The following is a 54,651-nucleotide window of genomic DNA, read 5'->3' as shown; positions in this document are numbered from 1 at the left end:
CCGGCAGCAGCTCGTCGGGCAGGCCCGGATCGCGGAACAGGAACTTCCGCCACGCGTGCAGCAGCCGCTGCGACGCGGCGAACGCCTCGGCCGGCGAGTCACCGTCTACTTCGGACATTCGCTCGTCCCATTCGGACACGAACGCCCGGTAGTCGCGGCCCAGCGTGTCCAGGTCCCACGCGCGGGTGGCGAGCGCGGTGTCCCCGCCGTCGACACCGCCGTCCAGCTCGCCGTGGAACACCCGGGCGAGCACCTCCTCGCCGGCCAGTACCTCGGCGATCTCCGGCGACGGGCGGGGTGCCACCCAGGTGGCCGGCCCCAGCGGCCCGTACCCGAGCAACCGCAGCGAGGACGCCAGCCGGTCGCGCGCGTGCCGCACCGGTAGGTCCTCCAGCACCACCACGTGCCAGCGGCCGTCCCAGGTGGACGGTCGGGTGCGGTAGATCCGCGCGCCGGCCTCGTCCAGCCGCCGCTGCCCGCGCGGGGTCAGCGTGTATCCGGGGCCGTCGTCGAGGCGGATCGGGGCGAGCCAGCCCTGGCGCACCATGCGCGACACCGCGGTCCGAATGGCGGGCGCGCCGAAGCCCAGCGGTTCGAGCAGACGAACCAGCGCGGCGATCGCGGCGGACCCGCCCCGAGAGCGCAGGTATCCGCCGTACACGTCGAACAGCGCTGATCTGGCACGCACGATCGCGAGTCTGGCAGGTTGCCGCGCATTGTCGCCACATCACCCACATGACCGACTCTGTGATGACATTGTGATCACAGAGTGATCGTGCGACACGAATGATCGGTTCGATTTCGCCGCCGTGAGTGGATAGGGGAGAATGACTCTCACCCGATCGGCGGTTGCCGATCGGGCGGCAGGCTCATGACGGAGGGAGCACGCTATGGCGGCCATGAAGCCCCGGACCGGTGACGGTCCCCTCGAGGTGACAAAGGAGGGTCGGGGCATCGTGATGCGCGTCCCACTCGAGGGAGGTGGGCGACTTGTCGTCGAGATGTCGGCGGAGGAAGCCAGCGCCCTCGGGGACGCGCTGAAGACCGCCGCAGGCTGACGCTCGACCCGTCCCCACACCAACGCCCCGACTCCGTGACTCGGAGCCGGGGCGGCGTTTCGTGAAGTCCCGAAGTCCGGAGGTACCTTGCCACGCTCCCCGCTGCCGACGCTGCCCACCCCGCTGCCGACCGTCGAGGTCGCCGGCGACGCGCGCCGCGGTGTCCCGCACGTCGTGCTCGGCCGCCCCGGCGAGGCGACAGACGACGAGGTGACTGTCGCATTGGGACCGGGCGGCGACGCGCTCGACCAGGAGTGGATCACCTCCTGCGGCGCCACCGGCAAGGCGGGCGAGACGCACGCCGCGCCCGGCCGCACGCCGCGCTGGCTGCTCGGGGTCGGCGACGGCGGGCCGAAGCAGTGGCGCACCGCGGGCGCGGCGCTGGCCCGTGCGGTCAACGGCAGGGCCAAGTCCGACTCCGACGCCGGGCGCACCGCCGCGCGATCGGTCCAGGTGCGCTTCGAGGACGGTGCCGACGCGGAGGAGATCGCGGCGTTCGTGCTCGGCGTGACGCTGGGCGGCTACGGCTACACGGTCACCTCCGAGCAGGCCTTGCCGACGCTGCGCACGGTCCGGCTGATCGTGGCCGAGGACCGGATCGCCGAGGTCACCGCGATCGTGGCCAACGCGGTCGGCATGGCCGAGGCGACGGCGTTCACCAGGGACCTGGCGAACACCCCGTCCAATGTGAAGGACCCGGCCTGGCTGGCGTCCACCGCGGCGCGTGTCGCCGACGGCGTGCCGGGGCTGCGCGCCACCGTGCGCGACGAGAACTGGTTGTCCGACAACGGGTTCGGCGGCGTGCTCGCGGTCGGCGGCGGCTCCTCCCGGCCGCCGAGGCTGATCGAGCTGAGCTGGCGGCCGCGCGGCGCGACCGGCCCGCACCTGGTGTTCGTCGGCAAGGGGATCACGTTCGACACCGGCGGCATCTCGATCAAGCCGGCCGACGGCATGCACCTGATGCGCACCGATATGGCCGGCGGTGCCGCGGTGATCTCCGCGCTGATCGCGATCGCGCGGCTGCGACTGCCGGTGCGGGTGACCGGTCTGGTGCCGTGCGCGGAGAACCACGTGTCCGGGTCGGCGTACCGGCCGGGCGACGTGGTGCGGCACTACGGCGGCCAGACCACCGAGGTCACCAACACCGACGCCGAGGGGCGCATGGTGCTGGCCGACGCGATCGAATACGCCCGCGCCCGGCTCAAGCCCGACCACCTGGTCGACGTCGCGACGCTGACCGGCGCGATGAAGGTGTCTCTCGGCGTGCGCACCGCCGGCCTGTTCGCCACGGATGACGCGCTGGCCGAGCGGGTGGCCGAGGCGGGCGGCCGGGTCGGCGAGGCGTGGTGGCGGATGCCGCTGCTGGAGGAGGTCGCCGACGCGGTGCACAGCGACATCGCCGACGTGCGCCAGATGCCGAAGGGGCCCGGCGGGATCGCCGCCGCGTCGTTCCTGCGCGCGTTCGTGGGCGAGACCTCGTGGGCGCACCTGGACATCGCCGGCCCTGCCCGCGCGGAGAAGGCCTACGACGAGGTGGTTCCCGGCGCCTCCGGTTTCGGTGCGCGCACCCTGGTGGAGCTGGCCGCGTCGTTCGCCTGACGGAACACCTTGTCCAGCACGAGGAACTTCAGCACGAACACGGGTACGGCGCTGGCCACGTAGGCCGCGACCACGACGATCGTGCGCAGACCGCGGCCGTCGATCATCGGCGCGAACTGCCGTTCGGCGATCGTGGTCGCGAGGATCACCAGCGCGCCGGCGGTGAGCGTGACCACTGTGTAGACGACGGCGTCCCAGCGCAGGTGCCCGTGCCGGTCCCAGGCCCAGCGCCGGATCACCAGGAAGTGCGGCACCGCGCCGGCCAGGAACGCGACCGTGCTCGCGGTGACCGCGTTCGTGCCGCCGATCCAGTACAGCGTGGCGAGCACGAGTTGGCTGAACGCGGTCGCGCCGAGGGACGCGGTGGCGAACCGGGCGAAGGCCATCCGCAGCCTCTGCCCGGGCGCCGCCCCCAGGCGCGTCCGCGTCACGTGACCATGGTGCGCGCGCCAACCTGAGATCGCTGAGAACCGTAGTGTCGCCAGGTCACGGCCAGCACGCCGATCAGCGCCACGAGCATGGCGGCGGCCAGGATCCGGAAGTCGATGACGGCGGGCGACAGGCCGCCGGGACCACCCTGGGGGGTCACGACGATTCCCGGACCGGCACCCGGCGGCGGACCGCCCATGATCACCCGGCCGGGCCCGCCGGACATCGACAGGAACGGCAGGTAGGAGAACAGCGACGCGAACTGGGTGAGCACCGGCGCGTACCAGAGTTCACGCGGCAGCCAGAACGCGGCGATCACGGTCAGCACGTCGGCCGTGTAGAAGTACCGCTCGTGCATCGACGGCAGCAGGAACGGCACCAGTAGCGCGGACACGGTGGCCGCCAGCACGATCCTGGTCGGGGTCAGTTCGACCCGCCGCGCGGCGACGATCAGGGCGAGTACCACCACGCCGGTCACCAGTACGCCGGCGATCCGGAGTGTTTCCGAGGAATCCACGGTGAGGAACTGGTACGCGTTCGGCGCGTTCATGGTCAACTGGCCGTAGCTGTCCGCCTGTTCGAGATAGATCGACAACAGCGCGCTCGGGCTCGCGCCGGCCAGTAGCGCGGGTACGCCGAGCATGAAATAGACGCCCGGAATCGCCAGCAAGGCGCGCCACGGCAGCCATTTGCGTACAGCGAGCAACAACAGCACGGGAAAAAGAAACACCGCCTGCAGTTTGAACGAGAACGCCAAGCCGAAGGACACACAGGCCAGCCACGGTCGGCGCTGTACCAGGTAGTACAGCCCGCCGACGGAGAACGCCACGTAGATCGAGTCGGCCTGCGCCCACATCGAGCTGTTCAGCACCACCGTCGGCAGCAGCACGGTCACCACCGCACCGCCCGGCGCCACCCACCCGTTCGGGTATCTGGTCGCGAGAAGGCGGTACGCGTACCACCCCAGCACGCCGTCGAACACGATCGAGATCAGCTTGACCGCCACGAGTGGCGGAATCGGCAGATACGTCGCGCCGGCGAGCAGATAGAGATACGGCACGTTGTAGTTCGCGAACTGGTGCTCGAATGCCGCGAATCCGCCATTCTGCTCGATGAACTCGTACCAGTTGCGCACGAATCCCGTGTAATCCGCCGACTCGTAGTCGAAGAAAATCAGCCGCACGGCGAATGCGGTCATCACAATGGCGGTCAGGACGCTCGCTTTCTTCCACACAGACACGGGACAACCGTGGCCGCCCGAATTCGGAACGCGCTGTGTGTCACCTGGGTGCGAGCTGTGCGTCAGCCGCGCAGCACCGATTCGTACACCCGCACGGTCTGCTCGGCCACCGACGTCCACGCGAAATCCCGCTCCGCCCGCGACCGCCCCGCCTCGCCCATGCGCGCCGCCAGCGCCCGATCGGCCAGCACCGAGTTCACCCCGGAGGCGAGCCCCGCGGCGAAACCCTCGGGATCGTGCTCGTCGAACGGCACCAGCACCCCGGTCACCCCGTCGTCCACCACCTCGGGGATCCCGCCGACGTCGGAGGCCACCACGGCGGTGCCGCACGCCATCGCCTCCAGGTTCACGATGCCCAGCGGCTCGTACACCGACGGGCACACGAAAACCGTTGCGGCACTGAGCATCTGGCGCAGATCCTCGGGCGGCAGCATCTCCCGTACCCAGAACACGCCGTCCCGCGCGGCGGCCAGCTCGGACACCGCGGCCGACGTCGACGTGGCGATCTCCTCGGTGTCCGGCGCGCCCGCGCACAGCACCACCTGGGCGTGCGGGTCCACCGCGTGCGCCGCCGCGATCAGGTGCGCCAGGCCCTTCTGCCGGGTGATCCGCCCGACGAACAGCACGATCGGCAGGTCCGGGCGAATTCCCAAGCGCCGCAACACATCCGTGCGCTCAACCGGGTGGAACGCGTTGGTGTCGATGCCGTTGCGCACCACGTGCACGCGCGCCGGATCCAGCGTCGGATAGCAGGCGAGCACGTCGGCGCGCATGCCCTCGCTGACCGCGATCACCGCGTCGGCCGCCTCCAGCGCGGTGCGCTCCACCCACGACGACAGCCGGTACCCGCCGCCGAGCTGCTCGGCCTTCCACGGCCGGCGCGGCTCCAGCGAGTGCGCGGTCACCACGTGCGGGATTCCGTGCAGCACATGAGAAAGGTGACCGGCGAGATTGGCGTACCAGGTGTGCGAGTGGACCAGGTCGACATCACCCGTGGCGGCGGTTATCGACAGGTCCACCGACAGGGTGCGCAGCGCCGCGTTGGCGTCGATCAGCGCGGCGTCGGCGGCGTGCGCGTGCACCCCGTGCGCACCGCGCGGCGAGCCGAAGCAATGCACCTCCACCTCGATCAACTCGCGCAGACAGGCGACCAGGTGATCGACGTGCACGCCCGCCCCGCCGTACACCTCCGGCGGGTACTCGCGCGTGAGCAACCCGATCCGCACGTACCCGACGGTAGTGCGGATCCAGGGTCGTGGTCACTATCCTCGACAATCGTGCGGGTGCAGCCTCACGTGCTCGGGATGGTGCTCGCCGGCGGCGAGGGAAAGCGGCTCTGGCCGCTGACGGCCGACCGGGCGAAGCCCGCTGTCCCGTTCGGGGGCAACTACCGGCTGATCGACTTCGTGCTGTCCAACCTGGTCAACGCGGGTTTTCACCAGCTCTGCGTGCTCACCCAGTACAAGTCGCACTCGCTGGACCGGCACATCTCCACCACGTGGCGGCTGTCCAGCGTGCTCGGTCAGTACATCACCCCGGTTCCGGCGCAACAGCGGCTCGGCCCGCGCTGGTACACCGGCAGCGCGGACGCGATCTTCCAGTCGCTGAACCTGGTGCACGACGAGAAGCCCGACCACATCGCGGTGTTCGGCGCCGACCACGTGTACCGGATGGACGCGGCGCAGATGATCGAGTCCCACGTGGACTCCCACGCCGGCGTGACCGTGGCCGGCATCCGGGTGCCGCGCGCCGAGGCGAAGGCGTTCGGCTGTATTGACTCCGACGCCTCCGGCAAGATCACCCGATTCCTGGAGAAGCCGGACCAGCCGCCGCACGTGCCCGACGATCCGGAGGTCACCTTCGCGTCGATGGGCAACTACGTGTTCCGCACCGAGGTGCTGCTGGAAGCGTTGCGTGCGGACGCCGCCGATCCGGAGTCGATGCACGACATGGGCGGCGACATCATCCCGATGCTCGTCGACGCGGGCATTGCGAACGTGTACGACTTCGACGACAACGCCGTGCCGGGCGAGACCGAGCGCGATCGGGGGTACTGGCGTGACGTCGGGACGCTGGACGCGTACTACGACGCGCACCTGGATCTGGTGTCCGTGCACCCGATCTTCAACCTGTACAACCAGCGCTGGCCGATCCGCACGGCGACGCCGCCGCTGCCGCCGGCCAAGTTCGTGAACTCCGGCACGGCATTGGAGTCGATCGTCGGCCCCGGCACGATCATCTCCGGCGCGACCGTGCGCGACTCGGTGATCAGCGCGGACGTGATGGTGGACGACGGCGCGCTGGTCGAGGGCGCGGTGCTGCTGCCCGGCGTGCGGATCGGCAAGAACGCCGTGGTGCGCAAGGCGATCCTGGACAAGAACGTGGTGGTCGAGCCGGGCGCCACCGTCGGCGTCGACCACGCCGAGGACCGCGGCCGCTTCACCGTCAGCGCCGGCGGCGTCACCGTCCTCGGCAAAGGCGTCCGAGTGGAGTGATCGCGGGCTACTGTCCGATGCGTTCGAGTTGGAGCATTTTGACTGCTCTGTAGTTGACTTCGGCGCCGTCGCACACGGAGTGCAAGATGCCGTTGTAGACGAGGTCCCACAGCTTGGGGTTCAATTGAGCTGCCGTCAGACCTGGCTCCACAGAGCGCCCGTTCTTGTCGACAAGCTTGAGACCCCAACTGCCGACGCGTTTCGTTACCTCGACCGTGGTGAGCTCATAGATCTTGACGTAGTTGTCGTGTTCTCTATACCAATCGCTCCCTGCGGACATCTCAAAACTGGACGCCGCCAGATAGCCGAGCCCGCCCATTAGCACTACTGCAATCCATAGTGACCGCATTTCGATCATCCAAGCGAATCCCCAGTCCTTGAGAATGAGGAACACGATGGCTATCGCCGCATACAAGAGAGCTCCTTGCAGCTTGCTACGACGAGACGAAACGTAGTATTCGATTATTGGCCCTTCGCCTTCGGGAGGTTGTGGGGCGCGCCGCTTCTCGCCTGGCTCGGATGTGCGGCCGCTCGACTGAAGGGGAGCCGCCGGCGGGCGCGGCTCCCCGGTGTCGCGGTCTGGTATGGGTGGGAGTTCAACGGTGTCCACGGCAATCCGTTCTATCACAGCCGTCTGTTGACCCGGGAATGTCGGATGCGATTCAGTCGCAGGGCCGGGCCCTATCTTTAGGCCCCTCGATCGTGGCGACAATTTGCGCTCGCACAAACTTGGACGTCTTTTCGAGTAGGCCGGCGAGCTTGAACCAGTCGTCCAAGAGGATTGACTCGGCATTGCGGCGCTCAATCACGACCTCGTTGAGCAAGGTTATCAGCTTCGTCATCGTGACTTCGGCGTCATCGTCCACCCGAATCCCCGAGTTCGAGATCGGTGTTGACGACGATCTGCTGACGGACGAGCCGCGCCGTGCGCGCAAGGATTTCGGCGAGCCGGTGCCAATCCTTGTCAGGGATCGGCTCCACGACGATCCGTTGTGCGATGTCGCCGAGCAGGGCCCGCAGCCGGGACAGCACGGTGAGGAGATCGACGTCTTCGGGCGTGGCGACGTGCGGGTCAGACATCGCCGGCCTCGGGGTGGCTGGCCGGGGCAGGCAGATGCCGGAGGCGTTCGAGCAGGGGCCAAGGGGCGTCGTCGCGCAGTTGAACGGTCGGGCCGGTGTGCAGCGGGTTGTGGACGGACGTGCAGCCGGGGACGTTGCACAGGTGAACTCTGCGGTGGGCTCGGTGTCTGTTCATAGGGTCCGACGCTAGAAACGATCATCGAACCGACGTTGCCACTGTGGCAAAGGCCCCCGAACGGGCTACACCGGAAGCCCAGCGCGGTACGCGATCCCTCGCAGTTCCCGACCAACCGCGTCTCGCTTGGCCTTCGCCAGCAGTTCGGCGATCACCGACCGCATGAACGGGTTGCGGTGCACGCGGGCCGGGGAGATCTGCTCCGCACGCCGGATCATCAGCACCGCTTCGTCCTGGCGCCGTGGCAGTCGGGCCAGCGCCCGGCCGTACTCCCGCCAGTAGGCGGACTGCCGGGTAGGCGACGGCAGCGCTGCCGGGTCGACGGTCGTGGCGATTCGGGCTGCCTCGGCGTGCTCCCCGGCTTCGAGCGCGACGCTCATACGCCATACGCCCACGTTGGATGGGCCGAACCCGAACCACAGCGCGTTGCCGTCCCCGGTGCGCTCGGCCAGCTCGGCAGCATGATCGAGTGCCGCCGCCCGTTCGGTCTGATTACCGTTGGACGCCGCGACGAGCGATGTGGCCAACGTCAGCATCCCCGTCACCTGCATGGCTTCGCTGCTGTCGGTGCCGACCTCGGTCGCGGCCAGGGTCTCGTTCGCCAGGTCGAACGCTCCCGCACCGAGCAGACCGAACGCGGTGCCGAAGGCGCTGACCGCCCGCGTCATCGGGGCGTCGAGTTCCTCGGCGGCAACCTTCGCCAGCGACGCCGCCTGCCACGCGAGGTCGACCGACGCTCCGATGTCCATCAACCACGCCTGCGTGCCCTGCACATGGGTCAGAGCGAGCAGGTGCAGCAGCTCGCGCCGATTCCTGCCGTCGGCGGCGGTTGTGTGCAGGTCCCGGATCAGCCCCGGCAGAGCCTCGCCGACATCGGCGTACCGACAGTCCCGTTGTGCGGTAAGGACTTCGGTCACCCGTGCGGCAAGAGCGTCGATGGGCAGAACGACGCCCCGCGGCTCGCCCATCGCCACCGACACCAACGCGAGCCGCACCGCGTTCAGCGAGCGATCTTCATCCAGTTCGCCGGGCGTCGTCATGGCCATGGTGGTGATCTCGCTCGGCGCGACTTCCAGTGCGTTCGCCAGCGCGACGATCAGAGAGCGGCGATCGAGCGCCCGCTCCCCGCTCTCAAGCCGCGACAGATACGACGGCGATATCCCGGCCAGACCTGAGATCACGGTCAACGACTTGCCACGAGCGTGCCGGACCTGCCGCAGTCTGCGGCCGATCTCCGAATGCGACTCTGCCACCACCGGGGACCTCTTCGCGGAGTCGATCTCTCCGCCTTGAGGGTACGGCACAGGCCGGCGAGCTAGCTGCCTTCGTTGTGCTCGGCGATCAGCTTCGGCGACACAGGAGAGTCATACTCGGAAAGTGCCCGCGTCGAGTAGTTTCACGCTGTCGCCGGCCGCAGGGGTTCGATGAGCTGGGAGCCGTGACACGGAAACCCAATCCCCGCTACGGACTCGCCGTCGCCGCCGGCTCTGTCGGCGCCGCTGTGGTGATGTTCCTGATCGGGATCGGGCTCGGCATTTTCGGTGAACTGGGGCGCCTGGTCGACTCGAGTTCGCCGCCGCCCCAAGCGCCGGGCGTACTCGGGCTTGTCGGCGTGCTCGGCTGGCTCCTGCGGGCCGGCGCCTGCGTGCTCGCGGTGCTCGGTCTGATCGCCGGAGTCGGCCATGCGATCGGAGTTGAAGAACGGCCTCGCTAGCGGGGTCGGCTGAGTACGCTTGAGATGTGGATGACCACACGCCCGCCGAGCCATCGCCAGAGCAGCCGGGGCAGTACCAGGGCATGTGGCACATGTCGCCGGTCGGCGACGCCGGCCAGCACGGCGGGTCCGGCCTCAAGCTCGGTGCCGCCTTCGCGGCGGGCGTGGTCGTGATGTTCCCGTTCGTGCTCGTCGCCGGGGTGTTCTGGGGCTGGTGGTGGTCCGATGAGACCGCGACCGCTGGCGGCTGGGTGACCATGCTGTTCGGCGTCGCCGCGGCCGTGTCACTCGGCGGCTGGGTCGCGACCAACGACGGTTAGACGCGCGCGGCCGCCAGCAGGCCCTCGCCGAGCGGGAGCAGCACGGGCACCAGCCGCTTGTCGTCGCGCACCGCGCGGGCCAGCTCGCGCAGCGCCGTGGTCTCCGGATCGCGCCGCGCCGGGTCGATCAGCTTGGCCTGCCACAGCACGTTGTCGAACACCATCACGCCGCCCGGCCGCAACAGCCGCACGCCTTGCTCGTGATAGCTCGGGTACTCCGGCCGCGCCGCGTCCACGAACAGCAGGTCATAGCCGCCGTCGGTGAGCCGCGGCAGCACGTCCAGCGCCCGACCCATGATCAACCGGGTTCGCCCTGGCGGCACGCTGTCCTCGGTGAACGCCCGCTTCGCCGCACGCTGGTGCTCCGGCTCCACGTCGATCGAGGTGAGCACGCCGTCGGGGGCCATGCCGCGCAGCAGGTACAGCCCGCTCACCCCGGCGCCGGTGCCGACCTCCACCACCGCCCGCGCGCCGAGCACCACGGACAGGAACCGCAGCGCGGCGCCGGTGCTCGGCTCGACCGGCCGACAGCCCAGCTCCGACGCGCGTGCCCGCGCGCCGGTCAGCGTGTCGTCTTCGGGCAGGTAGCCCTCGACGTACTCACGCAGCTCGGCCGCACCTGGTGTCGGCGTTTCGGACGTCACGGAGTGCGAGATTAGCGGGATGCGCTCCGCAATCGGCGCAACCCCACGGAGAAACGGGTGATCGCCCTACCCGAGGCCGGGTGCCAGGCCCAGTGATCGCCGTGTCCGGAACCGGGAGAGTCGTGCTCGACATCGCCGGAACCTGGAGGAATACGTGCGACGCAGACATCTCGCGGCCGGCGTCCTCGCCTCGCTGATCGCGACGGCCATCGTGGTCCCGCTGGCGGTGGCGGCCCCGAGCACGAGTGACCCGATCACCTGGCACGCCTGCCCGGACGGGCTCGCGCTGGAGTGCGCCACGCTCACCGTGCCGCGTGACCATCGCGCGCCGGACGGCCCGACGATCGAGGTCGCGGTGTCCCGACTCAAGGCCGCCGACCCGGCCCGGCGGCGCGGCGTGCTGCTGCTCAACCCCGGCGGCCCCAGCGTCCCCGGGCTCGACCTGCCGCTCACGATCGCCGCGACGGCGCCGCGCGAGTTGACCGACAGCTACGACCTGATCGGCTTCGACCCGCGTGGCGTCGGCCGCAGCACGCCGGTCCACTGTCAGCTCACCCCTGAGCAGCTCGACCCGACGAAGCTGTTCCCGTATCCGGCGCCCGACGGTGACATCGCCGCGTCGGTCGCCTACTCCCGCCAGGTCGCCGAGCAGTGCGGCCGCCACCACGGCGACCTGCTGCCGCACATCACCGCCAACACCGCCCGCGACATGGACCTGATCAGGACCGCACTCGGCGAGCAGAAGATCTCCTACCTCGGCGTCTCCTACGGCTCCTACCTCGGCGCGGTGTACACGACGCTGTTCCCCGAGCGCTCCGACCGGATCGTGCTGGACAGCGTGTTCGACCCGAACAAGATCTGGCGGGAGGGCTGGCGCGACTGGGGGCCGGCGCCCGAGGAGCGGTTCGACGAGTTCGCGGACTGGCTCGCGGGCCGGCACGCCGAGTACGGGCTCGGCGCCACCCGGCGGGCCGTGCGCGACACCTACCTCGGACTTGCCGCCCAACTCGACGCGCGCCCGGTCCCGATGCCCGGCAACTCCTTCCGCGCCGCGACCCGGTACGGGCTCTACAGCGACCGCGCGTTCGACGGCACGGCGAAGCTGTGGCAGGCGGTCAAGCGCGGCGAGACCCCGCCGGGGCCGGGCGGCAAGCTGCCGTTCGGCGCCCCGTTGTGGGCGATCGTGTGCGGTGACGCGGGCTGGCCGGACAACGTCGCGCTGCACCAGGTCCAGGTGCACGTCGACCGGCTGCGCCATCCGATCACCAACGGCCTGCCGTCCAACATCTGGCCGTGCGCGTTCTGGCCGGCCAAGCCGGCCGAGCTGGTGATGAAGATCACCGACAACGGCCCGAGCAACGTGCTGCTGACGCAGAACCTGCGCGACCCGGCCACACCGCACTCGGGCGCGGTCGCCATGCGCGCCGCACTCGGCGAGCGGGCCCGGCTGGTCACCGTCGACCAGGGTGGGCACGGCGTCTATCCGCACACCGGCAACGCCTGCGCGACCGTGACCGCCACCACCTTCCTGGTGCGCGGTGACCTGCCGAAACGTGACGTGTGGTGCCCGCGATGAAACTCTCAGGCGCATCTCAGCAAGCTCTCACTACGGTCACATCACGGGCGGCCATATTTGAGGCTCGACAGCGCACACTCGGGACAATCGGGGGACAGGGGAACACAGTGACCGATCCGAACGTTGACTCCGGCAGACACGATCGTCGCCAGGAGGTGCGTACCCACCCGATGCAGACCTCGACGCAGAGTTCCACTGGAACACACGAGGAGCCCCAGACGCAGCCACAGCCGGTCGAGCTCGCCGAGCAGACCAGCTGGACACCGCCGTCGTGGGACGAGGTGGTGCGCGAACACGCCGACCGCGTGTATCGCCTGGCGTACCGGCTGTCCGGCAACGCGCACGACGCCGAGGACCTCACCCAGGAGACGTTCATCCGGGTGTTCCGCTCGCTCGCGTCGTACAAGCCCGGCACGTTCGAGGGCTGGCTGCACCGGATCACCACGAACCTGTTCCTGGACATGGTGCGCCGCCGCTCCCGGCTGCGCATGGAGGGCCTGCCCGAGGACACCGACCGCATCGTGGGCGACGACCCGAGCCCCGAGCAGGTGTACGCGGCCACCCACCTGGACCCGGACCTGCAGGCCGCGCTCGACGAACTGCCGCCCGAGTTCCGCGCCGCGGTCGTGCTGTGTGACGTCGAAGGTCTGTCATATGAGGAGATCGGTGCCACCCTCGGAGTGAAACTCGGTACTGTGCGCAGCAGGATCCACCGCGGCAGGCAGGCGCTGCGGGCGTCGCTGGAGCGGCGGCGAGAGTTGGCACGGGAGGGTTCGGTATGACCGAGCTGCGCGGGTGGAGCTTCTCCGAGCAACACCTGCTTCCGGATGCCGTGGTGGCATTCGTCGACGGCGAACTGTCCGCCACGGTCACCGAGCGCGTCGCCACGCACGCCGCGCGCTGTCCGGCGTGTGCCGCCGAGATCAAGGCGCAGCGCACCGCGCGCTCCGCCGTTCGCTCGGCCGACGCACCGTCTCTTCCGGCCGGCCTGCTGGCCAACCTGCGGGCGATCCCGCAGAGCTGTGATCTTCCGTCCTCGCCGGACGGGCTCGCCATGACCGCCGACGGCCAGATGGTCGTCGTGCAGCGACCCGACCGGGCCGCCGCCCTGGCCAAGGACGCCCCACTCGGCACCAGCGCCCCGCTCGGCTCGTCGCCGAAGCTGGGGGAGGGCAGCACGGTCCTCGGCCGTGCGGGTGGCATGGGCAGGCGCGCCGGAGCCGGCGTCGTCGTGTCCGGCCTCATGATCGGCGCGCTCGCGCTGGCCCTGCCGGGCAGCGGCGAGGAGCCGCAGGAGCAGGGCCGTCCCGCGATCACCGGCGACCTGAACGCCCGCTTCGGCGGCCACCAGCAGTCCCCTGCGCCGCCGGCACCTACCAGCTCGCCGGCGCTCGTACCCGCCGTCCCAGCCGGCCGGTAACACCCACTTCACCGGCTCCCAGGCACCCTTGTGCCTGGGAGTTTGGCGTCGGACACCCGGGGAGCGATGAGCGAGCAGTCCAACAACGGCAACGGTGACGAGCGCGCGCCCGAGCACAGGCTCGGCCCGCGCCCGATCACCCGCACGCCCGTTGACCCGGCACAGGCCGCCGTGTTCGGCCGGCCGGGCGGCGTCGACTCCGCGTTCGCACCGCCGCCGGGCGGTACCGGCGGCCCCCGCATCGGCCAGCGCTCGCTCGGCATGGCCCCGCCGCCGGCCGAGGCGCTGGTGAGCGCGTTCGGTCGGCCACCCGGCCAGCCCGACACCGTGCTACAGCGCCCGCCGGACGCCGCGCCGCCCGACGACGGCAAGGACGACCCGCTGTGGGCCGGCAAGGGCGACGAGCCGAACCCGTGGCGCGACCCGGGCGCCGGCGCCATGATCGGCCCGCCGGCCGTCGGGCCGGAGGACTCCGACGACGAGAAGAAGTCCAAGCCGACCACTCCGGGCTCGATGCTGAGCCTGTCCCAGGTGCTGTTCGGCCGGACCGTCAAGCCGCTCGCGCTGGGCGTGCTCGGCCTGGTGGCGCTGCTGATCGGCACCGTGGGCGGGGTCGCCGGCTGGTTCCTGGCCAACCAGGGCGAGGACCTCACCGACGGCTCGGTCACGCTGTCCGAGGTGTCGCCGGGCAAGGAGCGCCAGGCCGGTTCGATCGCCGAGATCGCCGGCCGGGTCACCCGAGGCGTGGTGTCCATCGAGGTGCGGGGCAACCAGCTCGCCGGTGTCGGCTCCGGCGTGGTGATCCAGGCGGGCGGGTACATCGTCACCAACGACCACGTGGTCGCGCCGGCCTCCCGGGACACCAGCGCCAAGATCACCGCCGTGTTCAACGACGGCACCCGCGCACCGGCCCGCGTGGTCGGTCGTGACCCGAAGACCGACCTCGCCGTGGTGAAGGTCGAGGTCACCAACCCGACCGTGGTGCAGCTGGGCAACTCCGACAGCCTCAAGGTCGGCGACACGGTGGTCGCCATCGGATCGCCGCTGGGCCTGGCCGACACGGTCACCGAGGGCATCGTCAGCGCGCTGCACCGTCCGGTCACCGCCGCCGGCGACAACGGCGAGCCGCCGATCAGCTACGACGCGATCCAGACCGACGCGGCGATCAACAAGGGCAACTCGGGCGGCGCGCTGGTCGACTCCACCGGTGCGCTGGTCGGCATCAACTCCTCGATCCGCTCCAGCGAGGGCAACGACGGCTCGATCGGCCTCGGCTTCGCGATCCCGGTGAACGCGGTCAAGCGCATCGCCGAGTCGCTGATCCAGACCGGCAAGGTGCAGCACGCCGATCTGGGCGTGAACGCGCGATCGGTGTCCGCGGAGACCTCCGAGGGCGCGCTGGTGGTGAACGTCCAGGCGGACAGCGCCGGTGCGAAGGCCGGCATCCAGCAGGACGACGTGATCACCAAGATCGGCGACCGGACGGTGCGCAACGCGGCCGAGTTGACCGTCGCCGTTCGCCAGCACGCCATCGGGGCGACGGTCCCCGTGCAACTCGCCCGCCAGGGCAGCCAGTTGACCGTCCAGGTCACCCTCCAATCCGACTGACTTTGGCTAGGCTGGCAGCGGAGGTGTGCGCTGCATGTTCGACAGCATCGGGTGGGCCGAGATCCTGGTGATCGTGGTCGCCGGGCTCTTCATCCTGGGGCCGGAGCGGCTGCCGTCGGCCGCCGCGTGGCTCGGCCGCAACGTGCGCAAGGTCCGCCAGTACGCCACCGGCGCGCGTGAGCAGCTGCGTACGGAACTGGGCCCGGAGTACGACGAGCTGCGCAAGCCGCTGCAGGACCTGCAGGGCCTGCGGAACTTCGACCCGAAGCGCGCGGTCAGCCAGCACCTGCTGGACGACGACTGGAACAAGCCGGGCAACGGCGGCTACAAGGCCAACGGGTACACCGATCCGGCCGCGCCGGCGCCGGCCGCGCCCACCTCGGACAGCCCGCCGCTGACCAAGGGCGAGAAGCCCCCGTTCGACCCGGACGCGACCTGACGCGCCGATCAACTTCACCGTGAGTGTGACCCGCCGCCGCACTCGCGCCCACCTGCAACACTCTTCACGTTCTGGCCGCTCGCCTGCACGTCGTTGACCTGCGCTTTTGTGATCGCCGACGGACTTTAGCGGGCTAAAGTACGCACGCATGAGCCGCCGCGGTTGTCAAACGACGCGCATATGTAGCCCAGCGTGATCAGCGACATTCATGATGCCGAGGGAAGAGTTGTTGCGCCGCAACAACTTTCGGCCTGACAACCCGACGCGTGCGACGCGGCGCCCTTCACCCTCCGTGAGCTTCCGCGCGTACTTTAGCGGGCTAAAGTACGCCAAGGGCGTTGGAGCGGTTGTCAACGTGAGAATCACCAGAGGCCGGCCGGGCGGGGATGCGAGCGCCTCCCCTGCACGCGCATCCCCGGCCCGCCGTCCCACTCCTCCCCAGGGCGGGACCTGCCGGCGTGAAGACCTAACCAGACAGCACTGTCATTTCGCTGTCATCGGCGTTGGTGCGGGTCAGCGGCCCGCAGGGGACACGTTGAGCATGCGGCCGGCCAGACCGCGGGCGCGCTGGGACAGCCTGCCGGCGACCTCGCGCAGCACCACGGACGCGGGGGCGGTCGGCTCGTGCGTGACCAGTGGCGTGCCGTCGTCGCCCGACTCACGCAGCCGGGGATCCAGCGGCACCTGACCGAGCAGCGGCACGTCCGAGCCGACCGCGCGGGTCAGCGAGTCCGCGACGACCTGCCCGCCGCCGGTGCCGAACACGTCCATCCGGGTGCCGTCCGGCAGCTCCATCCACGACATGTTCTCGATCACGCCGGCGATCCGCTGCCGAGTCTGCAGGGCGATCGCGCCGGCCCGCTCGGCCACCTCGGCGGCGGCCTGCTGCGGCGTGGTGACGACCAGGATCTCCGCGTTCGGGATCAGCTGCGCCACCGAGATCGCGATGTCGCCGGTGCCCGGCGGCAGGTCCAGCAGCAGCACGTCCAGGTCGCCCCAGAACACGTCGGCGAGGAACTGCTGCAGCGCGCGGTGCAGCATCGGCCCGCGCCACACCACCGGGGTGTTGCCCGGCGTGAACATGCCGATCGAGATCACCTTCACGCCGTGCGCCTGCGGCGGCATGATCATCTTCTCGACCTTGGTCGGCTTCTCGGTCGTGCCGAGCATGCGTGGCACCGAGTGCCCGTAGATGTCCGCGTCCACCACGCCGACCGACAGCCCGCGCTCGGCCATCGCGACGGCCAGGTTCACCGTCACGCTGGACTTGCCGACACCGCCCTTGCCGGACGCGACGCAGTACACCCGCGTCAGCGAGCCCGGCTCGGCGAACGGGATCTTCGGCTCCTCGGCGTCGCCGCGCAGCGACTTGCGCAGCTCGGTGCGCTGCTCGTCGCTCATCACGTCGAGCTCGACCCGCACGTCGCGCACGCCCGCGACGGCGGACACCGCGGCGGTCACGTCCTTGGTGATCTTGTCGCGCAGCGGACAGCCGGCGATGGTCAGGTACACCGCGACGGTCACCACACCGCCGTCGGCCACGGAGACGTCCTTCACCATGCCGAGGTCGGTGATCGGCTTGTTGATCTCCGGGTCGTTCACGCTGGCGAGCGCCTTGCGGATCGCCTCGACGTCCGGTGCTGTGGTCGACTCTGTGGTGGTCACGGCTCCCATGCTACGGAAGTCGGATAGCCCCGGATCTCGGGAGGACATACCCAGAGTGTGCGTGATCGCAGCCATTCCGTAACATCAGCCGATGTGCCACAGTCGCACACCGCAGCCACACCGACGGGGGTTCAGCTGGACGCGTGGCGGAAGTTCCTTCGCGCACACGCGCGGATAACCCGCTGCCTCGAGGCGGAACTCCTTGCTGAGCAAGGACTTTCACTCGGCGCCTACGACGTCCTGGTGCAGCTCGTAGAGGCGCCGGAACACCGCCTGCGCATGGCCGAACTGGCCGGGCTGGTGCTCCTGTCCCGATCGGGTGTCACCCGCCTGGTCGACCGGATGGAGCGCGACGGGCTGGTGGTCCGGGAGCGGGTGGACGAGGACGGGCGCGGCGTGGTGGCGAGGCTCACGTCCACCGGGTTCGACACGCTGCGCGCCGCGTCCAGCACGCACCTCGCCGGTGTCACCCGCCACTTCGTCAGCGCGCTGTCCGAGGAGGAGCTGCGGGTGGTCGGCGAGCTCTGCGGCCGGCTCGCCGATCAGCAGGTCGACCAGTGAGCCGGCACGTCCGCGCGGTCGGCCTGGTGAACGTCGTGGACGAGCAGGCGCCGCACCGCGAGGTCACCGAGGAATTGGGCGTCGGGCTGCGCACCGCCCGCTTCCGGCGGACGTATCGCGCGCCGGCGTACGGCGAGGGTGACGGCGCGACCGTCGAGCTGGTCTGTTACGACGGCGAGCTGGACGGCGAACCGGCGCCGGGCGCGGAGATCGCGGCGCTGCGCCGGGTCACCGCGAGCGAGTACGGCGGCGACCGGGAGACCGCCCCGGCGATCCACCTGCTGCTGCGCGATCTGCTACTGGACGGCGTGCTGATCAAGTAGTGCGCACTCAGCCGGGTGTGTCATCCCAGCGCCGATCGTTCTTGACGGCCTCGGCGGACGGCTGGGATGCCTTGCGGCGCTTGACTTTCAGGTCCTTGCGCAGCTTGTCCAGCTCGGTGCGCAGGTAGTCCCGGCTGGCCACCTCGCCGACCGCGATGCGCAGCGCGGCCAGCTCGCGGGCCAGGTACTCGGTGTCCGCCTTGGTCTGCGCGGCGCGTGCCCGGTCCTCCTCCAGCGACACCCGGTCGCGGTCGTCCTGCCGGTTCTGCGCGAGCAGGATCAGCGGCGCGGCGTAGGCGGCCTGCGTGGAGAACGCCAGGTTCAGCAGGATGAACGGATACGGGTCCCACCGCAGCGACACGGCGACCAGGTTCAGCGTGATCCAGATGATCACGATCAGCGTCTGCCAGAACAGGAACTTGCCGGTGCCGAGGAATCGGGCCAGCCGCTCGGAGAAGCGGCCGAACGCCTCCGGGTCCACGTCGAAGCTCAGCCGGCGCGGGGAGCGCGGCTGATCCAGCCGGCGCCGGGACGGTGGGTCAGGCATCGAGCCGCTCACCTCCCGCCTCGCGCAGCCCGCTCTCCCGCCAGCCCTCGGGCAGCAGGTGGTCGAGCAGGTCGTCGCCGGTGATCGCGCCGAGCAGGTGGTCCTCGTCGTCCACCACCGGACCGCACACCAGGTTGTACGCCGCGAAGAACCGGGTCACCTCGGTGAGCGTGGCGTTCGGGCGAAGGCTCGCCAGCTGCGTGTCCACCACACCGGCGACCAGATCCGACGGCGGTTCGCGCAGCAGCCGCTGAATGTGCACGCAGCCGAGGTAGCGACCGGTCGGGGTGGCCGACGGCGGGCGGCACACGAACACCAGGCTGGCCAGCGCCGGGGTGATGTCGGGGTTGCGCACCCGGGCCAGCGCCTCGGCGATCGTGGCGTCCGGCGCGAGCACGATCGGCTCCGGGGTCATCAGGCCGCCCGCGGTGTCCTTGGAGTACTCCAGCAGCCGGCGCACCGGTTCGGACTCCTCCGGCTCCATCAGCTCCAGCAGCCGGTCTTTGTCCACTTCGGACAGTTCGGCGAGCAGGTCGGCCGCGTCGTCGGGGTCCATCGCCTCGAGGATGTCGGCCGCGCGCTCGTCGTCCAGGTGCGACAGCAGGTCCTTCTGATCCTCCTCCGGCAGCTCCTCGATCACGTCGGCGAGCCGCTCGTCGTCCATCGCGTCGGCCACCTCGTAGCGGCGCTTCGCGGGGAGATCGCGCAGTGCCGCCGCCACGTCCGTGGCGCGCAGCCGGTCGTAGACGACCAGCAGTGCCCGCGCGTCCTGCCGTGTCTCGGTCAGCTCCGCGATGCCGAGCCCGCTGATCTCGTCCCAGCGCAGCACCTGCACCGGGCCGCGCCGGCTCAGCCGTCCGGTCCGCTCGCGCACCGCGACCCGCGCGATCACCCAGTCGCGGGTGCGGGTCGGCTCCATGGCGGCGTCCATCACCACGACGTCCGAGTCGCCGACGGTCACCCGCGCGTCGAGCATCTGGCCGAGCACCAGCACCTCGTTGGGCCGCTGGTGGAACGCGCGCAGGTTGACCGAACCGGTGGCCAGCGTGACGCCGGTCGGCTCGATCGAGGTGACCCGCAGCATCGGCACGAAGATCCGCCTGCGGGTGGCCAGCTCCACGACGATGCCGAGCGCCTTGGGCGGCTGCCGGTCCAGTCGCAGGCCCACGACGACGTCCCGAACTCGCCCGATGGACTCGCCGTCCGGGCCGAACACCCCGAGCCTGGCGAGCTGCGCCACGAAGACCCTGGTCACACCACCCACATGATCAGGCTAGCCGCGACCGCCCCGGTGCGCCGGGGCGATCACGGCCAGCCGGGCCAGGTTCGCCGTGACCAGGCGCGCGGTCCGCTCGACGGCGGGCACCATCGACGACAGTCGCCGGCCGTCCAGCACCCGGGCGCTCACCGACGCGACCACCTCGCCGGACGGGGTGCGCACCGGTGCCGCGACGTTGGAGATCTCCGGCACGTGCGGGCACCCGAAGTTGACCATCGTGCCGTCCCGGTCGCGCACATCGGTGACCAGGCGCCGCCATTCGGGCGTCGAGTACACCTTCGGCACGGCGCGCCGCGGATCGCCGAGGACAGTTGCCGCAGCGGGAGTTTCGCCGCGGCACGCAGGGTGGCTCCGGCCGACCACGCCTGGCCGAAGCCGAACATCCTCGGGCCGATGCGGTAGTGCCCGTCGTGCCGCTGCACCGCGCCCAGGGTGATCAACTGGTCGAGCAGACGGTGCGCCCTCCAGCACTCGTCGCCCGGACGCGGGGCGCTCTCCGTGGTGATCCATACCTGTCTCCTCGTCCGATCGCGGGACGACGTTCCACTGAGCGGATCGAACCGTCGCCCTCGGTCCGGCCCACTGCCACGCTCGCACGTCCAACGATTGACAAACGTCCGGAGAAAGTGATGCCCGTCGGTTTCATCGGGCTCGGAGTCATGGGCCAGCTGATGGCGCTCAACATGGCCCGGGCGGAAATACCGCTGGTGGTGTGGAATCGCACGACGCGCCGGACCGAGCCGCTGCGCGCGGCCGGTGCGACCGTCGCGGCGAGCCCGGAGGAGGTGTTCGGCCGCGCCGAGGTCGTGATCCTCATGCTCGCCGACGGCGCGGCCATCGACACCGTGCTCTGCCGCAGCACACCGGGGTTCTCCACCAAGGCCGACGGGCACACGATCGTCCACATGGGAACGACGTCGGCGGAGTATTCACGGGGGTTGGAGGCCGACGTCCGCGCGGCCGGAGGCCGGTATGTGGAGGCACCGGTCTCCGGCTCGCGCGCTCCGGCCGGGTCGGGGCAGCTCGCGGCGATGGTCGCCGGCGAGGACGACGCGGTGCGCCAGGTGCGGCCGTTGCTCTCGCCGATGTGCCACGAGATCTTCGGCTGCGGCCCGGTGCCCAACGCGCTGCTGATGAAGCTGTCGGTGAACCTGTTCCTGATCACGATGGTCACCGGTCTGGTCGAGGCGGCGCATTTCGCCGAGCAGCAGGGCATCGATCCTCGGCGGTTCGTGGAGGTGCTGGACGCCGGGCCGATGGCCAGCGACGTGTCCCGGGTGAAGGCGCACAAGCTGGTGAACCGCGACTTCGGGGTCCAGGCCTCGATCGCCAACGTGCTGGAGAACAACCGGCTGGTCGCCGAAGCCGCCCGGCACGCGGGCATCGCCGCACCGCTGCTGGACGCCTGCCACGCGTTGTACGGCGAGGCGCTCGAACTCGGTCACGGCGATCTCGACATGATCGCCGTGCTGCGCGCGATCCAGGTGCGCGACCTCTAGAAGCGCGCGACGAACCGACGCTGCCACGGCGTCTCCACCGCGCGGTGCGCGTAGTGCTCGCGCACGTAGGCCACCGCCTCGCCGGCCGGCACGCCGTCCAGTACGGCGATGCAGGCCAGCGCGGTGCCGGTGCGCCCGTACCCGCCGCCGCACGCGACCTCGACCCGCTCGTGTTCGGCCCGCCGCCACGCGTCCAGCAGCACCTCGCGTGCGGTCGCGCGATCGGACGGCAGCCGGAAGTCCGGCCAGCGCACCCATGTGCTCGGCCAGTCCACCGGCGGCGGCTCCTTACCCAGCAGGTACAGCCCGAACTCGGGACGCTCGCCGTCCGGCAGGCCGCGGCGCAGTCCCCGGCCGCGCACCAACCGCCCGGACGGCAGTCGCAGCACGCCGGGCGCGGGTTCCCAGGTCATCGAGTGGCTCTCCGCATCAGATCGGTACCGCCGTCGGTGCGGTGGTACAGGACGTACTGGCCGTCGCGCCGGCTGCCGACGAGCGCTGCCTTGCGCAGCACGGCCAGGTGGTAGGACACCGTCGGCGCGGACAGCCGGTGGCGGCGGCTCAGGTCGGCCGTCGACCGTGGCGCGTCCAGGTCGCCGAGGAGCGCCGCCCTGGTCGGGCCGAGCAGCCGGTCCAGCGATCCCGTGTCGGGTGCCGGGCGGGACGCGCCCACGCCGGCGGCCGGGTAGCACAGCACCGCCTCGCGCGGGTCGCACAGCTGCACGCTCAGTGTCGGCCACGACAATACCGCCGGCGCGCACACCACCTCGACGCCGTCGAGCCGGAACTCCTCCTGCCACACCGAGCGCACCGTGAGCGTGTCGCCGGCCCACGAGATGTTGTCGTGCAACGAATCCAGCATCGCGCCGACGCCGTGGCCGGCCATCGTGGCGGCCCGCGCGGCGAGGTCGGCGTCGATAGTGGCGGTCAACTCGGTCCAGCCGTCCGCGATCGCCGCGGCCCAGAACCGCATGATCCCGCCGGCCGCGCGGACGGCGAACGTGCCGTCGTCGACCGCCCGCCGTACCGAAGCCGGCATGGGCCGCCCGGTCCACGAGACCTGGTCGGCCACCACATCCGGTGCGGTGGCGGCGATCCGGTCGAGCTGATCGCCGAGCACCTGCTTTCCCTTGCCGCGCAACGGTTTCGGGGTCAGCAGGTCGGGGGAGTAGCCGCGGCCGGACCTCGGCAGCACGGCCGCCACCAGTGCCGCGTCCGGATCACGCAGCGCCGATCGCGCGCTCGCCCCGGGATCGCCGAACACCGGGTGCCGGCCGCCGGACGCGGTCAGCCGCAGCCACGCGTTCGCCTCGCACACCGGTGACGGGGACAGCCGCACCCTGGCGAGGCTGTCGGCGTCGAACCGGGCCACGATCACGCGCCGAGCCTACGTGCGCCCGTACCTGCGGGGAACGATTCGAACGCCCTCTAATCGTTGCCCGTTCGCGGGTCCGGCGCGGTGAGGTCCGGCCACTCGACAGGAAGGACCTCACCATGGCCACCAGGAACATCGCGATCGCTCTGGTGCTCGCCGCCGGCGCGGCGACCGTCGCCGGCACCTCGGCGTCGGCCGCGCCGGACGGCGCGCGCGGCTGCGCGTGGCAGTTCGACACCGCCGTCGCCCGGTATGTCGCGACCACGGACGCACGGGACGCGAAGGCGTTCAACGCGTTGGTGCACCCCGACGTCGTGGGAGTACTGCCCGGCGGCTCGACGCTGGTCGGCAAACCCGCGTTCGCCGGCTTCATCGAACGGTTCTTCGCCAGAACCGACTGGACGCAGACGTTCACGGTCAAGCACCGCGCGGTGGACGGCTGCTCTACGGCGACCGTGCTGTTCGAGTCGGTGTACTCCGAACCGGCCGCCGGCTACCGGCAGACCCTCATGATCGGCATCACCTGGACCCGCGAACACGGCCGCTGGCTGGTGCTGCACGACCAGAACACCGTCGTGGAGTAGGCCACATCGGCGTGCGCGCCGGCCGGGCGGCACTAGGGTTACCCAGCGGTAGACCCTGGCTGACGGAGGCTTTTCATGCGTTCACCGAAGGACTTCTTCGCACCGCTCGCCGTGGGCGCGCCGGACCCGGTGCGGGAAATCCCGTTCCGCCCGTCGCGGATGATCCACTTCTTCGACCCGAGCAACGAGAAGATGGCCGCCAAGGTGCCGGACATGGCCGCACAGGCCGACGTCGTGCTCGGCAACCTCGAGGACGCGATCAAGGCCGACTCCAAGGAGGCCGCCCGCGACGGGCTGGTGCGCATCGCCAAGGCCACCGATTTCGGTGACACCCAGTTGTGGACCAGGGTGAACAGCCTCGACTCGCCGTGGGTGTTGGACGACCTGATCACCCTGGTCACCGAGATCGGCGACAAGCTCGACGTGATCATGGTGCCCAAGGTCGAGGGCGCGCAGGACATCCACCACGTCGACCGGCTACTCGCCCAGCTCGAAGCGCGCGCCGGACTGGAACGCCCGCTGCTCGTGCACGCGATCCTGGAGACCGCGAGCGGCGTGTCCAACGTGGAGGAGATCGCCCAGGCGTCGCCGCGCATGCAGGGCATCTCGCTCGGGCCGGCCGACCTCGCGGCGAGCCGCCGGATGAAGACCACACGAGTGGGTGGCGGCCATCCGGGTTATCTGGTGCGCACCGACCCGACCGGCGAGGACCTGAACGAGGGCCGCACCACCTACCAGCAGGACCTGTGGCACTACACGGTCGCGCGCATGGTGGACGCGTGCGCGGCCGCTGGGATCCTGCCGTACTACGGGCCGTTCGGGGACATCGCCGATGTCGTGGCGTGCGAGGACCAATTCCGCAACGCGTTCCTGCTCGGCTGCGTGGGCGCGTGGAGCCTGCACCCCAAGCAGATCGCGATCGCCAGGAAGGTGTTCTCGCCGGCGCCGGACGAGGTCGCCTGGGCGCGCAAGGTGATCGCCGCCATGGGCGACGGCACCGGCGCGGTGATGATCGACGGGAAGATGCAGGACGACGCGACGGTGAAGCAGTGCCGGGTGGTCGCCGAACTGGCCGACGCGCTCGCCGCCCGTGACCCCGAGCTGGCCGAAGCCTACGACGCCGCGACCAAGGAGGCGCTCGCATGAGCCAGGTTTCCTTGCGCCCCAGGCGATCCGTGCTCTACATGCCGGGCGCGAACGACCGCGCGCTGGAGAAGGCGAAGACGCTGGCCGCCGACGCGCTGATCCTCGATCTCGAGGACTCGGTCGCTCCGGATTCCAAAGTGGACGGTCGGGACAAGGTGTGCGCGGCCGTCGCGTCCGGCGAGTACGGCAAGCGCGAGCTGACCATTCGGGTCAACGGTTTCGACACCGAGTGGCACGACGACGACCTGCGCGCCGCCGCCCAGGCCGGCCCGGACGCCGTGGTGGTGCCCAAGGTCAACTCCGCCACCGAGGTGCACGCGATCGAGAGCGCGCTGGAGTCGGCCGGCGCGCCCGACCACACGGCGATCTGGGCCATGGTCGAGACACCGGTCGCCATGCTGCACGCCGAGGAGATCGCGCGGGCCAGCGACCGGTTGACCGTGCTCGTCATGGGTACCAACGACCTGGCCAAGGAGTTGCACGCCGAGCACGTGCCCGGCCGTGCGCCCCTGCTGGGTGGGCTGTCCCTGGCGCTGCTCGCCGCGCGCGCCACCGGCAAGGTGATCCTGGACGGTGTGTACAACGAGGTGAAGAACCTCGAAGGCTTCGAGGCGGAGTGCGTGCAGGGCCGGCAGTTCGGCTTCGACGGCAAGACGCTGATCCACCCGACGCAGCTGGAGCCGTGCAACCGCGTGTTCGCGCCGGCCGACGCCGAGGTCGACTCCTCCCGCAAGATCATCGAGGCGTTCGAGGCGGCGCGTGCCGAGGGCCGTGGCGTGGTCACCGTGGACGGCAAGATGATCGAGAACCTGCACGTGGACAACGCCCGCCGCATCCTCGCCGTGCACGACGCCATCCGGGAACTGGCCCAATAGCCGTCGACCGAGGAACCCCGGAACCCCGCCCGTCGTCCCAATGCGGAGACGTGATCAACGGGGGGACGAGTGCACGACTGGCACGTGCTGATCGAGGAGACAGTCGATGTCTGGGGCTCGACGCAGGGGCGGCACTGGTGCGTTTCCTGGACGAGCGGGCCGGTGAGCCACCCGGACGCCGTTCAGTTGGCGGGCGCGGTGGCCGACGGCTATCGCCCGGCGCACCCGAGAGTCGTGCGGTCGCGGAGCGTCTTCCGGCACGGTGACGACTGGGTGGTCCGGATCGCCGGCACGACGGAGACCTTCCATTTCCGCGTGAGCGTCGTCCAGTTGATCTCGCACTTCGATCACACCGGTCAGCAGACCTGGCCGTGATCGTCCGGATCGCTAGGCTGTTCGCGGCGGGGTGAGGGGAGAACACGAGTGACCGGCCACTGGGCTGTCGTCATCGAGGAGAACACGAACCGGGGCGACTACATGCAGTGGAGGGTGACGCATACGTCCGCCGCCATGCCCTATGAGCACGCCGTGGGAGCCGCGAAGGAAACCGCCGCGTTGTATCAGCCGCAACACCCGACGCTGCAGCAGGGACGGACGGTCTACCACAGTGGGAGCGACACCTGGATGGTGCTGGTGGAAGGGGCCACCAGCAACCACCACTTCCGCGTGAGCGTGGTGGAGGTCGTGGCGCAGTACGACAAAGCCGGCCGGCTGACCTATCCCCTGAGCTGATCGATCGGGCGTAGCATCGATCAGGAAGGTGGATCAGGAGCCGCGCCGCCGTTGATTCGGGCGGCGACGCGACCGTGTACGGGCGGGAGCGCGCCATGGTCCTTCTCTACATTCTGTTGACGATCCTCGGGATCGGCCTCATCTATCTGAGCGCGAGTGCCCGCGTGGTCAAGCAGTACGAGCGCGGGCTGATCTACCGGTTCGGCCGGGTGCGGCCGCAAGTCCGGGAGCCGGGGCTGACGTTCCTGTTGCCGGTCGCCGACCGGCTGCAGAAGGTCAACATGCAGATCGTCACCATGCCGGTGCCGTCCCAGGAGGGCATCACCCGCGACAACGTGACCGTCCGGGTGGACGCGGTGCTCTACTTCAAGGTGATCGACCCCGTGGCGGCCGCGGTCAATGTCGAGGACTACCGGTCGGCGATGAGCCAGGTCGCGCAGACCTCGCTGCGGTCGATCATCGGCAAGAGCGACCTGGACGACGTGCTGTCCAACCGGGAGCGGCTCAACCAGGGCCTCGAGGTGATGATCGACAGCCCCGCGCTCGGCTGGGGCATCCACATCGACCGGGTGGAGATCAAGGACGTCGCGCTGCCCGAGTCGATGAAGCGCTCGATGTCCCGGCAGGCCGAGGCCGAACGGGAGCGCCGCGCGCGGATCATCTCCTCCGACGGCGAGCTGCAGGCGTCCTACAAGCTGTCGCAGGCCGCCGCGCAGATGGCCGACACCCCCGCCGCGCTGCAACTGCGCCTGCTGGAGACCGTCGTCGAGGTGGCCGCGGAGAAGAACTCCACGCTCGTGTTGCCCTTCCCCGTCGAGCTGCTGCGCTTCCTGGAGAGCGCTGGGCCGCCCAAGTCGGCGAAGGCCGAGGAGTCGCGCGACAACGGCCAGCCGCCCGCGCCGAGGGTGCCGGAGGAGGACACGCCAACAGAGCGGCTCGAGAACTGACGTGGCGGAGCGCACCATCACTACGCGAACGAGCGTTAACGGCGGCATACTGCCCGGTAACCGTTTTGTCAGCGCCCGACATCGATAGGGAGCGCCGGATGGCCCGCCTCGCTCAGACCCCGGGACTCACCGACGTCCAGCAGGAGATCCTCGCCACCGTGCGGGACTTCGTGGACAAGGAGATCATCCCGCACGCGCAGACGTTGGAGCACGCGGACACCTACCCGTCCGACATCGTGGCCGGGATGAAGGAGATGGGGCTGTTCGGCCTCACCATCCCGGAGGAGTACGGCGGCCTCGGCGAGTCGCTGCTGACCTACGCGCTGGTCGTCGAGCAGATCGCGCGCGGCTGGATGAGCGTCTCCGGCGTGATCAACACGCACTTCATCGTGGCGCACATGATCCGCCACCACGGCACCGACGAGCAGCGCCGGAGCCTGCTGCCCAAGATGGCGGCCGGCCACGTGCGCGGGTCGTTCTCGATGTCCGAGCCGGATCTCGGGTCGGACGTGGCGAGCATCAAGACGCGCGCCAAGGCCGATGGCGACGAATACGTCATCGACGGCGCGAAGATGTGGCTCACCAACGGCGGCAGCTCGAATCTGCTGGCCGTGTTGGTGCGTACCGACGAGGGTGCGGAGAAGGCACACCAGAACCTGACCGCGTTCCTGGTCGAGAAGCCGGAGGGATTCGGTGAGGTGCTGCCCGGCCTCATCATTCCCGGCAAGATCGACAAAATGGGGTACAAGGGCGTGGACACCACCGAGGCGGTGTTCTCCGGATTCCGGATCGGCGCGGACAAGATCCTCGGCGGCGCGTCCGGTAAGGGCTTCGGGCAGATGATGGACGGCGTCGAGGTCGGCCGGGTGAACGTGGCCGCGCGGGCCTGTGGGATTGCGATTCGGGCGTTCGAGCTGGCGGTCGAGTACGCGCAGCAGCGCCGCACGTTCGGCAAGGCGATCGCCGAGCACCAGGCGATCGCGTTCAAGCTCGCGGAAATGGCGACCAAGGTCGAGGCCGCGCATTTGATGATGGTGAACGCGGCCCGGCTGAAGGACTCCGGAGAGCGCAACGACGTGGAAGCCGGAATGGCGAAGCTGATCGCGTCCGAGTACTGCGCCGAGGTGACTCAGGAATCGTTCCGGATTCACGGCGGATACGGCTACTCGAAGGAATACGAGATCGAGCGGCTCATGCGTGAGGCGCCGTTCCTGCTGATCGGCGAGGGTACCTCCGAGATCCAGAAGACGATCATCAGCCGCGGACTGCTGCGCGAGTACAAGTCCCGCGGCTGACCCCCCGCGAGGCTCGACCGCCTCCCCGGCATTTCCCAGTAATGGGTGCCTTCCAGCGCATGGTGCCGTTGCGTCGTCACCGGGGCTGGGTTGCGTCCCGTTCCCCTAAGGTGCGGCTGCTTGGCACCGCGAGTCCCGCGCTGTGCACCGGTGAGTCCCGCGCTGTGCACCGGTGAGTCCCGCGTTCGTGCTGCGTGAGCGCGGGACTCACCGTGTCTGAGCGCGGAACTCGCGCGTTTGCGGCGTGCTAAGCCCGCTCGGCGTCGCTGGGCTCCACGCAGAACTCGTTGCCCTCCGGATCGGCGAGCGTGACCCAGCCCCGGCCGTTGGGCCGCCGCTGGTCGTCGAAGAGCGTGGCGCCCGCCTCGATCAGCCGCGCGACCTCGTCGTCCCGGGTGCGCTCCAGCGGCACGAGATCGAAGCGCAGCCGGTGACCACCGACCAGAACCCGGCGAGCTTCCACGGGTCCTGGCAGTCGATCGTGACGTGCTGGACGCGAACTGACACACCGGCGCCTTCCTTCGAGGAGACTGGACGGTAGCAGCGGTGGCAGGATTGACAGGTGACCGCGCGGAGAGGTGATCAGCAGTGACCGGTTCGTTCTCGGGTGGGTCCCGCCGAGGTGCGGGGGTACCCAGATTGCCGACGCGGCCGTCCGGCTGGCCGATCGGATCCTACGACAACTACGAAGAGGCCCAACGGGCCGTGGATTTCTTGGCGGACAACGAGTTTCCCGTCGAGCAGGTCACCATCGTCGGCGTCGACCTGATGCTCGTCGAGCGGGTGATCGGCCGGCTGTCCTGGGGCAAGGTGCTCGGCACGGGTGCCGCCTCCGGCGCGTGGTTCGGTCTGTTCGTCGGCCTTCTGCTCGGCCTGTTCTCGCCACAGGGCGGCTCGGTCACGCCGATCCTGGTCGGCCTCGGCGCGGGCGTGGCGTTCGGCCTCGTGTTCGCCGCCGCCGGTTACGCGACCACTCGCGGCCGGCGCGATTTCGCCTCGTCCAGCCAACTCGTGGCCGGCCGCTACGACGTGCTCTGTCAACCGCGAAACGCCGAGCAGGCCCGTGACCTGCTGGCGAAGCTCGCCATGCGTCCGGGTGGCGCAACGGCCTGACCCATTCGCGTCGCCCTCCACTTGGGGGAGTACTCGAATCGTTGCGTCCAGCGCTTGCGGCAAGTGATCAACAGGCATAGTTTCTTCGACGTTCGGTCCTGCGTGTGTGATCTGGCGCACATGCAACCGTCCAGCACGCCATGGTGCCGACGTGTGTGACCCCATCCCGACCGTCGGCGCCGCGTGCGTAGCCGGAAGGAGGCGGGGCGCCGTGGGTGAGCGATTCCCCGGACGAAAACATGGTCAGAGGCGATTGATCGCGATCGCCGGCGCGGTGCTCGTCGCGGCCGGGGCACTGACCGCGTGCGGGTCGGACTCCGGCACGACGATCAATCTCTACCTCGCGCCGGAGGAGAGCTTTCAGAAGGTCGTCGACAAGTGCAACGCACAGGCCGGCAACCGCTACAACATCGTCTTCCACAAGCTGCCGCGAGACGCCGACGGCCAGCGCGAGCAGATGGTTCGCCGGCTGGCCGCGGGTGACACCGAGGTCGACCTGCTCGGCCTGGACGTGACGTCCGTGCCGGAGTTCGCCGAGGCGAAGTGGATCGTCGAGTGGACAGGGGCGAACAAGCAGCAGGCCTCCGAAGGCGTGCTCCCCGGTCCGCAGGCCACCGCCACGTGGAACGGAAAGCTCTACGCCGCGACGAAGAACACCAACGTGCAGCTGCTCTGGTACGACGCGGCGCTGCTCAAGCAGGCCAACGTGGCCGTGCCGACCACCTTCGACGAGATGATCGCCGCGGCGCAGAAGCTCAAGAGCATGAACCTGCCGTACCAGGTCCTGCTGCACGGCGCGCAGTACGAAGGCATGCTCGTGCACTACAACTCCGCGGTGGCCTCGGCCAACGGCAAGGTCATCTCCGACGACGGCAAGTCCGTGGTGATGGACGCCGGCGCGGTCAAGGGCCTCGAGGTGCTCAAGAAGCTCGCCACCGCCGGTGTCACCAGTCCCTCGCTGGACAACGCCAAGGAGGAGAACGTCCAGAAGGGCTTCGAGGCGGCCGGCAGCCAGGCGGCCTTCGAGTTGAACTGGCCCTACGTGTACGCCTCGATCCAGAAGAACAACCCGGAGCGGGCGAAGAACTTCCAGTACGCCCGGTACCCCGGCGTCAACCCCGGCCAGCCGAGCCGGACCGCGATCGGCGGGTTCAACCTCGCCGTGAGCGCGCACTCCAAGCACCAGGCGGAGGCGTTCGACGCCGCGTTGTGCTTGCGCAGCAAGGAAAGCCAGAAGTACTCCGCGCTGGCCGACGCGTTCGCGCCGACCATCGAGTCGATCTACACCGACGAGTCGCCGATGGACATCGGCGGCAAGACCAAGACCATGCGCGAGGCGTATCCGATGAAGGAGAAGCTTCTCGAGGAGCTGAAGGACCCGGCCGTCCGCCCGCTGACACCCGCCTATCAGAACGTGTCGACGGTGCTGCAGACCCACCTGGCGCCGTTCTCGGACATCGACCTGCCGGGCGTGGTCGAAAAACTGCGCAAGGAACTCGCGGATGCGTTGCAGTCCAAGGGGGTTCTCCCATGAGCGAGACCGGTGAACTGCTCACGCAGAACGCCGTCGGCGCGGAGGCGGCGGTGCGCAAGGCCGGCGGCAAGCGCGAACTGAGCGAGGGCAAGAAGGCCGAGCGCAAGCTCGGACTGTGGCTGTGCGCCCCCGCCGCGCTGGTCATGCTGGCCGTCACCGGATGGCCGATCATCTACTCGATCTGGCTGTCGCTGCAGCGCTACGACCTGCGGTTCCCCGATCAGCAGGCGTTCGTCGGGCTGGAGAACTACGTCACCGTGCTCGGCAGCCCGTACTGGTGGCAGGCCTTCGGCATCACGATGATGCTGACCGTCGTGTCGGTGGCCATCGAGTTGGTGCTCGGCATGACACTGGCGCTGATCATGCACAGGACGCTGGTCGGCCGGGGCCTGGTGCGCACGGTCGCGCTGATCCCGTACGGCATCGTGACCGTGGTGGCCGCGTTCTCCTGGCGCTACGCCTGGCAGAGCGAGACCGGCTACCTCGCCGATCTGTTCGCCGGCCAGACCGACCCGTTGGTCAACTTCTGGTCCTCGATGGGCATCATCACGCTCGCCGAGGTGTGGAAGACCACGCCGTTCATGGCTCTGCTGCTGATGGCCGGCCTGGCGCTGGTGCCCGACGACCTGCTCAAGGCCGCGCAGATGGACGGCGCCAGCGCGTGGCAGCGGTTCGTCAAGGTGATGCTGCCGGTGATGAAGCCGGCGATCCTGGTCGCGCTGCTGTTCCGCACGCTGGACGCGTTCCGGATCTTCGACAACATCTTCGTGCTGACACAGGGCTCGCAAGGGCGATCGTCGGTGTCGATACAGGCGTACAACAACCTGATCAAGGGCCTCAACCTGGGCATCGGCTCGACCATGTCGGTGCTGATCTTCATCACGGTGGCGATCATCGCGTTCATCTTCGTGAAGCTCTTCGGCACCGCGGCACCCGGAAGCGACGAGGAGGGGAGGCGCTGATGGCCATCCAGACCGCTCCCGACCAGGACCAGTGGACCCGCCCGTCGATCTGGACGCGGTGGGGACCGAAGGCCCGCTGGGGTCTGATCGACATCCTGGTGATCGCTTACGCGATCATCCCGGTGCTGTGGATCGTCTCCCTGTCCTTCAAGACTCCGAGCACGTTGTCCGACAAGAGCTTCATTCCCAACGAATGGACGTGGGACAACTACATCAACATCTTCAAGACGACCGACTTCATCCAGGCGCTGATCAACTCGATCGGCATCGCGCTGATCGCCACGCTGATCGCGGTCGTGCTGGGCACCATGGCGGCATACGCCATCGCGCGGCTCGACTTTCCTGGTAAGCGCATACTGGTCGGCGTCTCGCTGATGATCGCGATGTTCCCGCAGGTGTCGCTGGTGTCTCCGCTGTTCGACATGGAGCGCTCGCTGGGGCTCTTCGACACCTGGCCCGGCCTGATCCTGCCGTACATCACCTTCGCGCTGCCGCTGGCGATCTACACGTTGTCGGCGTTCTTCCGCGAGATTCCGTGGGAGTTGGAGAAGGCGGCGAAGATGGACGGCGCCACGCCGGGGCAGGCGTTCCGCAAGGTGATCGCCCCGCTGGCCGCGCCGGGCGTTTTCACCACGGCGATCCTGGTATTCATCTTCTGCTGGAACGACTTCCTGTTCGCGATCTCGCTCACCTCCACGAACGAATCGCGAACCGTGCCGGCCGCGCTGCAGTTCTTCACCGGCGCGTCCTATTTCGAGGATCCGACCGGAACGACGTCCGCAGCCGCGGTCATCATCACCATTCCGATCATCATTTTCGTGCTCTTCTTCCAGCGTCGCATCGTCGCGGGGCTGACGTCCGGAGCCGTGAAGGGATAGCGAACCATGGCCGAGATCGTCCTGGACAAGGTGACCAAGCGATACCCGGACGGCGCGCTAGCGGTGTCCGAGGCGAATATCGAGATCGCCGACGGGGAATTCATCATCCTGGTCGGCCCGTCCGGCTGCGGAAAGTCCACGATGCTGAACATGATCGCCGGACTGGAGGACATCTCCGACGGCGAACTGCGCATCGACGGGCAGCGGGTGAACGAGAAGGCGCCGAAGGACCGCGACATCGCGATGGTGTTCCAGTCCTACGCGCTGTACCCGCACATGTCGGTGCGCGAGAACATGGCGTTCCCGTTGCGGCTGGCGAAGGTCGACGACGCGACCGTGCGCGCCAAGGTGGACGAGGCCGCCGAGATCCTCGACCTCACCCAGCACCTCGACCGCAAGCCGGCGAACCTGTCCGGCGGACAGCGCCAGCGGGTGGCCATGGGACGCGCGATCGTGCGTAGCCCCAAGGCGTTCCTGATGGACGAGCCACTGTCCAATTTGGACGCGAAGCTGCGGGTGCAGATGCGCACCTCGGTGTCCAAGCTGCAGAAGCAGCTCGCCACCACGACCGTCTACGTGACACACGACCAGACCGAGGCGATGACCCTCGGCGACCGGGTCGTGGTGCTGCGCGGCGGGCTCGTGCAGCAGATCGGCTCGCCGCAGTTCCTCTACGACAACCCGGCGAACCTGTTCGTCGCGGGCTTCATCGGATCGCCCGCGATGAACTTCATGCCGGCCACGCTCGCCGACGGCAAGGTCACCTCTCCGCTTGGCGACGTGACCCTGACCGACCGGGTGCGCCAACTCGTGGAGGCGGCCAACGCCAACCGCGACGTGATCATGGGCGTTCGGCCGGAGCACTTCGAGGACGCGCGACTGATCGACGACGCCGCGCGTGGCGGTGGTGTGGTGTTCAAGTCCCGCGTCGAGGTGCTCGAGTCGATGGGCTCGGACAAGTACGCGTACTTCAACGTCGACGGCCGGCACATCGAGTCCCAGGAGCTGGCCGAGTTGGCCGCCGACGCGGGTACCGCCGACGCTGGTGAGACCGCGATGGCGCTGGTGACCCGGCTGTCGGCGGCCTCGGGTGCGTCCGAGGGCGAGGAACTGGACATCTGGTTCGACGCGGACAAGGTGCAGCTGTTCGACCCGGAGAGCGGCAGGAACCTCACCTACTCGGGCTGAGCAGGTTCGGACGGCGCGTCCCCGGTACCGGGGACGCGCCGTTACTGTGGGCCCGCCCGTCCGTGCGAACGAAGGGGAGCCGTGACCGTTGTCCTGGTGGTCGCCGGGATCGTGGTGCTGTACGTATTGCTGAACGTGCTCACCTTCGTACTGCCGAGAACGTTCGTGAAGAAGCGGCAGGCCGCGAAGAACGCCGAGCGGGAACGGTTCGCCGCCGAGGCGGGCTGGCGGTTCGACGCCTCCGTGCCCGAGTTGACCACCAGGTACCCGGTGCCGCCGTTCACCGAGCACGGCGACCGGCGGGTGGCGTTCGGGGTGCTCAGCGGTGTGCAGGAAGGCGTGCCGTTCACCGCGTTCGACTTCCGGATGCGCACCGGTGTCCGCACCGGGTTGTTGTGGTCCGAGGAGACCGAGGTGCACACGGTCTTCGCGCTGCGGCTGCCGGTGCCGATCCCGCCGCTGCGGCTGTTCGCGGTCGCGTCCCAGAAGTTCGCCGACCAGCCGGCGCCGCGGACCGCCGACCCGGAGTTCAACAAGCGGTACCTGATCGAGGACGGCGATCCGGCGGTGGTGAACCGGCTGTTCACCCCGGCGGCGACGCGGCTGATGGTGGAGAACGACATCGGCAACCTGTCGGTGCGCGGTGGTGAACTGGTGTGCACGGCGTCCAAGGTGTTCGCCAAGACCTCGGCCCGCGAGATCGCTGAGCGGGTGCGCGTGCTGGCCATGGTCGTGCACGCGATCACCCGCGGCGGCCAGCGCTAGTACTGCGGGGCCTACCTCGATGTGTCCTTAGCGACGCTAAAAGGTTCAGCGGGCTCGACCCCTTCGGCTTGCTAACGGGTTGAGCGGGCTCGACCCGCTGTAGCCCTGTAGTTCTAGCTGACTGTCCGAAGTGGACTGTTGAACGTGCGGCGGTAGGCGCCAGGGCTGGTGCCGATCTCGGCCAGCATCCGCCTGCGCAGGTTCGCCGGGCTGCCGAGTCCGGACCGGTGCGCGACCCGTTCGACGGACAGGTCGGTCGTCTCCAACAGCCGCTGCGCGTGCCGAATCCGTTGCAGCAGAAGCCATCTGCCGGGTGTCGTGCCGGTGGCGGCGGTGAACGCGCGGTGGAACGCCCGCTCGCTCATGCCGGCGTGCGCGGCGAGGTCCGGCACCGAGATCGGCTCGCCCAGCCCGGCCAGCGCCCAGTCCATTGTGGACGCGATGTCGCCGCGCTCCGGCCGCGCCGGGACGGGTGCCCACACGTACTGGGCCTGGCCGCCCTCGCGAACCGGCGGCATCACCATCCGGCGCGCCATCGTGGCGGCCACCTCGGCACCGAGGTCGCGGCGCACCAGGTGCAGGCACAGGTCCAGACCGCCGACCACGCCGGCGGAGGTGAGCACCCGGCCGTCCTCGGTGAACAGCACGTCCCGCCGCAGGACGGCGCGCGGCGCGGCCTCGGCGAGCTGGTCCAGCAGCGCCCAGTGCGTCGTGGCGGCCCGTCCGTCCAGCAAGCCGGCTGCGGCCAGGGTGAACGCGCCGGAGCACAGCGCGGCGACGGTCGCGCCGTCCCGGTGTGCCCTGCGCAGCGCGGCGAGCGCGCTGGCGGGCACCTCCGCGCGCGGGTCGTCGCGGCCCAGCGCGATCACCAGGTCGCAGCCGCGCAGGCCGGCGAGGCCGTGCGTCGCGCGGGTTTGGCCGGCCGGGCTGAGCGTGACGGTGCGCCGCCCTGGCGCGCACAACCGCAGGTCGAACGGGCCGATGCCGTCGTCCGTGCGATCGGCGCCCCACACCTCGCACACCACGGCGAGGTCGAACACGCGGCTGTCCGGCAGCAGGAGAACGCCGATCGTGCGCATGGCAGAAAAGTACCGCAACGCGCTGATTCTGTCTCTCGCCGGCCGGGTGCCGCCGCCGGAAGGGTGGACGCCATGACAACGACAGCACTCATCGTGATCGACGTTCAGCGCGGCTTCGACGACCCGACGATGGGCCGGCGCGACAACCCGGCGGCGGAGGCGAACATCGCCGAGGTGATCGGCGCGTGGCAGCGTGCCGGGCAGCCGATCGTCCTCGTGCGGCACGACTCGGTCGAGCCGGGTTCACCGCTCGCCGCCGGTACTCCGGGCAACGCCTTCAAGCCCGAACTGGACGGTGTGCGCGGCGATCTGATGTTCAGCAAGAGCGTGCACTCGGCGTTTCACGGGCACGTCGACCTGCACCGGTGGCTCACCGAGCGGGGGATCGGCGACATCGCGCTGGTCGGCATCCAGACCAACGGCTGCGTCGAGACCACCACGCGCGTCGGCAACAATCTCGGCTACCGGGTGCGGGTGGCGCTGGACGCCACGTTCACCTTCGACGCGGTGGGGCCGGACGGCGAGACGGTCCCCGCGGAGGCGTTGCGCACGGCGACCGCGGCGAGTCTGACCGCGCTGGGGTTCGCGACGGTCGTGTCGACCACGGAGTTGGTCGCCTCGATCGGGTGACACGGCTGGCGTGAAGGTGGCCTTCACGCCGCCCGATGATCTCCATCGGGGGAGCCGCAGCAGCCCTTCGAGTGGTGCCGTGCGGAAACCTGGCGGCGGTGGTCCCGCACAGGAAATCCTTGCCCCGCTTGAAGAACACGGCGCTCCAACCGGGAGCGCCGGCCAGGGGAGAGGACTCCACATGAGGAATTCAGTGCGCGTGGCCGCCGTCGTGGCGGCGATGGCAGCGGGGACGATCGGCGTCGGCGCGACCGCGCAGGCCGGCACGATCGCCGCGCCGCCGGCACCCGCCGACCCGACCGTGTACGGCTGCGACCGGGGGCTGTTCTGTCTGTGGCCGGGCGAGCAGTACCGCGGCCCGATCCACACGATCGACCCCAACATCGCCACGGCCGGCGAGTGCGTACCGCTGCCCGAGGGCGTGGACGCGCGGTCGTTCGTGAACCGCACCGAGAAGCACATCACCGTGTACCAGGCCAGAAACTGCGACACCGAGGAGGACTTCTCCACCTATCCGGGCGGCGGAACCTTTGTGCCGCAAGCACCTTTCACGGTGCGCGGGGTTCAGGTCTGGAGCTGACCGTCGCTCGTGGACGGGCCCGGCCATGAGCCCGGCGTGCGAGGCGGCATCGCCTCGTCCGTCTGTTTGGTGTGGTACGGGGTGAATCCGCGCGCCTGATAGTTGCCGAGCGCGGCCGGGCCGTCCAGCGAGCAGGTGTGCAGCCACACGCGGCCGACGGGCGGCACACCCGGCCAGCGCTCGTGCACCGACCACGCGCGCTGGCAGCCGACCGTCAGCAGATGTCCACCGATACCACGGCCGAGAAAGCCGGGAAGGAGGCCGAATGAGGCGATCTCCAACTGAATAGTGTCCGAAGTGGACGGTGGGGCCGGGTCCGAGGTCACGGCCGTGTCCTCGGCGGATCGCCCGATGAACTCGACGTATCCGGCTGGTGTGCCGCCAGACCACGCGACCCACACCTCCACCATCGGCTTGGCGAGGCGCTCGACCCACTGGTCATGCGACCAGGTCAGCCGATCGACCCAGAACCAGTCCCCGCCGACGGTGGCGTACAGAAATCGGGTGAACTCGGGCGTCGGGTTCTCGGCACGGACCACGTCGATCGGCTCCGCAGGGGCTTTCGCCGGCCGAATGTCGTCGGGGGACCGCTGCTCGAGGTAGGTGGTGGTGACCAGCACGCTGGCATCACATCATGCCGGCGGGACCGTGCCGCACGCGCGGGTCCGGTCACCCGAGCCGGGAGTTATCTCCGTTGCTCGCGGACGGCGGTGAATACCTCGTCGTCCCACCGGTGGGTGCGGATGAGGCGGTAGCGCTCGCAGATGACCCACAGGTAGGCCTCGGCCTCGGTCTGGGTCTCGATCATGGCGGCCTGCCGGAGCATCCGGACGACGGGGACGAACTCCTCCTCGTACCACCGGCGCGCCACCGTGGCGCGGTCGAGCAGCTCGCCCTCGTCCTGCATCAGCCGGAAGCCCCACGCCTCGACCGATTCGCTGAGCTCGGCGTAGTCCCACGGGTCGGTGAACCGGATGGCGGCGCGCGCCTCGCCGGTCAGTGGAACGCGGTCGAGGAAGATCCGCCGGAGGTCCTTCACCATGAGGTCGCCGCGATAGCGGATGCCCTCGGGGGAGATCCGGGTCCTGATCACGGTGACGTACGCGTCGATCGTCTTCAGGCCCATGGCGTGGGCGACCGACACCCGGTGGTGGCCGTCGATCACGAAGTGCAGGTCGCCGACCCGGTACACCTCGATCGGCGGGATCGCTTCGCCGCGCCGGGTGGCCAGTGCCAGCCGCTGCCAGCGTTCCCGGACGCGGCCGGACGTCGGGCGGAACCGACGGTCGAAGTCGCGGGTGCGGTCCACGCTGCCGACGATCGACTCGAGTTCGATCACCTTGAGCCCGAGCCGCCGCTCGCCGAGTCGGCCCAGCGCGTCGATGACCTCGTCGAACGGCAGCATGATGCTGACGTCGTCCGGCTCGCGCCGCAGCCACGCGGCCAACCGGGACAGCACCTGCCGCCGGCGCATCCGGATGAAGTCGTTCTCCGCGTCGGCGAAGGGAAAACCGGTGTCACCGGGCATGGGTCGTCCCTCTCGCGTGATCGGAGGTGGGGATGTCGAGCACCCGGTAGCCGACGACGTTGACCACCCGGGTCCCGTCGAGCGTCCGATCCGGCACCGCCTCGCCATGCGGGTGGATGTGGCCGTGCACGAGCAGCTTCGGCCGCAGCCGGCGCACCGTGTCGTGCAGGCACACGAACCCGCGGTGCGGCGCGTCCTCCCGGTCGCCCACCCCGCGCGGCGGCGAGTGGGTGAGCAGCACGTCGACCCCGTGCAGGCCGCGAAACCGTTGCCACGCAACGGTTCTGGCCAGCCGGCGGGCCCGGCGCGCCTGCTGCTGCTCGGTCCACTGGTTGACGCCGTCGTTGTACCGGATCGAGCCGCCCAACCCGGCGATCACCAGGCCAGCGCGCTCGGTCAGCCGACCGTCCACATTGGACCCGCCGGCCGGGCCGGGCCAGCGTGCCGGAAACCCGCCGCGCAGCCACAGCCCGCGCACGCGGGTGTACCCGCCGAGATCGGGGTCGTGGTTGCCCGGCACGAACACGCACGGCTTGTCCAGCGTGTTGGACAGGTGCTCCAGGTAGTCGAACGGCAGGTCGCCGGCGCCGAGGATCAGGTCGACGTCATGCCGCCGCACCTGCTCGGTCCAGAGGTGTTCCACCACCTCGTCGGCCACCGCCAACACCCTGGCCATAGGGCGAGCCTAACGGCTATTCGCCGTCCGGCCAGGCACTCAAGGCTGCCCGGCGATGATCACCGTGACGGTGGTGAGCCAGAGCAGGATGAACGTCATCATCCAGAAGCGAATGTTGGTCAGCAGCCGAACCATCGGAAACCCTCCGGGTGGAACAAGAGTGGTCAGTGGGAGGCATGGCGAGCTGGGCGGCCCTGAAACCCCCGACAGGGGCGACCCAGCTACAGCCATCGATTCCGACGGAATATTCGGTAGAGCATCAGGCACACGCCGACGATCACGAGCATCACCATCGGGTACCCGAACTTCCAGTGCGTCTCCGGCATGTAGTCGAAGTTCATGCCGTACACGCCGACCACCATCGTCGGCACCGCGATGATCGCCGCCCAGGCGGTGATCTTGCGCATGTCCATGCTCTGCTGGAGCGTGATCTTCGCGAGCACCGCGTCCAGCAGCGTGTTGAGCAGGTCCTCGAAGCTCGCCACCTGCTCGGCCACCCTGGTCAGGTGGTCCTCGACGTCGCGGAAGTAGGAGCGCACGTCCTCCGGAACGACCGGCGAACAACCCTCGGCGAGCCTGCGCAGCGGGGTGGCCAACGGCAACACGGCGCGCCGCAGCTCCACGATCTCCCGCTTCATCAGGTACATCTGCTCGGCGCCCACCACGCCCCGGGGCGCGAACACGATCGACTCGATCTCGTCGATGTCGTCCTCGATCGCCTCGGTCACGGCGAGATAGTTGTCCACGATCCGGTCGGCGATCGCGTGCAGCACCGCGGCCGGCCCGAGCTTGAGCCGCTCCGGCGAGGCGTCCATCTTCCCGCGCAGGTCGTGCAGGCTGGAGTGGCCGCCGTGCCGCACGGTGACGATGAAGTCCTTGCCGAGGAACGCCATGATCTCGCCGGTCTCGACGATCTCGTTGGCCGTGGTCGGCGACTCGTGCTCCACGTACCGCACGGTCTTGAACACCATGAACAGGTTGTCGTCGTAGGGCTCCAGCTTCGGCCGCTGGTAGGCGTGCACGGCGTCCTCGACGGCCAGCTCGTGCAGGCCGAACGTGTCCGCGATGCCCTGGATCTGCTCGGCGTCCGGCTCGTACAGGCCGATCCAGACGAACCCCTCGTGCCGGGAGCGCACCTCGCTGATCGCGTCGGTGTAGGACCACTGGCCGGGCAGGCGTTCGCCGTCGATGTAGACCGCGCAGTCGACCACGTAGGCCGGCACCGGTTGCGGTGCACGGGCTGTGGCCGGCCGGCGGCTCGTGACTTTTCTGAGGCCGCCGAGGGACGGGATCGAGGGCATGAGGTCCTCCAGGCGTTCACGTCGTTTGCGTGTACGACGCGCCGGACACGACCACCCCGGCGCTGGAGCGCCCCGACCGATGCCGCAGGGCCTACCTCGTGTGGCCGGCCCTTTCGGTGGGGACGCTGGTGGTACTGCACCCAGGTGCGCTCTCGGCGCTATGGGCACCGGTAGTGCCACTCACTTCGTCCTCACCTCCTTCTGGCCGGTGACGGTTGCGGCAGACCACTCCGACAACCAGTTGACCAGGGTACTCCATCGGAGATCACGAGGCCGTTCCGGTGTGTCTGAGCTTTCTTCGGCGGATTTGCGGAACCAAACGCGCGTTCACCCGGTCTGACGTACAGTCTTGTACATCAATCGCGCGCTGCGGCAGAATCGAGCGTCCACAGGGTGCGCAGGAGGAGACGACATGGTCGACGGTGGTAGCGCCGGGGCGGGAGACGCGCTCGGCGTCGTGGGACAGGGTATCGACACCGCGGTGTCCGCGGTCGTCTCGATCACGAGGGACCTCGGGATCCCGATCGCGGCTTTCGACGGCCCGATCACCGACGTGCTGCAGAACATCTGGGAGGGCTTCTTCGGTTCGCCCATCCCGCCGGGCGGTTACAACTGGAACGCCCACTCCCACGAAGAGCTGTTCAGCATGCTCAAACAGGACGCCGACGTCGGCGAGGTCAGCAACCTCGCGGGCGACTGGGGCAACCACGGCGAGGCGCTGACCCGGCACGCCGGCGAGGTCGACGCGCAGCGTGGCGCGTTGCCGACCAACTGGACCGGTGAGGCCGCCGAACCGGCGGCGGAACGGCTCGGCCAGCTCGGCGAGCGGGTGGAGACCGTCGGCACCTGGGCCGGCACGGTGCGCAAGGCGACCGAGCACGCCGGCGACGCGCTCGCCTCCGCGCAGAACTCGATGCCGCCGCCACCCGGTGACCCGACGCTGGCCGTGCTCGGCGGTGGCGCCGGCGGCGCACTGGCCGGCGCGGCCATCGGCACCGCGATCGGCGCGATGGGCGGTGGCCCGGTCGGCGCCGTGATCGGTGGAGTCGCGGGCGCCGGCGCGAGCATGTTCGTGGCCGCCGTGGCGGCCGCCGAGCAGAAGGCCGAAGCGGTGCACGTCATGCAGCGCTACGAGTCCACGCTCGGCAACATCGGGCAGTCCGTCGCGCCGCAGTCGGTCCAGGGCGCCCGTCTGTCCGGTGTGGACGGTTCGACCAGCGCGTCGAGCGCGGTGCCGGGTGGCGGCTCGTCCTCGCTCTACGGCGGCGCGAACGGGATCGGCGGTTCCGGCGGGACCGCTGACGGATCCGGCAACTGGTCACGGCTGACCGGGCGCGGCCTGCCCGGCTCGGGCGCGGTCGCCGGACGGCCCGGCGCGATGGCCGCGATGGGCCGCCCGGGCGGAGCGGCGGCCGGACGGATGGGCGCCGGCCGAGGCGGCTTCGGACCGGGGTTCTTCCCGCCGGGAGCGCTCGGCGGCCGGGACGAGGACATCGAGCACCGCAACAAGCTGCCGAGGGGCAACGACGGCATCTTCGCGGTCGATCAGGCGGCGTGCGTCCCCGTGATCGGCGCCGAGGACTGAGCATGTCTGAGAACTACGCCGAGGTCGGCCTGAGAAGGCGAGGGCGACCGCCGCCACGCCGAAGGCGTCTCTGGCGACCACCCACGAAACCCAGCCCACCACCTTCGGCCGCAACCACCCAACCAAAACGACCACAAGCCCGTTTCAGCGGAGCCGAACGAGTGGCGGCCTTGCCCGAGTTATCAGACACCGTCTGAGAAGGGACTTCACATGGCGGACGGAACCAACGGCTACTGGCTCGACACCGACGCGCTCGGCGAGCAGGCCCGTTCACTCAAGGGGATCAAGGACGAGACCGGCCGGCTGGTCGGCAGTGCGGGGCGGCTCGCCGAGCGCAGGGCGCTGCTCGGCACCGCGCCGCCGGCCATGCACCTGGCGCTGCGGCTGCGCGAGGCGGCCGGGCGCGCGGGCCTCACCGGTCACGTGACCGCGGCGGACGAGGAGCTGGGCAGTTTCCAGCAGGCGCTCAGTCAGACACTTCGCACCTACGTCGGCAACGACTCCAGCGCGGCGACCAAGTTCGGCGGCCTGAACAGGGGCGGATCCGGTGACGCTCGCTAGCGACACGGTCAGCGACGGCGCGGAGCGGCGCCGTCGCGACCCGTGGGACACGGCGACCAGGTTCGGGCTCGTGGAGTTCGACCTGCTCGCCACGTTCGCGGGCGTCGAGGCGCCGTTCCCGCTCCGCGTCCCGTCGTTCGGGCGGATCGACGAGGAGCGCGAGGTGCTCTTCGGCGCGGCGAGCCACACGCTCGCCGCGCGCGGGCTGGCCGAGGAGTCCGGTCCGCTCGACATCGCCGCCGAACTCGTCGACGCGCTGCGGCACCGCACCGGAACCGTCGACATGGTGCTGATCGGCACCGGTATGCCGGTCGGCGTGGTGGCGATGGTGGCCGGCCCGACCGCAGTGCTGTGCCGCCAGGCGCTGGACGACGATCCGAGCGGCTTCGTGGACGTGCGCACGGTCCGGTCCACCGCCGTCGCGGCCGAGCTGGCCGGGATGCTGCCGAAACTGGCCGGCGCGAGCACCATGCCGATCCGGCTGCCGACCGCGTCGGTGGTGGCCGGCGGCAAGGCGCTCACCCGGGCCGGCAAGCCGCCGTCGGACGACAGCCTGCGCAGGGTGCTCGCCACCAGCGGGATCGAGCAGGTCGAGCTGGAGTCGCTGGTGACCGCCGTGCCGTCGTTGGCCGGTCGCGGGCAGGCCGGCGCGACCAGGCGATCAGCGCCGGGGGCCGACCGCCGCGTCGGGCGCGAGCTGTCCTGGTTGGACGGTCCGAAAGGCCGGGTACGGGTGGACAACCAGGACAGCTGGGTGAGCGTGAACCCGCTGCGGCCCGACGAGGTGCGGGCCACCTTCGACGAGTTCTCTCTGCTTGCGAGGTCACCCGAACGCGGCTGACCTGGTGGACTCGCTCACATCGGTTGCCCCTCACGCCGCGCCTTCGGCCAGACTGTTGCCGGTCCAGTCCGGCGGAGTTTGGAGGCGCTCGTGCAGTTCGGTCGCTACTACGAGGAGTTCGAGGTCGGTGCGGTCTACAAGCACTGGCCCGGCAAGACCGTGACCGAGTACGACGACCACCTGTTCTGCCTGATCACGATGAACCACCATCCGCTGCACCTGGACTCGCACTACGCGGAGGAGACCACCGACTTCGGCAAGAATGTCGTGGTCGGCAACTACATCTACTCGCTGCTGCTGGGCATGTCCGTGCCGGACGTGTCGGGCAAGGCGATCGCGAACCTGGAGATCGAGTCGCTGCGGCACGTGAAGCCGACCTTCCACGGTGACACGATCTACGGCGAGACCGAGGTGCTGGACAAGACGCCGTCCAAGTCCAAGGACGACCGCGGCGTGGTTTACGTGGAGACTCGCGGCTACAAGCAGGACGGCACGGTGGTGTGCATCTTCCGGCGGAAGGTGATGGTGCCCAAGCAGTCCTATGGTGATGCCCGCGGCGGGGAGCAGCCAGGCAGGCCGCAGCCCAAGGAGTAGGCCCGAGGAGTGAGCTGACATCGACGGGATCGACGGGGCCAAGCAGCGGTTGCGGCGGTTCGCCGAGCACGAGGCGGCCGGTGTGTCACCGCTGTACTTCCACCTGGCGTCGCACGCCGCCGAGGACGACGAGGTCGCCGCGTTGCTGGCCGCCGCGCCGTACGCGGCGCACCCGACGCTGCTGTTCGCGGCCGTGCACCGGGTGCTCGCCGGCGAGCCGATCCATCCGCTCACCGAGTACTACCCGACGCTGGCCGGCAGCTCGGGGCCGGACAACGGGCTGTGGCCGACGTTCCGCACGTTCGTGTTGGAGCGCGCCGAGCGGATCCGCGAGATCGTCGCCACCCGGCACACGCAGACCAACGAGGTGAACCGGGCCGCGCTGCTGTACCCGGCGGTCGCCGCCGCGGCGAAGCAGGCCAAGGCGCCGGTCGGTCTGCTGGAGGTCGGCTGCAGCGCCGGCCTGCTGCTGGACCTGGACCGCTACGGCTACCGGTACCAGACCGAGGACGCCGGCCAGGTCGCCGCCGGCCCGGCGAAGTCGGCGGTCGGGCTGCACTGCGCGCTCGAGCTGGCGCCGGGCGCGACCATGCCGGCGCTGCCCAAGAAGCTCGCCGTGGCCGCGAAGGTCGGGCTGGACCGCGCGCCGGTCGACCTGGACGACGAGGAGGAGGCCGCGTGGCTGGAGGCGTGCGTCTGGGGTGACCAGCCGGAGCGCCTGCGCCTGCTGCTGACCGCCGCGCGCGCCCGCAAGAGCGCGCCGGAGCTGGTGCGGGGCGACGCGGTGGACGATCTCGCCGGCACCGCCGCGCGGATCGACGACGGCGTCCCGCTGGTCGTGCTCACCAGCAACACGCTCACCTACCTGTCGCCGGAGCGCCGGGCCGACTTCGTCGCCGCGTTGGGGAAGCTGGCCGGCGACCGGCCGCTGTGGTGGGTCAGCCACGAGTCCTACCCGGCCGCGCTGGAGGTCGTGCTGCCCGGCCGGGCCGACCTCACGCCGGATGTCGGCGCGCCCGCGTTCGGCGTGCTCGGTCTGACCGCGTGGCGCGACGGCGAACCGGTCGCCAGGGCGCTGGCGAAGACCAATCTGCACGGCCGCCGGATGGAGTGGCTCCCCTAGAACGCCCTAAAAGTGTGGCAGAACACCCCAGTCGCGGAGCGTGTCACCCAGTAGGTCCACAAGACCACCCGTCCGTTCGAGTGTGTCGAAGATCGCACGATCGGCCCACGTCACTTCGAGTGCGTCATCGCCTGGTTCGACCGTCCCGGAAACCACCCTGCACCGGTAGTCGTGGATCTCGAAAACCCCGGCCGGCGCGGGCCGCTCGACGGTCCCGACGAGTGCCCCGGCCTGTACTTCCAGTCCGGTCTCTTCGCGCAGCTCACGGGCTACGGCGTCGGCGTCGGACTCGCCCTCCTCGACCCGCCCGCCGGGCAGTGACCACAGCCCCCGGCCCGGCTCGTTGGCGCGCCGCACGAGCAGCAGTCGTCCCTGTGCGTCATGAACGATTCCGCCGACACACCTGATCCTCTGAACACCAATGCCGGACATGTGTACGGAGAGTAGTGATAGCGGTGTTGCCCCGTCGAAGTCTGCCCCATGCGCGCGACTACTCTCCCAATCGGCCGCGTCGTGCGGTACAACGGTTTCACAGACAGCGCACGGCTGTGTACGAGACGAGGTTGGTCCCAGTGGACGTCAAGAAGGTCCTGATCATCGCTGGAGTCGCGGTTCTGGCGTTCTTCCTCATTACGCAACCGACTCAGTCAGCGGGCATCGTGAACGACATCCTGGACACGCTGAAGGAAGCGGCCGAGGCGCTGATTACCTTCGTCCGCACTGTTTTCAACGGCTGACCCGAGTACCGTCTAGGTCATGTTCGCGCCACGCGACCCCGACGAGTACCTACTCGACTCCGAGCGTCGAGTCATTCGGGTGCGCCGGCACTGGGCGAGCCTGCTGTGGGACCTCTTCGAGGCCATAGCGCTGCTCGCCATCTGCGTGATGCTGTCGTACCTGATGCCGCCTGCGTGGTGGCTGGGGCAGAACATCCTCTGGTACATCGCGCTGATCGTGATCCTGCGGTTCGCCTACCTCGTACTCGACTGGTGGGTGGAGCGGATCGTGGTGACCGACAAGCGGTTCATGATGACCACCGGCGTGTTCACCACGCGCGTGCTGATGATGCCGATCAGCAAGGTCACCGACCTCACGTACAAGCGCACCGCGACCGGCAGGATGCTCGGCTACGGAACGATGATCGTGGAGTCGGCCGGTCAGTTCCAGGCGCTGAACCACATCGAGTACCTGCCCCGCCCGGAGCGCGTGTACGACGCGATCTCCGAGCTGGTCTTCGGCGACAAGAAGGCGCGCGCCGAGCAGTTCTCGATGATCAAGGCGCAGCGCCTGGCCAGGGGCAAGGGCAAGGTCGGCTGACCCTGCGGGGACACTAGGGCGTGCGAATCGACCTTCACGCCCACTCCACCGCGTCCGACGGCACCGACACGCCGGCCCAGCTCGTGGCCAACGCCGCCGCGGTCGGGCTGGACGCGGTGGCGATCACCGATCACGACACGACGGCCGGCTGGGCCGAGGCCGCCGCCGCCCTGACGTCGATACAGCCGTCCGGTCTGCGCCTGGTCCGCGGCGCCGAGCTGTCCTGTGAGTCGCCGGACGGCCGGGGTGGGCGGTGCACTGTGCACGTGCTGGCCTACCTGTTCGACCCGGAGTCCGAAGCGGTGGTCGCCGAGCACGCGCGGTCCCGGGCCGACCGGCGAGTGCGGCTGCACCGGATGGCCGGGATGATGGCCGCCGACGGCTTCCCGATCGACCCCGACGCGCTGCTCGGCGCGCTGCCGGAGGACTCGACGGCGGGCCGTCCGCACCTGGCCACGGCGCTGATGCGGGCCGGCGTCGTCGGCTCGGTCGGCGAGGCGTTCTCCCGGTTCCTCGGCAGCGCGGGCGGCTACTACGTGGCGATGAAGAAGACCCCGGTACTCGACGCGATCGAGATGATCACCGCGGCCGGCGGGGTGACGGTGCTGGCGCACGCGTTCGCGCACCGCCGAGGGCCGACGGTCACCGCCGAGGTGATCGCCGACCTGGCTGCCGCCGGGCTGGCCGGTGTGGAGGTCGACCATCCCGACCACGAGCCGGCCGTGCGCGACGAGCTGCGCGCGATCGCCGGACGGCTGGACCTGCTGATCACCGGCTCGTCGGACTACCACGGCTCCAACAAGACCGTCCGATTGGGACAGGAGACCACCGCACCGGAGATGCTGGACGCCCTCGCCGAACGGGCGAAGGGCGTCGACGTGCTGGTTGGATGACCCGATGGCCTTCTTCGACGTCGCGCTGTTCACCGAGGCGGCGATCACCCTGGTGGTGATCATGGACCCGCCGGGCACCATCCCGGTGTTCCTGAGCCTGGTCGGCCGCAAACCGAAGCTGGCGCGCGCCCGTGCCGCGCGCAACTCGGTGCTGGTGTCGCTCGGCGTGATCTCGCTGTTCGCGATCGGCGGCGAGGCGATCCTGCGCTATCTCGGCATCGGCATCCCGGCGCTGCAGGGCGCCGGTGGTCTGCTGCTCCTGCTGATCGCGCTGGATCTGTTGACCGGCAAGGGAACCACGGACCCCGAGGTGGCCGAGGACGTCAACGTGGCACTGGTGCCGCTGGGCACGCCGCTGCTGGCCGGGCCGGGTGCGATCGCCGCGACGATCGTGTTCGTGCGCCAGGCCGACGGGCACGGAGGCTCCTACCTCGCGCTGGGCCTGGCGATCGTGGCGGTGCACCTGTTCCTGTGGCTGTGCCTGCGCTTCTCCGGCCTGGTGATCAGGCTGCTCAAGGAGAGCGGCATCACGCTGCTGGCGAAGATCGCCGGTCTGCTGCTGGCGGCGATCGCCGTTCAGCTCATCGCCGACTCGATCCGCGGCTTCGTCGCCGGCGGCCACTAGTGACTAGCCCAGCGCGTCGGAGATCGCCTCGGGGGAGCGGGCGACGATGGCGCGGCCGTCGTCGGTGATCACGATCGGGCGCTGGATCAGCGACGGGTTCGCGGCCAGCAGCTCGATCCAGCTCCGCAGGTTGCCCCGCCAGAGCTTGGCGGTCGTGCGCGTATCCGCCCTGTCAGCTGGGGCTAAGGGGCACCGTGACGCAGCTTGGCCACGGTGACGACGCAATTGCAGATTTCGCGAAAGGTACCCAATACTGGGGAATTCCGGGGAGGCGGGCTAGCTTGGGCCAGATCTCCACGCGCGCAAGTCTGGCACGGGGTTGTCGGTGGGCGGTAGGACACTGGGTACCGTGGGTGAGGTGCGATCACAGGGGCAGGCCCAACTCGGGTTCGACGGAATGCCGCGCAAGCTCGTTCGGGTCACTCCTTCCAAACTGTCCACCTGGACCGACTGTCCGCGCCGCTACCGAATGGCCTACCTCGACCGGCCGACCCCGCCGCGTGGCGGAGCCTGGGCGCACAGCACGCTCGGCGCCGCGGTGCACAACGCGCTACGCGCCTTCTTCGACCTCCCGGTGGACCGGCGCACCCCGGCGGCGGCCGAGAAGTTGGTGCACTCGCATTGGAAAACCGAGGGCTTCTCCGGCGAGCAGCAGTCCGACACCTACCGCGAACGGGCGGCCGGCTGGGTCGGCGACTACGTGGCGAACGCCGACACCTCGATCGACCCGATCGGGCTGGAGCGGTGGGTGTCCGCGCCGGCAGGGCGGATCATCGCCGAGGGCCGGGTCGACCGGATCGACGAGCGCGGCGGCGAACTGGTGATCGTCGACTACAAGACCGGCCGGCACGGGCTGCACGCCGACGACGCGCGCTACTCGCAGGCGCTCGCGTTGTACGTGATCGCCGCGCGTCGCACGCTGCGCAAGCCGTGCACCAAGGTCGAGTTGCACCACCTGCCCAGCGGTACCGTGTCGAGTTGGGAGCACACCGAGGATTCGTTGCGCCGCCACCACACCAGGGCGCAGGAGGCCGCGGAGGAGTTCGAACTGGCCACCGACACGTTCACGGCGGGCGGGGATCCGGAGATCCTGTTCCCGCCGCGGGTCGGCCGGCAGTGCTCGTGGTGCGACTTCCGTCGAAGCTGCCCGGAGGGCCAGGCCACCGGGCCCGCCGCCGAGCCGTGGGCGATGCTCGCGCCGTGAGACCCGACCGGTTCGAACAGGCCACCGTGGAGATGCCACGGGTGTCTTCGCAGCCGCGGTCTCCGACGCGGTCTCAGCGTGCCCGGCGTGGTGGCATCTGGCGGGAGTTGACCGGCGCGCTGGCGCTGGGGCTGGCCGCGCTCGCCGTCGTGGTCGCGTTCCTGCAGGTGCTCGCCTGGCTGATCGACACGCCGGGGCCGGGCGCGTTCGCGGTCATCGGGCACGCCGTCGCGGCGGCGATTTCCGTTGCCGCGCAACGATTCTCCGAACGTTCACCGCGCCGGCCGGCCATCGCGGCCGGCCTGCTGGTGGTCCTCGTACTGGCGGCCGCGCTGTGGCTGTTCTGGTGGCGCTGACGACTGCGCCGAACCACGCCGCGCCGCCCCGAACTTGACAACCGCACAAGTACCCCTTGGCGTACTTTAGCCCGCTAAAGTCCTCGGGCCACCGTGAAAGTGCAGGTCAGAGGTGATCAACAGGTGGGCGAAGATGTGAGGGTGATACGCGTCAGGCGGTGCGCGGTGGTGGGGTCACCCTCACGGGGTTGGCGCTAGGCGAGCCAGGCCTGCCAGGTGGGCAGCAGCGTGTCCAGTAGCCGCTCGGGGTTCTCGATGTTGGGGGAGTGCGCGGCACCGGGCACCACGGCGAAGTCGGCCTCCAGCCGTTCGGCCATGTCCCGCTGAGCCGCCACCGGCCACGCGTCGTCCGACTCGCCGCACACCACCAGGCACGGTGCGGCCGTGCGGCGCAGTACCGCGGCCAGCTCCGGCACCCGGTCCGGCTCGGTGCGCAGCCCGTCGCCCATACCGAGCAGACCCTGCGGGCTGGACGCCAGGAACCGGGTCCGCAGGAACTCGCGGACCCGCGGTGTCTTGTCCGCCCAATTCGGCGCCTTCGCGTCCAGGAGTTCGCGAACCTGTTGTGCCGCAACGATTCCGCCGGACGCCATGATCTGCCGGCCGGCCTCCACCACCTGCCTGCGCGGGCCCGGCGGCAACTCGCCCGGCCCGGTGTCCATCAGGGTCAGACCCGCCACCGGGGCGCCGGCCAGCATCGCGCCGCGTGCCACCAGTCCGCCGAAGGAGTGGCCGAGCAGCAGCACGGTCGCGCCCTCCGCGGCGAGCTTTCCGGCCAACTCGGACACCACGAGCCCGAGCGCGGTCGGTGAGTACGCCTGCTCGTCGTCCGGCCCCGGTGACTCGTGCTGCCCCGGCAGGTCGATCGCGAGCACCCCGATGCCGGCCGCGGCGATCGGGTCGATCATCGGCGCGAAGTCCTCTTTCGACCCGGTGTACCCGGGCACGAGCAGGGCGATCGCGTCCCCCGCCGGCTCGGCACGCAGCGCGGCGATCGCGCCGTAGCGGCCGGGCAGCTCCACGCGGGTCGCGGCGTGCGGAGACAGGACGGAGTACATACCTACAGAGTCTGCCTGCTCGCCGCCGTGTTTCAGCGCAACGCGACCAAAGTCGCACCCCTTTGTTCGAGCACCATCGGCCCCAGTGAGGACATCGTGACCGGGCCCGAGTAGCCACCCCGGTCCACCCGGATCACCCCTATGGGTGTCCCGTTCGCCGGATCGTGTACCGAGATCCCGTCGGCGGTCGGCAGCAGCAGCCGGCCGGCGAACACCGTGCCGGGCCCGCGGGTGCCCTCGATCGACCACAGCGGACGCAGGTCGGTCGTGGACAGCGCGACCGTGCGCGATCCGGTGAACCAGTACAGCGTGTCCGGCGGCGCCTGCTCGGTCGCCACCACCTTGCCCGGCGGATCGCCGGCGAGGTCGGCCGGCGGAATCGTGAGCGGGTGCTCGGTGGCCTGCTTGCCCTCGTCGGAGTAGACGACCAGCCTCGGCGGGTTGGGCAGCGCGACCGCCGTGTGCGTGTCGGTGACCCCGACGATCCGCGCGCCGGTGCCGCCGAGCACCACGCTGTAGACGGCCTGCGGCTCGTCGGACTCCTTGCCCTCCTTGCCGCCGGCGCGGAACACGGTCAGCCGGTCACCGGGATCGGCCGGCCGCTTGTCCCGTTCGGCCACACACCGCTCGATGACGCCGACCTTGCTGGAGCCGACCGCGATCGAGCCGTAGGCGCAGCTCGCCTCGCGCCCGTCCTGCGGCTGCCGGTCGTGGTTCTTCAGCGCCGGGATCACGCCGATCTGCGCGGAGATGACCATGTCGCTGCGGTACACGTCGATCAGCTTCGTGCCGGTGGCGGTCAGGTAGGAGCCGTCGGACAGCAGCCGGGTGCCGCGCTCGGCGTCGGAGTTGCGCTGGTGCTCGATCTTCCCGTTGTCCCCGCGCAGCTCGGTCACCTCGCTGCAGCCGGGCTCCTTGCGCGGGTCGTCGGCCGGCAGCGCGTTGCCGTTGCGGCGGTACACCGTGACCGCGGTGTTCGACGACTTGCCGAAGCCGCCGATCGTGCACAGCGGGATCTCGCGCGCGTAGCGCCAGCGCACGTCACCGCTCTCCGGATCGCGCCCGACCACCTCGCCGCCGTCGCCGGTCACCACGGCCGGGCCGGCCGTCACCGGAACGGGTGTCGCCGAGCTGGGCGCCCGCCACACCTCGCCGAGCGTCGGCGGGAAGGAGGCGGGCGGCTCGGGCATCTTCGCCGTCTGCGCGGCCGGCTCGTGCGTGGTGGCCTCGACGTCGCTGTCACGCCAGATCAGCGCGCCGACGGCGACCACCACGGCGAGGATGAGCGCGGCCACCACGAAGTCCGTGCGGCGGCGGAACGGGTTGCGCGGCGCGGCGGGCCGGGCCGGTGGTTCCGGCGCGTCGCCGGCCAGCACGTCCTCGCCGACCACCCGGTCGTCGTCGGGTGTCTGCTCGTCCCGTTCGGCCTCCACAGCGCACTCCCCGGTCGCGTCGGCTCGCTGATCTCCGGCTCAGTCTGCCGATGCGGGTGTTTCACCCGTGTTGGGCGCCGCCGCTTCGCCGCCCCCGTCGGCACCGCCGCGCCGGCGCCGCCTGCGCCGGGGACGCTGGGACTGCGGCTCGCCGGAGTCCTCCTTGGCCGCCGGCCTGCTCTCGGCCTGCGACTCCCCGCCGTTGGACACCTCGGCACCCTGACGGGTACGCCTGCGCTGACGCTGCCGCTTGGGGCGCTCGTCGTCGCCGGTGCTCTTCTCACCGGGCGGACCGCCGCGCTGGCCACCGCGGCCACCACCGCCACGGGAACCGCCGTCGCGCCTGCGGTTGCGCTTGCGGTCGCCGAGGTCCTCCTCCGGCTCGGCGGCCAGCCCCGCGCGGGTGCGTTTGGCCAGCGGCAACCGGCCGGACGAGTCGGTCGGGATGTCCAGGTCGGTGAACAGGTGGTCGGACGTGGAGTACGTCTCCGCCGGGTCCGGCATGTCCAGCCCGAGCGTGTCGCTGATCAGCTTCCAGCGCGGTGTCTCGTCCCAGTCGACCAGCGTCACCGCGACGCCGGTGCGGCCGGCCCGGCCGGTGCGCCCGATCCGGTGCACGTAGGCCTTCTCGTCCTCCGGGCACTGGAAGTTGACCACGTGCGTGATGCCCGTGACGTCGATGCCGCGCGCGGCCACGTCGGTGCACACCAGCACGTCGACCTTGCCGGACCGGAACGCCCGCAGCGCCTGCTCGCGCGCGCCCTGGCCGAGGTCACCGTGCACCGGGGCGGCGGCGAACCCGCGCTCGGCCAGCTCGTCGGCCAGCTTCTGCGCGGTGCGCTTGGTGCGCGTGAAGATCATCGTGAGGCCGCGGTCCTTGGCCTGCAGCACTCGTGCGACCAGCTCGGTCTTGTCCAGCGAGTGCGCCCGGTAGACGAACTGCGCGGTGCGCTCGTGGATCGCGCTCTGGTGCGTCTCCTCGGCCCGGATGTGCGTCGGCTGGCTGAGGAACGTGCGGGCCAGCGTGATGATCGGGCCGGGCATGGTCGCCGAGAACAGCATGGTCTGCCGCTTGTCGGGCACCATCCGCAGGATGCGCTCGATGTCGGGCAGGAACCCGAGGTCCAGCATCTCGTCGGCCTCGTCCAGCACCAGCCCGGTGACCTTGCCGAGCACGAGGTGCTTCTGCTCGGCCAGGTCGAGCAGCCGGCCGGGCGTGCCGATCACGATGTCCACGCCCTTGCGGAGTGCTGCCACCTGCGGCTCGTACGGCCGGCCGCCGTAGATCGCCAGCACCCGCGCGCCCATGTGCTTGCCGGCGTCGGTCAGGTCGTGGGTCACCTGCAGGCACAGCTCGCGGGTCGGCACCACGACGAGCACCTGGGGAGTGCCGTCGCCCGGCGTGGTCAGCCGCTGCAGCAGCGGCACGCCGAAGCCGAGCGTCTTGCCGGTACCGGTGCGCGCCTGGCCGATGATGTCCTCGCCGGCTAGCGCCAGCGGCAGGGTCAGCTCCTGGATGGCGAAGGTGCGCTCGATGCCCGCGGCGGTCAGCGCGCGGGTGATCTCCTCGCGCACGCCGAACTCGGCGAACGTCGGCGAGTCGGTGCGCACCGGCGCGCCGGCCTGCAGCGGATGTGATGTGTCGGTCTCCGGAACGCCCGCCTCGCTGTGTTCCAGCGTGACCGGGTCCAGCGACGCGTTGTCGTTACTGGGGTTGGCATTCTCGACGGTCAGTGTGATCGCCTCTCTCGTACGGCGCACACTGCCTGCGATGGGCCGCTCGACCGTGCCAGCACCGCGAGTGTTTCCCTCGGGTGGCGCGGGAGAGCCGAAGAGACGTGCACGCACCCTCCACGTGGCGACGCGTGTCGCCGTGGTCCTCCTGACCTCGGCTCACCGCTGCCGGGCCCAACTTTCTGGGCCGCGCGGCCGCGGGAACCGGGCGTCGCGGGGGAGTCTACCTCCCCGGCTGTGCCGATACGCTCTTGCGACATGAGCGACGGTGAACCGGTGACGGACTCAGGGACCAACTCGGGGGCCACACTCGCCCCTGGCGTGGTCGATCTGCTCGGCGTGCTGGCCTATGGCGAGCTCTCCGCTTTCGACCGGCTCGCCGAGGACGCGAGGAACGCGCCGACGCTCGGCGGGCGCGCCGCGGTGTCGGAGATGGCGGCCGCGGAGATGGGCCACTTCGCCATGATC

At 70.0% G+C, this 54,651-nt stretch carries 66 protein-coding genes (2 of these 66 cut by a window edge); 40 read left to right on the top strand and 26 right to left on the bottom strand.

Annotated elements, in window-relative coordinates; genetic code table 11:
- Positions 1–688, bottom strand: the 5' portion of a protein-coding gene (locus tag EV193_RS00860; RefSeq protein ID WP_130341999.1) for a PaaX family transcriptional regulator. Its footprint begins 125 nt before the window's first position; only the first 688 of its 813 coding nucleotides appear in the window; it begins with the start codon at positions 686–688; its stop codon lies beyond the left edge, outside the window.
- A 202-nt stretch (positions 689–890) separates the two neighbouring features.
- On the opposite strand from EV193_RS00860, the gene EV193_RS00855 reads away from it, so the two are divergent.
- Together EV193_RS00855 and EV193_RS00850 are read left to right on the top strand one after the other, a co-directional pair.
- Positions 891–1,058 carry a DUF3117 domain-containing protein gene (locus tag EV193_RS00855; protein WP_130341998.1) on the top strand — a complete coding sequence of 56 codons (168 nt, stop codon included), beginning with the start codon at positions 891–893 and terminating at the stop codon, positions 1,056–1,058.
- An 87-nt stretch (positions 1,059–1,145) separates the two neighbouring features.
- Positions 1,146–2,657: a leucyl aminopeptidase gene (locus EV193_RS00850; RefSeq protein WP_130341997.1), complete on the top strand. Its 1,512-nt coding sequence runs from the start codon at positions 1,146–1,148 to the stop codon at positions 2,655–2,657.
- Here EV193_RS00850 and EV193_RS00845 read toward each other — a convergent pair.
- The 3 genes from EV193_RS00845 to glgA form a co-directional block, all read right to left on the bottom strand.
- A complete protein-coding gene (locus EV193_RS00845) occupies positions 2,582–3,088 on the bottom strand; it encodes a GtrA family protein (RefSeq protein ID WP_130341996.1) in 507 nt (168 codons plus the stop codon). The genes EV193_RS00850 and EV193_RS00845 overlap by 76 nt on opposite strands.
- A complete protein-coding gene (locus tag EV193_RS00840; protein WP_130341995.1) occupies positions 3,085–4,326 on the bottom strand; it encodes a DUF2029 domain-containing protein in 1,242 nt (413 codons plus the stop codon). The genes EV193_RS00845 and EV193_RS00840 overlap by 4 nt, the downstream gene beginning before the upstream one ends.
- Before the next feature lie 62 nt (positions 4,327–4,388).
- Entirely contained in the window at positions 4,389–5,552 is a 1,164-nt protein-coding gene (gene glgA, locus EV193_RS00835; protein ID WP_130341994.1) for a glycogen synthase, read from the bottom strand.
- 51 nt (positions 5,553–5,603) lie between these two features.
- Between glgA and glgC the strand changes: the two genes are divergently transcribed.
- Positions 5,604–6,821, top strand: a complete 1,218-nt coding sequence (gene glgC / locus EV193_RS00830) for a glucose-1-phosphate adenylyltransferase (RefSeq protein ID WP_130341993.1) — start codon at positions 5,604–5,606, stop codon at positions 6,819–6,821.
- 7 nt (positions 6,822–6,828) lie between these two features.
- Here glgC and EV193_RS00825 read toward each other — a convergent pair whose 3' ends face one another.
- The 4 genes from EV193_RS00825 to EV193_RS00810 form a co-directional block, all read right to left on the bottom strand.
- Positions 6,829–7,431, bottom strand: coding sequence for a hypothetical protein (locus tag EV193_RS00825; protein WP_130341992.1), 603 nt, complete (start codon positions 7,429–7,431; stop codon positions 6,829–6,831).
- Positions 7,432–7,483: 52 nt separating this feature from the next.
- Positions 7,484–7,687: a hypothetical protein gene (locus tag EV193_RS00820; RefSeq protein ID WP_130341991.1), complete on the bottom strand. Its 204-nt coding sequence runs from the start codon at positions 7,685–7,687 to the stop codon at positions 7,484–7,486.
- Positions 7,677–7,901, bottom strand: a complete 225-nt coding sequence (locus EV193_RS00815; RefSeq protein ID WP_130341990.1) for a hypothetical protein — start codon at positions 7,899–7,901, stop codon at positions 7,677–7,679. Before EV193_RS00815 ends, EV193_RS00820 begins: the two co-directional genes overlap by 11 nt.
- Before the next feature lie 240 nt (positions 7,902–8,141).
- Positions 8,142–9,329: a helix-turn-helix domain-containing protein gene (locus EV193_RS00810; protein ID WP_130341989.1), complete on the bottom strand. Its 1,188-nt coding sequence runs from the start codon at positions 9,327–9,329 to the stop codon at positions 8,142–8,144.
- 185 nt (positions 9,330–9,514) lie between these two features.
- Here EV193_RS00810 and EV193_RS00805 point away from each other — a divergent pair, with 185 nt between their 5' ends.
- Positions 9,515–9,790, top strand: a complete 276-nt coding sequence (locus EV193_RS00805) for a hypothetical protein (protein WP_130341988.1) — start codon at positions 9,515–9,517, stop codon at positions 9,788–9,790.
- A 26-nt stretch (positions 9,791–9,816) separates the two neighbouring features.
- Positions 9,817–10,110 carry a hypothetical protein gene (locus EV193_RS00800; RefSeq protein ID WP_130341987.1) on the top strand — a complete coding sequence of 98 codons (294 nt, stop codon included), beginning with the start codon at positions 9,817–9,819 and terminating at the stop codon, positions 10,108–10,110.
- On the opposite strand, the gene EV193_RS00795 is transcribed toward EV193_RS00800, so the two are convergent.
- Positions 10,107–10,754: an O-methyltransferase gene (locus EV193_RS00795; RefSeq protein ID WP_130341986.1), complete on the bottom strand. Its 648-nt coding sequence runs from the start codon at positions 10,752–10,754 to the stop codon at positions 10,107–10,109. The genes EV193_RS00800 and EV193_RS00795 overlap by 4 nt on opposite strands.
- Positions 10,755–10,908: 154 nt before the next feature.
- On the opposite strand from EV193_RS00795, the gene EV193_RS00790 reads away from it, so the two are divergent.
- The 5 genes from EV193_RS00790 to tatB all read left to right on the top strand — a co-directional run bounded on the left by EV193_RS00790 (position 10,909) and on the right by tatB (position 15,797).
- The gene (locus EV193_RS00790) at positions 10,909–12,330 is read left to right on the top strand and encodes an alpha/beta hydrolase (RefSeq protein ID WP_130341985.1); all 1,422 of its coding nucleotides are present in this window, start codon (positions 10,909–10,911) and stop codon (positions 12,328–12,330) included.
- Positions 12,331–12,500: 170 nt separating this feature from the next.
- Complete coding sequence (gene sigE / locus EV193_RS00785) at positions 12,501–13,112, top strand: RNA polymerase sigma factor SigE (protein WP_130341984.1); 612 nt, start codon at positions 12,501–12,503, stop codon at positions 13,110–13,112.
- The gene (locus EV193_RS00780) at positions 13,109–13,750 is read left to right on the top strand and encodes an anti-sigma factor family protein (RefSeq protein ID WP_130341983.1); all 642 of its coding nucleotides are present in this window, start codon (positions 13,109–13,111) and stop codon (positions 13,748–13,750) included. Before sigE ends, EV193_RS00780 begins: the two co-directional genes overlap by 4 nt.
- 66 nt (positions 13,751–13,816) lie before the next feature.
- Entirely contained in the window at positions 13,817–15,358 is a 1,542-nt protein-coding gene (locus EV193_RS00775) for a S1C family serine protease (protein ID WP_130341982.1), read from the top strand.
- Positions 15,359–15,392: 34 nt separating this feature from the next.
- A complete protein-coding gene (tatB, locus tag EV193_RS00770; RefSeq protein ID WP_130341981.1) occupies positions 15,393–15,797 on the top strand; it encodes a Sec-independent protein translocase protein TatB in 405 nt (134 codons plus the stop codon).
- A gap of 513 nt (positions 15,798–16,310) precedes the next feature.
- On the opposite strand, the gene EV193_RS00765 is transcribed toward tatB, so the two are convergent.
- Positions 16,311–17,471, bottom strand: a complete 1,161-nt coding sequence (locus EV193_RS00765) for an Mrp/NBP35 family ATP-binding protein (RefSeq protein WP_207222448.1) — start codon at positions 17,469–17,471, stop codon at positions 16,311–16,313.
- Between the two features lie 48 nt (positions 17,472–17,519).
- Here EV193_RS00765 and EV193_RS00760 point away from each other — a divergent pair, with 48 nt between their 5' ends.
- The gene (locus EV193_RS00760; protein WP_341273132.1) at positions 17,520–18,023 is read left to right on the top strand and encodes a MarR family winged helix-turn-helix transcriptional regulator; all 504 of its coding nucleotides are present in this window, start codon (positions 17,520–17,522) and stop codon (positions 18,021–18,023) included.
- On the top strand, positions 18,020–18,346 hold the full coding sequence (locus tag EV193_RS00755; protein WP_130341979.1) for an NUDIX hydrolase: 327 nt from the start codon (positions 18,020–18,022) through the stop codon (positions 18,344–18,346). The genes EV193_RS00760 and EV193_RS00755 overlap by 4 nt, the downstream gene beginning before the upstream one ends.
- A gap of 7 nt (positions 18,347–18,353) precedes the next feature.
- Here the strand turns inward: EV193_RS00755 and EV193_RS00750 are convergent, their stop codons facing one another.
- Genes EV193_RS00750 through EV193_RS00740 form a run of 3 tightly spaced genes read right to left on the bottom strand, consistent with a single transcriptional unit; the run spans position 18,354 to position 20,457 of the window.
- Positions 18,354–18,893: a DUF1003 domain-containing protein gene (locus tag EV193_RS00750; protein ID WP_130341978.1), complete on the bottom strand. Its 540-nt coding sequence runs from the start codon at positions 18,891–18,893 to the stop codon at positions 18,354–18,356.
- Positions 18,886–20,157: a magnesium transporter MgtE N-terminal domain-containing protein gene (locus EV193_RS00745; RefSeq protein ID WP_130341977.1), complete on the bottom strand. Its 1,272-nt coding sequence runs from the start codon at positions 20,155–20,157 to the stop codon at positions 18,886–18,888. Before EV193_RS00745 ends, EV193_RS00750 begins: the two co-directional genes overlap by 8 nt.
- Before the next feature lie 9 nt (positions 20,158–20,166).
- Positions 20,167–20,457 (bottom strand): IclR family transcriptional regulator, encoded by a 291-nt coding sequence (locus EV193_RS00740; RefSeq protein WP_130341976.1) that lies wholly within the window; start codon positions 20,455–20,457, stop codon positions 20,167–20,169.
- A gap of 344 nt (positions 20,458–20,801) precedes the next feature.
- On the opposite strand from EV193_RS00740, the gene EV193_RS00735 reads away from it, so the two are divergent.
- Positions 20,802–21,671: an NAD(P)-dependent oxidoreductase gene (locus EV193_RS00735; protein WP_130341975.1), complete on the top strand. Its 870-nt coding sequence runs from the start codon at positions 20,802–20,804 to the stop codon at positions 21,669–21,671.
- Here EV193_RS00735 and EV193_RS00730 read toward each other — a convergent pair.
- The gene (locus tag EV193_RS00730) at positions 21,668–22,084 is read right to left on the bottom strand and encodes a protein-tyrosine phosphatase family protein (protein WP_130341974.1); all 417 of its coding nucleotides are present in this window, start codon (positions 22,082–22,084) and stop codon (positions 21,668–21,670) included. The two genes, EV193_RS00735 and EV193_RS00730, sit on opposite strands and share 4 nt — an antisense overlap.
- Positions 22,081–23,049 carry an ArsR/SmtB family transcription factor gene (locus EV193_RS00725; RefSeq protein ID WP_130341973.1) on the bottom strand — a complete coding sequence of 323 codons (969 nt, stop codon included), beginning with the start codon at positions 23,047–23,049 and terminating at the stop codon, positions 22,081–22,083. The genes EV193_RS00730 and EV193_RS00725 overlap by 4 nt, the downstream gene beginning before the upstream one ends.
- A 116-nt stretch (positions 23,050–23,165) precedes the next feature.
- On the opposite strand from EV193_RS00725, the gene EV193_RS00720 reads away from it, so the two are divergent.
- From EV193_RS00720 to EV193_RS00690, 7 genes are all read left to right on the top strand, one after another.
- Positions 23,166–23,630, top strand: a complete 465-nt coding sequence (locus EV193_RS00720; protein WP_130341972.1) for a nuclear transport factor 2 family protein — start codon at positions 23,166–23,168, stop codon at positions 23,628–23,630.
- 75 nt (positions 23,631–23,705) lie between these two features.
- Positions 23,706–24,776, top strand: a complete 1,071-nt coding sequence (locus EV193_RS00715) for an HpcH/HpaI aldolase/citrate lyase family protein (RefSeq protein WP_130341971.1) — start codon at positions 23,706–23,708, stop codon at positions 24,774–24,776.
- Positions 24,777–24,787: 11 nt separating this feature from the next.
- The gene (locus tag EV193_RS00710) at positions 24,788–25,651 is read left to right on the top strand and encodes an HpcH/HpaI aldolase/citrate lyase family protein (RefSeq protein WP_165401240.1); all 864 of its coding nucleotides are present in this window, start codon (positions 24,788–24,790) and stop codon (positions 25,649–25,651) included.
- A 69-nt stretch (positions 25,652–25,720) separates the two neighbouring features.
- Positions 25,721–26,026: a hypothetical protein gene (locus EV193_RS00705; protein ID WP_130341969.1), complete on the top strand. Its 306-nt coding sequence runs from the start codon at positions 25,721–25,723 to the stop codon at positions 26,024–26,026.
- A 48-nt stretch (positions 26,027–26,074) separates the two neighbouring features.
- Complete coding sequence (locus tag EV193_RS00700) at positions 26,075–26,383, top strand: hypothetical protein (RefSeq protein ID WP_130341968.1); 309 nt, start codon at positions 26,075–26,077, stop codon at positions 26,381–26,383.
- A gap of 95 nt (positions 26,384–26,478) precedes the next feature.
- Complete coding sequence (locus tag EV193_RS00695; RefSeq protein WP_130341967.1) at positions 26,479–27,330, top strand: slipin family protein; 852 nt, start codon at positions 26,479–26,481, stop codon at positions 27,328–27,330.
- 98 nt (positions 27,331–27,428) lie between these two features.
- On the top strand, positions 27,429–28,625 hold the full coding sequence (locus EV193_RS00690) for an acyl-CoA dehydrogenase family protein (RefSeq protein ID WP_130341966.1): 1,197 nt from the start codon (positions 27,429–27,431) through the stop codon (positions 28,623–28,625).
- A 247-nt stretch (positions 28,626–28,872) separates the two neighbouring features.
- Here the strand turns inward: EV193_RS00690 and EV193_RS33900 are convergent, their stop codons facing one another.
- Positions 28,873–29,088: a VOC family protein gene (locus EV193_RS33900; protein ID WP_341273131.1), complete on the bottom strand. Its 216-nt coding sequence runs from the start codon at positions 29,086–29,088 to the stop codon at positions 28,873–28,875.
- Positions 29,089–29,213: 125 nt separating this feature from the next.
- Here EV193_RS33900 and EV193_RS00680 point away from each other — a divergent pair, with 125 nt between their 5' ends.
- From EV193_RS00680 to EV193_RS33025, 6 genes are all read left to right on the top strand, one after another.
- The gene (locus EV193_RS00680; RefSeq protein WP_130341965.1) at positions 29,214–29,738 is read left to right on the top strand and encodes a YflT domain-containing protein; all 525 of its coding nucleotides are present in this window, start codon (positions 29,214–29,216) and stop codon (positions 29,736–29,738) included.
- A 211-nt stretch (positions 29,739–29,949) separates the two neighbouring features.
- Positions 29,950–31,272: an ABC transporter substrate-binding protein gene (locus EV193_RS00675; protein WP_242613072.1), complete on the top strand. Its 1,323-nt coding sequence runs from the start codon at positions 29,950–29,952 to the stop codon at positions 31,270–31,272.
- A complete protein-coding gene (locus tag EV193_RS00670) occupies positions 31,269–32,234 on the top strand; it encodes a carbohydrate ABC transporter permease (RefSeq protein WP_130341964.1) in 966 nt (321 codons plus the stop codon). Before EV193_RS00675 ends, EV193_RS00670 begins: the two co-directional genes overlap by 4 nt.
- Positions 32,234–33,112 (top strand): carbohydrate ABC transporter permease, encoded by an 879-nt coding sequence (locus EV193_RS00665; RefSeq protein WP_130341963.1) that lies wholly within the window; start codon positions 32,234–32,236, stop codon positions 33,110–33,112. The genes EV193_RS00670 and EV193_RS00665 overlap by 1 nt, the downstream gene beginning before the upstream one ends.
- Positions 33,113–33,118: 6 nt before the next feature.
- Positions 33,119–34,300: an ABC transporter ATP-binding protein gene (locus EV193_RS00660; RefSeq protein WP_130341962.1), complete on the top strand. Its 1,182-nt coding sequence runs from the start codon at positions 33,119–33,121 to the stop codon at positions 34,298–34,300.
- Positions 34,301–34,381: 81 nt separating this feature from the next.
- Positions 34,382–35,065 (top strand): hypothetical protein, encoded by a 684-nt coding sequence (locus tag EV193_RS33025; protein WP_165401161.1) that lies wholly within the window; start codon positions 34,382–34,384, stop codon positions 35,063–35,065.
- Positions 35,066–35,178: 113 nt separating this feature from the next.
- Here the strand turns inward: EV193_RS33025 and EV193_RS00650 are convergent, their stop codons facing one another.
- On the bottom strand, positions 35,179–36,144 hold the full coding sequence (locus EV193_RS00650; protein ID WP_130341961.1) for a GlxA family transcriptional regulator: 966 nt from the start codon (positions 36,142–36,144) through the stop codon (positions 35,179–35,181).
- A 72-nt stretch (positions 36,145–36,216) separates the two neighbouring features.
- Here EV193_RS00650 and EV193_RS00645 point away from each other — a divergent pair, with 72 nt between their 5' ends.
- Positions 36,217–36,774, top strand: a complete 558-nt coding sequence (locus EV193_RS00645) for a cysteine hydrolase family protein (RefSeq protein ID WP_130341960.1) — start codon at positions 36,217–36,219, stop codon at positions 36,772–36,774.
- A 181-nt stretch (positions 36,775–36,955) separates the two neighbouring features.
- On the top strand, positions 36,956–37,354 hold the full coding sequence (locus EV193_RS00640; protein ID WP_165401160.1) for a peptidase inhibitor family I36 protein: 399 nt from the start codon (positions 36,956–36,958) through the stop codon (positions 37,352–37,354).
- On the opposite strand, the gene EV193_RS00635 is transcribed toward EV193_RS00640, so the two are convergent.
- From EV193_RS00635 to corA, 4 genes are all read right to left on the bottom strand, one after another.
- Positions 37,339–37,974 (bottom strand): GNAT family N-acetyltransferase, encoded by a 636-nt coding sequence (locus EV193_RS00635; protein WP_130341959.1) that lies wholly within the window; start codon positions 37,972–37,974, stop codon positions 37,339–37,341. The genes EV193_RS00640 and EV193_RS00635 overlap by 16 nt on opposite strands.
- A 65-nt stretch (positions 37,975–38,039) precedes the next feature.
- Entirely contained in the window at positions 38,040–38,882 is an 843-nt protein-coding gene (locus EV193_RS00630; protein WP_130341958.1) for a ParB N-terminal domain-containing protein, read from the bottom strand.
- The gene (locus EV193_RS00625) at positions 38,872–39,558 is read right to left on the bottom strand and encodes a metallophosphoesterase family protein (RefSeq protein ID WP_130341957.1); all 687 of its coding nucleotides are present in this window, start codon (positions 39,556–39,558) and stop codon (positions 38,872–38,874) included. The genes EV193_RS00630 and EV193_RS00625 overlap by 11 nt, the downstream gene beginning before the upstream one ends.
- 221 nt (positions 39,559–39,779) lie before the next feature.
- Positions 39,780–40,859 (bottom strand): magnesium/cobalt transporter CorA, encoded by a 1,080-nt coding sequence (gene corA / locus EV193_RS00620; protein WP_130341956.1) that lies wholly within the window; start codon positions 40,857–40,859, stop codon positions 39,780–39,782.
- A gap of 412 nt (positions 40,860–41,271) precedes the next feature.
- On the opposite strand from corA, the gene EV193_RS00615 reads away from it, so the two are divergent.
- From EV193_RS00615 to EV193_RS00595, 5 genes are all read left to right on the top strand, one after another.
- The gene (locus EV193_RS00615; RefSeq protein ID WP_130341955.1) at positions 41,272–42,444 is read left to right on the top strand and encodes a WXG100 family type VII secretion target; all 1,173 of its coding nucleotides are present in this window, start codon (positions 41,272–41,274) and stop codon (positions 42,442–42,444) included.
- Between the two features lie 210 nt (positions 42,445–42,654).
- On the top strand, positions 42,655–43,005 hold the full coding sequence (locus EV193_RS00610; RefSeq protein ID WP_130341954.1) for a hypothetical protein: 351 nt from the start codon (positions 42,655–42,657) through the stop codon (positions 43,003–43,005).
- Complete coding sequence (locus EV193_RS00605; RefSeq protein WP_130341953.1) at positions 42,992–43,846, top strand: ESX secretion-associated protein EspG; 855 nt, start codon at positions 42,992–42,994, stop codon at positions 43,844–43,846. The genes EV193_RS00610 and EV193_RS00605 overlap by 14 nt, the downstream gene beginning before the upstream one ends.
- A gap of 90 nt (positions 43,847–43,936) precedes the next feature.
- The gene (locus EV193_RS00600; RefSeq protein WP_130341952.1) at positions 43,937–44,440 is read left to right on the top strand and encodes a MaoC family dehydratase; all 504 of its coding nucleotides are present in this window, start codon (positions 43,937–43,939) and stop codon (positions 44,438–44,440) included.
- A gap of 49 nt (positions 44,441–44,489) precedes the next feature.
- On the top strand, positions 44,490–45,563 hold the full coding sequence (locus tag EV193_RS00595; RefSeq protein WP_242613071.1) for a DUF2332 domain-containing protein: 1,074 nt from the start codon (positions 44,490–44,492) through the stop codon (positions 45,561–45,563).
- Between the two features lie 6 nt (positions 45,564–45,569).
- Here the strand turns inward: EV193_RS00595 and EV193_RS00590 are convergent, their stop codons facing one another.
- Positions 45,570–45,995, bottom strand: a complete 426-nt coding sequence (locus EV193_RS00590) for an NUDIX hydrolase (protein ID WP_130341950.1) — start codon at positions 45,993–45,995, stop codon at positions 45,570–45,572.
- Between the two features lie 140 nt (positions 45,996–46,135).
- Between EV193_RS00590 and EV193_RS33020 the strand changes: the two genes are divergently transcribed.
- Genes EV193_RS33020 through EV193_RS00575 form a run of 4 tightly spaced genes read left to right on the top strand, consistent with a single transcriptional unit; the run spans position 46,136 to position 48,398 of the window.
- Positions 46,136–46,300 (top strand): hypothetical protein, encoded by a 165-nt coding sequence (locus EV193_RS33020; protein ID WP_165401159.1) that lies wholly within the window; start codon positions 46,136–46,138, stop codon positions 46,298–46,300.
- A gap of 19 nt (positions 46,301–46,319) precedes the next feature.
- Positions 46,320–46,880 (top strand): PH domain-containing protein, encoded by a 561-nt coding sequence (locus tag EV193_RS00585; protein ID WP_130341949.1) that lies wholly within the window; start codon positions 46,320–46,322, stop codon positions 46,878–46,880.
- A 20-nt stretch (positions 46,881–46,900) separates the two neighbouring features.
- A complete protein-coding gene (locus tag EV193_RS00580) occupies positions 46,901–47,773 on the top strand; it encodes a PHP domain-containing protein (protein ID WP_130341948.1) in 873 nt (290 codons plus the stop codon).
- A gap of 4 nt (positions 47,774–47,777) precedes the next feature.
- Positions 47,778–48,398, top strand: coding sequence for a MarC family protein (locus tag EV193_RS00575; RefSeq protein WP_130341947.1), 621 nt, complete (start codon positions 47,778–47,780; stop codon positions 48,396–48,398).
- A gap of 3 nt (positions 48,399–48,401) precedes the next feature.
- On the opposite strand, the gene EV193_RS34525 is transcribed toward EV193_RS00575, so the two are convergent.
- On the bottom strand, positions 48,402–48,623 hold the full coding sequence (locus EV193_RS34525) for an arsenate reductase family protein (protein ID WP_341273130.1): 222 nt from the start codon (positions 48,621–48,623) through the stop codon (positions 48,402–48,404).
- A 172-nt stretch (positions 48,624–48,795) separates the two neighbouring features.
- Here EV193_RS34525 and EV193_RS00565 point away from each other — a divergent pair, with 172 nt between their 5' ends.
- Together EV193_RS00565 and EV193_RS00560 are read left to right on the top strand one after the other, a co-directional pair.
- On the top strand, positions 48,796–49,602 hold the full coding sequence (locus tag EV193_RS00565; RefSeq protein ID WP_130342825.1) for a RecB family exonuclease: 807 nt from the start codon (positions 48,796–48,798) through the stop codon (positions 49,600–49,602).
- Between the two features lie 41 nt (positions 49,603–49,643).
- Positions 49,644–49,958, top strand: coding sequence for a hypothetical protein (locus EV193_RS00560; RefSeq protein ID WP_242613070.1), 315 nt, complete (start codon positions 49,644–49,646; stop codon positions 49,956–49,958).
- Positions 49,959–50,152: 194 nt separating this feature from the next.
- Here EV193_RS00560 and EV193_RS00555 read toward each other — a convergent pair whose 3' ends face one another.
- The 3 genes from EV193_RS00555 to EV193_RS00545 are packed head-to-tail and all read right to left on the bottom strand — an operon-like array spanning position 50,153 to position 54,210.
- Positions 50,153–51,016 (bottom strand): alpha/beta fold hydrolase, encoded by an 864-nt coding sequence (locus EV193_RS00555; protein WP_130341945.1) that lies wholly within the window; start codon positions 51,014–51,016, stop codon positions 50,153–50,155.
- 32 nt (positions 51,017–51,048) lie between these two features.
- On the bottom strand, positions 51,049–52,449 hold the full coding sequence (locus EV193_RS00550; RefSeq protein ID WP_130341944.1) for an Rv3212 family protein: 1,401 nt from the start codon (positions 52,447–52,449) through the stop codon (positions 51,049–51,051).
- 39 nt (positions 52,450–52,488) lie between these two features.
- Positions 52,489–54,210: a DEAD/DEAH box helicase gene (locus EV193_RS00545; protein WP_165401158.1), complete on the bottom strand. Its 1,722-nt coding sequence runs from the start codon at positions 54,208–54,210 to the stop codon at positions 52,489–52,491.
- Positions 54,211–54,441: 231 nt separating this feature from the next.
- Here EV193_RS00545 and EV193_RS00540 point away from each other — a divergent pair, with 231 nt between their 5' ends.
- Positions 54,442–54,651, top strand: the beginning of a protein-coding gene (locus EV193_RS00540; protein WP_130341943.1) for a ferritin-like fold-containing protein. The gene runs 477 nt beyond the window's last position; only the first 210 of its 687 coding nucleotides appear in the window; the start codon lies at positions 54,442–54,444; the stop codon falls past the right edge of the window.

It is taken from the genome of Herbihabitans rhizosphaerae (genome assembly GCF_004216555.1).
Lineage (GTDB): Bacteria > Actinomycetota > Actinomycetes > Mycobacteriales > Pseudonocardiaceae > Herbihabitans > Herbihabitans rhizosphaerae.
This window is presented reverse-complemented; position numbering and strand designations above follow the sequence as displayed.

What these genes read in the sequence shown, in the direction of transcription:
- EV193_RS00610 (WP_130341954.1), top strand. Translation starts at nt 42,655, where the DNA reads ATGGCGGACGGAACCAACGGCTACTGGCTCGACACCGACGCGCTCGGC.
- EV193_RS00855 (WP_130341998.1), top strand. Translation starts at nt 891, where the DNA reads ATGGCGGCCATGAAGCCCCGGACCGGTGACGGTCCCCTCGAGGTGACA.
- EV193_RS00775 (WP_130341982.1), top strand. Translation starts at nt 13,817, where the DNA reads ATGAGCGAGCAGTCCAACAACGGCAACGGTGACGAGCGCGCGCCCGAG.
- EV193_RS00615 (WP_130341955.1), top strand. Translation starts at nt 41,272, where the DNA reads ATGGTCGACGGTGGTAGCGCCGGGGCGGGAGACGCGCTCGGCGTCGTG.
- EV193_RS00815 (WP_130341990.1), bottom strand. Translation starts at nt 7,901, where the DNA reads ATGTCTGACCCGCACGTCGCCACGCCCGAAGACGTCGATCTCCTCACC.
- EV193_RS00665 (WP_130341963.1), top strand. Translation starts at nt 32,234, where the DNA reads ATGGCCATCCAGACCGCTCCCGACCAGGACCAGTGGACCCGCCCGTCG.
- EV193_RS00650 (WP_130341961.1), bottom strand. Translation starts at nt 36,144, where the DNA reads ATGCGCACGATCGGCGTTCTCCTGCTGCCGGACAGCCGCGTGTTCGAC.
- EV193_RS00730 (WP_130341974.1), bottom strand. Translation starts at nt 22,084, where the DNA reads ATGACCTGGGAACCCGCGCCCGGCGTGCTGCGACTGCCGTCCGGGCGG.
- EV193_RS00640 (WP_165401160.1), top strand. Translation starts at nt 36,956, where the DNA reads ATGAGGAATTCAGTGCGCGTGGCCGCCGTCGTGGCGGCGATGGCAGCG.
- corA (WP_130341956.1), bottom strand. Translation starts at nt 40,859, where the DNA reads ATGCCCTCGATCCCGTCCCTCGGCGGCCTCAGAAAAGTCACGAGCCGC.
- EV193_RS00565 (WP_130342825.1), top strand. Translation starts at nt 48,796, where the DNA reads ATGCCGCGCAAGCTCGTTCGGGTCACTCCTTCCAAACTGTCCACCTGG.
- EV193_RS00715 (WP_130341971.1), top strand. Translation starts at nt 23,706, where the DNA reads ATGCGTTCACCGAAGGACTTCTTCGCACCGCTCGCCGTGGGCGCGCCG.
- EV193_RS00645 (WP_130341960.1), top strand. Translation starts at nt 36,217, where the DNA reads ATGACAACGACAGCACTCATCGTGATCGACGTTCAGCGCGGCTTCGAC.
- EV193_RS00585 (WP_130341949.1), top strand. Translation starts at nt 46,320, where the DNA reads ATGTTCGCGCCACGCGACCCCGACGAGTACCTACTCGACTCCGAGCGT.
- EV193_RS00720 (WP_130341972.1), top strand. Translation starts at nt 23,166, where the DNA reads ATGGCCACCAGGAACATCGCGATCGCTCTGGTGCTCGCCGCCGGCGCG.
- tatB (WP_130341981.1), top strand. Translation starts at nt 15,393, where the DNA reads ATGTTCGACAGCATCGGGTGGGCCGAGATCCTGGTGATCGTGGTCGCC.
- EV193_RS00555 (WP_130341945.1), bottom strand. Translation starts at nt 51,016, where the DNA reads ATGTACTCCGTCCTGTCTCCGCACGCCGCGACCCGCGTGGAGCTGCCC.
- EV193_RS00590 (WP_130341950.1), bottom strand. Translation starts at nt 45,995, where the DNA reads ATGTCCGGCATTGGTGTTCAGAGGATCAGGTGTGTCGGCGGAATCGTT.
- EV193_RS00575 (WP_130341947.1), top strand. Translation starts at nt 47,778, where the DNA reads ATGGCCTTCTTCGACGTCGCGCTGTTCACCGAGGCGGCGATCACCCTG.
- EV193_RS00695 (WP_130341967.1), top strand. Translation starts at nt 26,479, where the DNA reads ATGGTCCTTCTCTACATTCTGTTGACGATCCTCGGGATCGGCCTCATC.
- EV193_RS00625 (WP_130341957.1), bottom strand. Translation starts at nt 39,558, where the DNA reads ATGGCCAGGGTGTTGGCGGTGGCCGACGAGGTGGTGGAACACCTCTGG.
- EV193_RS00690 (WP_130341966.1), top strand. Translation starts at nt 27,429, where the DNA reads ATGGCCCGCCTCGCTCAGACCCCGGGACTCACCGACGTCCAGCAGGAG.
- EV193_RS00660 (WP_130341962.1), top strand. Translation starts at nt 33,119, where the DNA reads ATGGCCGAGATCGTCCTGGACAAGGTGACCAAGCGATACCCGGACGGC.
- EV193_RS00765 (WP_207222448.1), bottom strand. Translation starts at nt 17,471, where the DNA reads ATGGGAGCCGTGACCACCACAGAGTCGACCACAGCACCGGACGTCGAG.
- EV193_RS00630 (WP_130341958.1), bottom strand. Translation starts at nt 38,882, where the DNA reads ATGCCCGGTGACACCGGTTTTCCCTTCGCCGACGCGGAGAACGACTTC.
- EV193_RS00670 (WP_130341964.1), top strand. Translation starts at nt 31,269, where the DNA reads ATGAGCGAGACCGGTGAACTGCTCACGCAGAACGCCGTCGGCGCGGAG.
- EV193_RS00735 (WP_130341975.1), top strand. Translation starts at nt 20,802, where the DNA reads ATGCCCGTCGGTTTCATCGGGCTCGGAGTCATGGGCCAGCTGATGGCG.
- EV193_RS00780 (WP_130341983.1), top strand. Translation starts at nt 13,109, where the DNA reads ATGACCGAGCTGCGCGGGTGGAGCTTCTCCGAGCAACACCTGCTTCCG.
- EV193_RS00750 (WP_130341978.1), bottom strand. Translation starts at nt 18,893, where the DNA reads ATGCCTGACCCACCGTCCCGGCGCCGGCTGGATCAGCCGCGCTCCCCG.
- sigE (WP_130341984.1), top strand. Translation starts at nt 12,501, where the DNA reads ATGCAGACCTCGACGCAGAGTTCCACTGGAACACACGAGGAGCCCCAG.